This window comes from Geothrix sp., from assembly GCF_049292215.1.
GTDB lineage: Bacteria > Acidobacteriota > Holophagae > Holophagales > Holophagaceae > Geothrix.
On record NZ_JBATQW010000051.1, the window covers coordinates 1 to 56,222 of the forward strand.

The 56,222-nt window shown below is 66.2% G+C and carries 53 protein-coding genes and 1 tRNA gene (1 of these 54 running past the window's edge); 38 read left to right on the forward strand and 16 right to left on the reverse strand.

Annotated features, from left to right (window positions below):
• Positions 1–300: tetratricopeptide repeat protein (locus tag WAS25_RS08420; RefSeq protein WP_422311078.1), on the forward strand; the 300-nt coding region annotated here is incomplete at its 5' end.
• Between the two features lie 85 nt (positions 301–385).
• Here WAS25_RS08420 and WAS25_RS08425 read toward each other — a convergent pair.
• Entirely contained in the window at positions 386–793 is a 408-nt protein-coding gene (locus WAS25_RS08425; protein WP_422311079.1) for a thioredoxin family protein, read from the reverse strand.
• A 166-nt stretch (positions 794–959) separates the two neighbouring features.
• Between WAS25_RS08425 and WAS25_RS08430 the strand changes: the two genes are divergently transcribed.
• The gene (locus tag WAS25_RS08430) at positions 960–1,310 is read left to right on the forward strand and encodes a hypothetical protein (RefSeq protein WP_422311080.1); all 351 of its coding nucleotides are present in this window, start codon (positions 960–962) and stop codon (positions 1,308–1,310) included.
• Positions 1,311–1,375: 65 nt separating this feature from the next.
• On the forward strand, positions 1,376–1,768 hold the full coding sequence (locus WAS25_RS08435) for an acyl-CoA thioesterase (RefSeq protein ID WP_422311081.1): 393 nt from the start codon (positions 1,376–1,378) through the stop codon (positions 1,766–1,768).
• Here WAS25_RS08435 and WAS25_RS08440 read toward each other — a convergent pair.
• Positions 1,756–2,400, reverse strand: coding sequence for a hypothetical protein (locus tag WAS25_RS08440; RefSeq protein ID WP_422311082.1), 645 nt, complete (start codon positions 2,398–2,400; stop codon positions 1,756–1,758). The genes WAS25_RS08435 and WAS25_RS08440 overlap by 13 nt on opposite strands.
• Before the next feature lie 50 nt (positions 2,401–2,450).
• On the opposite strand from WAS25_RS08440, the gene cysS reads away from it, so the two are divergent.
• Positions 2,451–3,902, forward strand: coding sequence for a cysteine--tRNA ligase (gene cysS / locus WAS25_RS08445; RefSeq protein ID WP_422311083.1), 1,452 nt, complete (start codon positions 2,451–2,453; stop codon positions 3,900–3,902).
• 12 nt (positions 3,903–3,914) lie between these two features.
• Here cysS and WAS25_RS08450 read toward each other — a convergent pair whose 3' ends face one another.
• Complete coding sequence (locus WAS25_RS08450; RefSeq protein ID WP_422311084.1) at positions 3,915–4,913, reverse strand: PstS family phosphate ABC transporter substrate-binding protein; 999 nt, start codon at positions 4,911–4,913, stop codon at positions 3,915–3,917.
• A 309-nt stretch (positions 4,914–5,222) separates the two neighbouring features.
• On the opposite strand from WAS25_RS08450, the gene WAS25_RS08455 reads away from it, so the two are divergent.
• A complete protein-coding gene (locus tag WAS25_RS08455; RefSeq protein ID WP_422311085.1) occupies positions 5,223–5,579 on the forward strand; it encodes a cytochrome c3 family protein in 357 nt (118 codons plus the stop codon).
• A gap of 4 nt (positions 5,580–5,583) precedes the next feature.
• Here the strand turns inward: WAS25_RS08455 and WAS25_RS08460 are convergent, their stop codons facing one another.
• On the reverse strand, positions 5,584–6,567 hold the full coding sequence (locus WAS25_RS08460; RefSeq protein ID WP_422311086.1) for a glycosyltransferase family 9 protein: 984 nt from the start codon (positions 6,565–6,567) through the stop codon (positions 5,584–5,586).
• A 30-nt stretch (positions 6,568–6,597) separates the two neighbouring features.
• On the opposite strand from WAS25_RS08460, the gene WAS25_RS08465 reads away from it, so the two are divergent.
• From WAS25_RS08465 to WAS25_RS08485, 5 genes are all read left to right on the forward strand, one after another.
• Positions 6,598–7,425, forward strand: coding sequence for a hypothetical protein (locus WAS25_RS08465; RefSeq protein ID WP_422311087.1), 828 nt, complete (start codon positions 6,598–6,600; stop codon positions 7,423–7,425).
• 151 nt (positions 7,426–7,576) lie between these two features.
• Positions 7,577–8,446: a hypothetical protein gene (locus WAS25_RS08470; protein ID WP_422311088.1), complete on the forward strand. Its 870-nt coding sequence runs from the start codon at positions 7,577–7,579 to the stop codon at positions 8,444–8,446.
• 28 nt (positions 8,447–8,474) lie between these two features.
• The gene (locus WAS25_RS08475; RefSeq protein WP_422311089.1) at positions 8,475–10,763 is read left to right on the forward strand and encodes a ribonuclease R family protein; all 2,289 of its coding nucleotides are present in this window, start codon (positions 8,475–8,477) and stop codon (positions 10,761–10,763) included.
• Positions 10,760–11,254 carry a crossover junction endodeoxyribonuclease RuvC gene (ruvC, locus tag WAS25_RS08480; protein WP_422311090.1) on the forward strand — a complete coding sequence of 165 codons (495 nt, stop codon included), beginning with the start codon at positions 10,760–10,762 and terminating at the stop codon, positions 11,252–11,254. Before WAS25_RS08475 ends, ruvC begins: the two co-directional genes overlap by 4 nt.
• A gap of 167 nt (positions 11,255–11,421) precedes the next feature.
• Entirely contained in the window at positions 11,422–11,622 is a 201-nt protein-coding gene (locus WAS25_RS08485; RefSeq protein WP_422311091.1) for a hypothetical protein, read from the forward strand.
• 421 nt (positions 11,623–12,043) lie between these two features.
• Here WAS25_RS08485 and WAS25_RS08490 read toward each other — a convergent pair whose 3' ends face one another.
• Together WAS25_RS08490 and WAS25_RS08495 are read right to left on the reverse strand one after the other, a co-directional pair.
• Positions 12,044–13,774 (reverse strand): NAD-dependent malic enzyme, encoded by a 1,731-nt coding sequence (locus tag WAS25_RS08490; RefSeq protein ID WP_422311092.1) that lies wholly within the window; start codon positions 13,772–13,774, stop codon positions 12,044–12,046.
• Positions 13,775–13,882: 108 nt separating this feature from the next.
• Positions 13,883–15,895: a thioredoxin domain-containing protein gene (locus tag WAS25_RS08495; protein ID WP_422311093.1), complete on the reverse strand. Its 2,013-nt coding sequence runs from the start codon at positions 15,893–15,895 to the stop codon at positions 13,883–13,885.
• 104 nt (positions 15,896–15,999) lie between these two features.
• Here WAS25_RS08495 and ffh point away from each other — a divergent pair, with 104 nt between their 5' ends.
• From ffh to WAS25_RS08525, 6 genes are all read left to right on the forward strand, one after another.
• Positions 16,000–17,358 (forward strand): signal recognition particle protein, encoded by a 1,359-nt coding sequence (ffh, locus tag WAS25_RS08500; protein WP_422311094.1) that lies wholly within the window; start codon positions 16,000–16,002, stop codon positions 17,356–17,358.
• 6 nt (positions 17,359–17,364) lie between these two features.
• Complete coding sequence (locus WAS25_RS08505) at positions 17,365–18,852, forward strand: hypothetical protein (RefSeq protein ID WP_422311095.1); 1,488 nt, start codon at positions 17,365–17,367, stop codon at positions 18,850–18,852.
• 57 nt (positions 18,853–18,909) lie between these two features.
• On the forward strand, positions 18,910–19,152 hold the full coding sequence (gene rpsP / locus WAS25_RS08510; RefSeq protein ID WP_422311096.1) for a 30S ribosomal protein S16: 243 nt from the start codon (positions 18,910–18,912) through the stop codon (positions 19,150–19,152).
• A 64-nt stretch (positions 19,153–19,216) separates the two neighbouring features.
• Positions 19,217–19,471: a KH domain-containing protein gene (locus WAS25_RS08515; protein ID WP_422311097.1), complete on the forward strand. Its 255-nt coding sequence runs from the start codon at positions 19,217–19,219 to the stop codon at positions 19,469–19,471.
• Complete coding sequence (locus WAS25_RS08520) at positions 19,471–20,022, forward strand: ribosome maturation factor RimM (RefSeq protein ID WP_422311098.1); 552 nt, start codon at positions 19,471–19,473, stop codon at positions 20,020–20,022. Before WAS25_RS08515 ends, WAS25_RS08520 begins: the two co-directional genes overlap by 1 nt.
• Before the next feature lie 3 nt (positions 20,023–20,025).
• Positions 20,026–20,511 carry a DUF4442 domain-containing protein gene (locus WAS25_RS08525; RefSeq protein WP_422311099.1) on the forward strand — a complete coding sequence of 162 codons (486 nt, stop codon included), beginning with the start codon at positions 20,026–20,028 and terminating at the stop codon, positions 20,509–20,511.
• Here WAS25_RS08525 and WAS25_RS08530 read toward each other — a convergent pair.
• Genes WAS25_RS08530 through WAS25_RS08540 form a run of 3 tightly spaced genes read right to left on the reverse strand, consistent with a single transcriptional unit; the run spans position 20,508 to position 23,478 of the window.
• Complete coding sequence (locus tag WAS25_RS08530) at positions 20,508–21,116, reverse strand: MarC family protein (protein WP_422311100.1); 609 nt, start codon at positions 21,114–21,116, stop codon at positions 20,508–20,510. The genes WAS25_RS08525 and WAS25_RS08530 overlap by 4 nt on opposite strands.
• Positions 21,117–22,892, reverse strand: a complete 1,776-nt coding sequence (sppA, locus tag WAS25_RS08535) for a signal peptide peptidase SppA (protein ID WP_422311101.1) — start codon at positions 22,890–22,892, stop codon at positions 21,117–21,119.
• 46 nt (positions 22,893–22,938) lie between these two features.
• Entirely contained in the window at positions 22,939–23,478 is a 540-nt protein-coding gene (locus WAS25_RS08540; RefSeq protein ID WP_422311102.1) for an NADPH-dependent FMN reductase, read from the reverse strand.
• A 72-nt stretch (positions 23,479–23,550) separates the two neighbouring features.
• Here WAS25_RS08540 and WAS25_RS08545 point away from each other — a divergent pair, with 72 nt between their 5' ends.
• From WAS25_RS08545 to WAS25_RS08610, 14 genes are all read left to right on the forward strand, one after another.
• Entirely contained in the window at positions 23,551–23,979 is a 429-nt protein-coding gene (locus WAS25_RS08545; protein WP_422311103.1) for a BrxA/BrxB family bacilliredoxin, read from the forward strand.
• Between the two features lie 47 nt (positions 23,980–24,026).
• The gene (locus WAS25_RS08550; RefSeq protein WP_422311104.1) at positions 24,027–25,145 is read left to right on the forward strand and encodes a CaiB/BaiF CoA transferase family protein; all 1,119 of its coding nucleotides are present in this window, start codon (positions 24,027–24,029) and stop codon (positions 25,143–25,145) included.
• Complete coding sequence (locus WAS25_RS08555) at positions 25,142–25,537, forward strand: DciA family protein (protein ID WP_422311105.1); 396 nt, start codon at positions 25,142–25,144, stop codon at positions 25,535–25,537. The genes WAS25_RS08550 and WAS25_RS08555 overlap by 4 nt, the downstream gene beginning before the upstream one ends.
• A 46-nt stretch (positions 25,538–25,583) precedes the next feature.
• Positions 25,584–25,660, forward strand: a tRNA-Pro gene (locus WAS25_RS08560).
• A gap of 401 nt (positions 25,661–26,061) precedes the next feature.
• Positions 26,062–26,388, forward strand: coding sequence for a divalent-cation tolerance protein CutA (gene cutA / locus WAS25_RS08565; protein WP_422311106.1), 327 nt, complete (start codon positions 26,062–26,064; stop codon positions 26,386–26,388).
• A gap of 35 nt (positions 26,389–26,423) precedes the next feature.
• Positions 26,424–27,404, forward strand: coding sequence for a class II fructose-bisphosphatase (glpX, locus tag WAS25_RS08570; protein ID WP_422311107.1), 981 nt, complete (start codon positions 26,424–26,426; stop codon positions 27,402–27,404).
• A 2-nt stretch (positions 27,405–27,406) separates the two neighbouring features.
• A complete protein-coding gene (locus tag WAS25_RS08575; protein ID WP_422311108.1) occupies positions 27,407–27,868 on the forward strand; it encodes a DUF4442 domain-containing protein in 462 nt (153 codons plus the stop codon).
• Positions 27,869–27,900: 32 nt separating this feature from the next.
• Positions 27,901–29,925, forward strand: coding sequence for a M13 family metallopeptidase (locus WAS25_RS08580; protein WP_422311109.1), 2,025 nt, complete (start codon positions 27,901–27,903; stop codon positions 29,923–29,925).
• A gap of 30 nt (positions 29,926–29,955) precedes the next feature.
• Complete coding sequence (locus WAS25_RS08585; RefSeq protein WP_422311110.1) at positions 29,956–31,977, forward strand: M13 family metallopeptidase; 2,022 nt, start codon at positions 29,956–29,958, stop codon at positions 31,975–31,977.
• Between the two features lie 9 nt (positions 31,978–31,986).
• The gene (locus WAS25_RS08590; RefSeq protein WP_422311111.1) at positions 31,987–32,601 is read left to right on the forward strand and encodes an outer membrane beta-barrel protein; all 615 of its coding nucleotides are present in this window, start codon (positions 31,987–31,989) and stop codon (positions 32,599–32,601) included.
• A 21-nt stretch (positions 32,602–32,622) separates the two neighbouring features.
• On the forward strand, positions 32,623–34,254 hold the full coding sequence (locus WAS25_RS08595; RefSeq protein WP_422311112.1) for a dipeptidase: 1,632 nt from the start codon (positions 32,623–32,625) through the stop codon (positions 34,252–34,254).
• A gap of 144 nt (positions 34,255–34,398) precedes the next feature.
• Positions 34,399–36,177, forward strand: a complete 1,779-nt coding sequence (locus WAS25_RS08600; protein ID WP_422311113.1) for a leukotriene A4 hydrolase C-terminal domain-containing protein — start codon at positions 34,399–34,401, stop codon at positions 36,175–36,177.
• A gap of 18 nt (positions 36,178–36,195) precedes the next feature.
• Complete coding sequence (locus WAS25_RS08605; protein ID WP_422311114.1) at positions 36,196–38,250, forward strand: OPT family oligopeptide transporter; 2,055 nt, start codon at positions 36,196–36,198, stop codon at positions 38,248–38,250.
• A gap of 407 nt (positions 38,251–38,657) precedes the next feature.
• A complete protein-coding gene (locus WAS25_RS08610) occupies positions 38,658–38,912 on the forward strand; it encodes a DUF86 domain-containing protein (protein ID WP_422311115.1) in 255 nt (84 codons plus the stop codon).
• 152 nt (positions 38,913–39,064) lie between these two features.
• Here the strand turns inward: WAS25_RS08610 and WAS25_RS08615 are convergent, their stop codons facing one another.
• Complete coding sequence (locus WAS25_RS08615; RefSeq protein WP_422311116.1) at positions 39,065–39,490, reverse strand: hypothetical protein; 426 nt, start codon at positions 39,488–39,490, stop codon at positions 39,065–39,067.
• 224 nt (positions 39,491–39,714) lie between these two features.
• Between WAS25_RS08615 and WAS25_RS08620 the strand changes: the two genes are divergently transcribed.
• Complete coding sequence (locus tag WAS25_RS08620; RefSeq protein ID WP_422311117.1) at positions 39,715–40,890, forward strand: glycosyltransferase family 2 protein; 1,176 nt, start codon at positions 39,715–39,717, stop codon at positions 40,888–40,890.
• 704 nt (positions 40,891–41,594) lie between these two features.
• Here the strand turns inward: WAS25_RS08620 and WAS25_RS08625 are convergent.
• Complete coding sequence (locus WAS25_RS08625; protein ID WP_422311118.1) at positions 41,595–42,374, reverse strand: inositol monophosphatase family protein; 780 nt, start codon at positions 42,372–42,374, stop codon at positions 41,595–41,597.
• Between the two features lie 2 nt (positions 42,375–42,376).
• Entirely contained in the window at positions 42,377–43,867 is a 1,491-nt protein-coding gene (locus tag WAS25_RS08630) for an SDR family oxidoreductase (RefSeq protein ID WP_422311119.1), read from the reverse strand.
• 61 nt (positions 43,868–43,928) lie between these two features.
• Between WAS25_RS08630 and WAS25_RS08635 the strand changes: the two genes are divergently transcribed.
• The 6 genes from WAS25_RS08635 to WAS25_RS08660 all read left to right on the forward strand — a co-directional run bounded on the left by WAS25_RS08635 (position 43,929) and on the right by WAS25_RS08660 (position 50,026).
• Positions 43,929–44,474, forward strand: a complete 546-nt coding sequence (locus tag WAS25_RS08635; protein ID WP_422311120.1) for a NifU family protein — start codon at positions 43,929–43,931, stop codon at positions 44,472–44,474.
• A 106-nt stretch (positions 44,475–44,580) separates the two neighbouring features.
• Positions 44,581–45,570: a sensor domain-containing diguanylate cyclase gene (locus WAS25_RS08640; RefSeq protein ID WP_422311121.1), complete on the forward strand. Its 990-nt coding sequence runs from the start codon at positions 44,581–44,583 to the stop codon at positions 45,568–45,570.
• 194 nt (positions 45,571–45,764) lie between these two features.
• Positions 45,765–47,732, forward strand: a complete 1,968-nt coding sequence (locus WAS25_RS08645) for an alpha-ketoacid dehydrogenase subunit alpha/beta (RefSeq protein WP_422311162.1) — start codon at positions 45,765–45,767, stop codon at positions 47,730–47,732.
• 9 nt (positions 47,733–47,741) lie between these two features.
• The gene (locus tag WAS25_RS08650; protein ID WP_422311122.1) at positions 47,742–48,596 is read left to right on the forward strand and encodes an MBL fold metallo-hydrolase; all 855 of its coding nucleotides are present in this window, start codon (positions 47,742–47,744) and stop codon (positions 48,594–48,596) included.
• 189 nt (positions 48,597–48,785) lie between these two features.
• Entirely contained in the window at positions 48,786–49,214 is a 429-nt protein-coding gene (locus WAS25_RS08655) for an ExbD/TolR family protein (protein ID WP_422311123.1), read from the forward strand.
• Positions 49,211–50,026: an energy transducer TonB gene (locus tag WAS25_RS08660; RefSeq protein ID WP_422311124.1), complete on the forward strand. Its 816-nt coding sequence runs from the start codon at positions 49,211–49,213 to the stop codon at positions 50,024–50,026. Before WAS25_RS08655 ends, WAS25_RS08660 begins: the two co-directional genes overlap by 4 nt.
• 401 nt (positions 50,027–50,427) lie before the next feature.
• On the opposite strand, the gene WAS25_RS08665 is transcribed toward WAS25_RS08660, so the two are convergent.
• A complete protein-coding gene (locus WAS25_RS08665; RefSeq protein ID WP_422311125.1) occupies positions 50,428–53,130 on the reverse strand; it encodes a protein kinase domain-containing protein in 2,703 nt (900 codons plus the stop codon).
• A 207-nt stretch (positions 53,131–53,337) separates the two neighbouring features.
• Between WAS25_RS08665 and WAS25_RS08670 the strand changes: the two genes are divergently transcribed.
• Positions 53,338–54,510: a hypothetical protein gene (locus WAS25_RS08670; RefSeq protein ID WP_422311126.1), complete on the forward strand. Its 1,173-nt coding sequence runs from the start codon at positions 53,338–53,340 to the stop codon at positions 54,508–54,510.
• A 6-nt stretch (positions 54,511–54,516) separates the two neighbouring features.
• On the opposite strand, the gene WAS25_RS08675 is transcribed toward WAS25_RS08670, so the two are convergent.
• The 3 genes from WAS25_RS08675 to lpxB form a co-directional block, all read right to left on the reverse strand.
• Complete coding sequence (locus WAS25_RS08675; RefSeq protein ID WP_422311127.1) at positions 54,517–55,035, reverse strand: hypothetical protein; 519 nt, start codon at positions 55,033–55,035, stop codon at positions 54,517–54,519.
• A 129-nt stretch (positions 55,036–55,164) separates the two neighbouring features.
• A complete protein-coding gene (locus tag WAS25_RS08680; protein ID WP_422311128.1) occupies positions 55,165–55,902 on the reverse strand; it encodes a hypothetical protein in 738 nt (245 codons plus the stop codon).
• Between the two features lie 279 nt (positions 55,903–56,181).
• Positions 56,182–56,222 carry the final stretch of a lipid-A-disaccharide synthase gene (gene lpxB / locus WAS25_RS08685; protein WP_422311129.1) on the reverse strand. 1,087 nt of this gene lie beyond the right edge of the window, so only the last 41 of its 1,128 coding nucleotides appear in the window; its start codon lies off the right edge, out of view — the gene reads right to left on this strand; it ends in the stop codon at positions 56,182–56,184.

Here is a 56,222-nt window from a genome sequence, read left to right on the forward strand (position 1 = left end):
GCCTGGCGCGCCCCGGCCCTGCTGCTGGCAGCCCGAGCCCACATGGAGTCCAGCCGGCCCGCCGAGGCCCGCGCGCTGCTGGAGCGTCTGCTGCTCGAACAGCCCGGCCAGCGGGAGGCCATTCATGATCTGCAGACTCTCGTGAAGGACGCGCAGCCACCCCCGCCGCCCAACCCGAAGAAGCCGCCCCCGCCACCCCCGCCCCGCCCCAGCATGGGCGCCCAGCAGGATGAGCTGGAAGGCCTCAAGCAGCGCCTGCCCAAACCCCCGAAAACCCCCGCGGGCGTGAAGGACCTTTGACCGGCCGTGAACTCACCTTGGCGTGGTGAAACAACGCGGCGGCCCGGAGGCCGCCGCGGATGAACGGACGATGGGAGGGCTTCGCCTATTTGCCGTTCAGCCAGGTGGCAAACTCGGCGCCGCTGCGGAAGGCTCCCACCTGGCGGCGGAGTTCCTTGCCGTTCTCGTCGAGGATCACCATGGTGGGGAACGCGGTCAGCTTGAAGGTTTCGGAAAGCCTGGTGCCTTCAGCAACAGGCGTGCCGTCCCGCTTCTGAACCAGCGCGGAAAAGGGCACCACCTTGGCCAAGGCGGCCTGGGCCTCCTGGGTGGGAAAGACATTCTTCTGAAGGTGCAGGCAGGGGCCGCACCACTCGGTCCACAGGTCCATGAAGACGACCTTCTTCTCGGCCTTGGCCCGCTTGAGGGCGGACTGATAGTCGTGCTCCCACTTGGCGGTGCCCGAGGCGAAGGCCGGGGCAACAATCAGCAGCAGGGCGGCGAGGGCTTTCATGCGTGGACTCCAGGGGATTGGCGGACGGGCCGCCGGGGTTTGGATGGTGGCAGATCGGCTTTTGTTCCAGGTTTCAGAATAACCGGGCTAATCCCCCCATTCACCGGCCCGTAATCCCAGGCAACCCGGCGAGTGCCGAATCCCAATCCTTCCAAGGAGGCCGCCCATGCGCGCCATCATGATCCCGCTGGCCCTGGCGGCCAGCCTCAGCCTTCCCCTGGCCGCCCAGAGCGCGCGGTTCATCAAGGTGGACATCGTCTCCAAGAGCATGATGCAACACCACCACAAGCAGAAGGGCGTGGACGGGCCCACCGAAGTCCACATCCGCATGCCCATCAGCCTGGCCAAGGGTGTGCTCGACATGGCTGGCGAGGGAGAGATCAAGGTCAACGGCGAGACAAAGAAGGGCATGAAGCCCGAACAGCTCCAGAAGCTGCTGTCCGACGCCAAGGCGGGCGACCTGCTCCTGGAAATCACCACGGACAAGGGCGATCACGTCCGCGTCACCGTCGAGTAACCGGGAGCCCCTCCGTGCATTGTCAAGCCCCGCTCCGGCGGGGCTTCTTCGTGTACGCTCGGAGCATGGAATCTTTGACCGAACTCCGAGTGCGCTACGCCGAAACCGATGCCATGGGCATCGTCCACCACGCGACCTATCCAGTCTGGATGGAACTGGGTCGCAGCGACTTCCTGCGCAACTTGGGGCAGAGCTACGCCGACTGGGAGGCCCGGGGCGTGCGGCTGGTGGTGAACGAGATCCGGGTGCGATTCCGGGCGCCAGCCCGCTACGACGAGCTGGTCCAGGTGCGGACCACCCTCCTGGAGACGGGACGGCGGCGCATCATCTTCGGCTACCGGATCGAACGGGCTGGCCTCCTCCTCGCCGAAGGAGAGAGCGTCCACCTCGTGGCTGGCTCAGACAACCGTGCCCGGGTGCTGCCGGACGACCTGCTGGCCCTGGTTCAGGGACGCTGAGACGGCTCTGGCCTGCCCATGCAGGTGGACATCAGGGCGCCCAGTGCGTCCATGACCCGACGGCGCTCTTCGCTGAAGGCATCCGTCTGGAAGCTCTGGAAGCTCACCAAACCAGAAGGGCGGGAGCCCCAGCCCAGGGGGACCCCGTACCAGGAGTGCGGAATGAGGCCTGTGGCCTGTTCTGCGGCCGTCAACAGGCTGCCCGCGGCATGCCCCTCCTCCATGGTGCGGATGTAGACGGGCCGACGCCCCGCCAGCACCCGTTCCGACAGTCCGGCCCGGTCCGACAAACGGCGGGAGGGGTGGTTCCGGGACCGTCCCCCCTCGTGGTACAGCACGAACTGGAGCTGGTCTTGGTCCCAGTCCGCCACGGCCACATAGAAGCAGGCCAGGCCGAGGGGCTTGAAGCTGACATCGAACAGGATCTGGGCCAGAGCCTGGTCGGACCCGCCCGGACGCATCCGCTCAAGGGCACCGAGCAGCAGGTCCCGGTCCTCGTCTAGGTGCCGGACCAGTTCCTGGGTGCCCTCCAGGCGGGTCTGGATGGCCCTGTTCTCAGCTTCCAGCTTCCGCAGACGTTCCTCACGCTCGGCCAGCGCCTCGTCCTGCTTGCTGCCGCCGAACAGGCTCATCAGGTCTCCGGAGGCTTTGGGTGGAAGGGAAAAGGTGGTTTCCTAGAACCATGAAGAAGATGCGGCGAACCCTGGCTCTGTTCAATACCCTGACGCGGCGGGTCGATCCCGTGGTTCCGGTGGAGGAAGGACGGATCTCCTTGTACACCTGCGGACCCACGGTCTACAACTACGCCCACATCGGCAATCTGAGAACCTTTCTCTTCCAGGACCTGCTGAAACGGACCTTTCGGGCCGCCGGGCACGAGGTCAGTCACTGCATGAACATCACGGACGTGGAGGACAAGATCATCCGCGACTCCCAGGGTGCGCTGCCGGCGGACGCCTCCAACGCCGAGCGGCATGCAGCCATGACGGCGCTCACGGACCGGTTCACCGCCATCTTCCTGGAGGACCTGGGCACACTGCGCATCCAGCGGGCGGACTTCCTGCCCAAGGCCACCGCCTACATACCCCAGATGATCCGGTTGATCCAGGCACTGGAGGCCAAGGGGCTGGCCTATGTGCGCGAGGGCAGCGTCTACTACCGGATTGCCGGTCTGCCCCAGTACGGCTGCCTGGCCCACCTGGACCGCGAGGGCATGCAGGCCGGGGCCTCGGTTGACGCGGATGAGTACGAGCGCGACTCGGTCACCGATTTCGTGCTGTGGAAGGCCACCAAGCCAGGCGAACCCTGGTGGGACAGCCCCTGGGGACCTGGCCGCCCTGGCTGGCACATAGAGTGCTCAGCCATGGGCATGGAGCTGCTGGGTGAGCGCTTGGACATCCACAGCGGCGGCGTCGATCTCATCTTTCCCCACCACGAGAACGAGATCGCCCAGAGCGAGGGCTGCCTGGGCCACCCCTGGGTCAACCACTGGGTTCACGGCGAATTCCTCATGGTCGAGGGCCAGAAGATGGCCAAGAGCCTTGGCAACTTCTTCACCCTCCGCGATCTAATCGAGAAGGGGGTGGATCCCACTGCGCTCCGCTACGCCATCCAGAGCAACCATTACCGCAAGGTGCTGAACTTCAGCTTCGAAGGCCTCCGTGCCGCGGAGAACTCGCTCAAGCGTATCCGGGCCTTCCGCACCCGGATGGAGGGTGATGGTCAGCCCGGTGGCGGCCCCTGGAAGGAGGCCTTCGATCCGTTGGCTCGTCTGGAGCAGGCCCGCGAGGCCTTCTGGTCGGCCATGGCGGATGACCTGAACACCCCCGAGGCCCTGGCGGCCATCTTCACCCTCATCAGCGACCTGAACGCCCAGGATGACCACGTTGCCTTGACCCGAGAGGAGCGGGACACCGTCGTGGCCTTCCTGGATGAGACCGACGCCATGTTCTCAGCCTGGCCCCACGCCACCGAAAGCCTGGATGCCGAAGTCGAGGCCCTCATCGATGCGCGGAGGGCCGCCAAGGCCGCCAGGGACTGGGCTGAGGCGGACCGGGTGCGCGATCAGCTGAAGGCCCTGGGCATCGTCCTGGAGGACCGCAAGGACGGCACCACCGGGTGGCGCCGGGCCTGAGAGTAGCCGCGGCTAACGGCTCAGGCGCTTGAGGGCAATCTGAATGAATTCCGGCGGTCCAGGCAGGAGCCCGGAGTCCGCGACAGCGTTCTGCCCTTCCTTGGTCAGGATGAACTGGATGAGCTCGTTGACAGGGGCCGGCAGGGGGGCGCCCGGCGTCCGGTTCAGGTAGGCGTAGTAGAGGCGGGGCATGGGGTATTTGCTGGTGGTGACGTTCTCCTGGTTCGGGAACCGGGCGTCCTCGCCGTGGTAGGGAACCACTGCCAGGACCTTGTTGGCGAAATACCATGAAGACATGGTGCCGATGGCGATGCCGGACTGGTCAGTCATCACGGCCTCGGCCAGGGCGGAGCCATCATCCCGGTCGTGGATGCCCGGCCGGAACTCCCCATTGAGCAGGACCTTTTCGCCAATGGAAGATCGCGTGGCGGAGCCTGCGGCGCGGGTGTAGGCCTGGATGGGAAGCTTCGTCCACTCGCCCTTGAGGCCCAGGTCGCCCCAAGTAACTGCCGGCGTTTTCGAACCACCCAGCCTCGTCTTGGAGTAGACGGCGTCAAGCTGCTCCATGGTGATGGAGGTGATGGGGTTGTTCTTGTTGACGAAGACGATGTTGGCATCGAGACAGACCGGAATGCGCATGGGCATGTAGCCGAACTTCGCCTGGAAGGCCTTGTTCTCCTCCGGCGTGAACTCCCGGGCCGAGATGACCAGGAGGCTTGAACCGTCCAGGAATCCCTTGATCGCCTCAGACGTGAGCTTGGAGCGATAGATCAGGTTGGCCTCAGGGTGGACCTTCCGGAAAGCGGCCGCCCACTCGTCGCCGAGGTCGGAGAGGGCATCCGTGCCGACCAGATCGATGGGTCCCTTGACCTGGACCCGGGGCTGATAGGTGGGGATGGTGGCGGGAACCTTGGCTCGGGGCTGGGCCGTCTGGGCAGACAATGCCCCAAACCCGCAGACCCCTGCCGCCAGGATCAGGACTGGAACCAGTCGAGCATGGTGCGTTCTCATGGGAATCCTCTCGAAGGATGTCCGCACCCAGAATGCCACCATACGTTCTGGCCTTCACGATGCAGACTGAAAGCTCTGACCCTGAGCAGGAGCTATTTAGATGCCCTGCGGGTCATGATCGTACACCCACCAACTCGACTCCCTGGCCATGGCCCAGGAATGGTGATGAAGGTCACGGCCGATGCTGAGGCACCAGGCTGCCCGGACTGGAGACCGCCGAATCCCCGGCAGCTTGGGGTGCAGCCCTGCCTCCTGTAGACTGGAAGCAGACCCCCAGCCCCAGACCCCTGGAAACTCAATGGATTCGCCATGCCCGGTGCCACGCGCTGCTTCGCCCTCGTCAGCCTCAGCCTGATCTGCGGTCTGGCTCTCCACTCCCAAGACGGGAAGAAAAGCCTGCCCGCTCCCCACGCCAAGGCGGGGGTGCACTGCTTCGACTGCCACCAGGAGGAGAAGCCCACCAAAAAGGCGGTGGCTGCGGAGTCCTGTATGACCTGCCATGGCGACTACCCGGCCATGAAGGCCCTCACCAAGGACGCCAAGCCCAATCCTCACGACTCCCATGTGGGCGAGATCCCCTGCATCGAGTGCCATCGCCAGCATCAACCGCCAGTGGTGAAGTGCCTCGAGTGCCATGCGGGGAAGTTCAAGTTCAATCTGCGCTGAGGCCTCACCCGTTCAGCAGGGCTTCGGAGACCTCCGCCGGGGGCAGGTCCTCCAGGCACTGGCGGCGCTGGCAGGCCCGTTCCCGGCAGGGGGCACAGGCGATGCCGGTGCGGAGGACCCCACCGGCCCCGGCTGGCAGCCCGGCGACCACCGGGTCGCTGGATCCGTAGAGCCCCAGGGCGGGAACACCAAGGACCACGGCCAGATGCAGCAGGCCGGTATCGGGCGCGACCACCCGGTCTGCCTGCCGGAGGGCCGAGGCCAGCTGCCAGAACCCCATCCTGGGCAGAGCCTCGACGCCCGTGGCCTCTGGCAGCCAGGAGCGGAGGTCCTCCTCCTCAGGCCCAAGGGACCAGCGGAGGTCAAGGCGCCCTCTTAGTCCTTCCGCCAGGGTCAGCCAGTGCCGGAGGGGCCACCGCTTGATGGCGCCCCGGCGGGAGGCGCCAGGCACCAGCACAATCCGGGGCTTCGCATCCTGATGCCAGATCATGCCTGGATCCGGGAGATCCACAGACTTCAGGACCGGGTGGAACCGCCCGAGGCCCTGAATGCCGCGGCTGAGGCCGAAAGCCTCCGCCAAGCCGAGCGCCTGGTCGTACCGGGTCTGGTGTCGGAATGGCATGGGGTGGGTTTGGAATGATCCGGCGAACTCCTTGGTGACACCGTCTCCCCATCGCTCCTCGATCCCGGCGAACCGGGGGATGAGCCCTGCCTTGAGGATGCCGTGGAAATCCAGGCTGGCCTCCCCACCCCTCACCAGGGCGGCCACACGCTTCAATTCACCAAATGCAGAGAGAGGATTTGAAAGTCTCTTCCTGCGGACGATGACCGGCTCAAGCCAGGGAAGCGGCTCCAGGAGGAAGGTGTGGCGATCTTCCACCACCGCCCTGAACCGGGCTTCGGGAAACGCCGCATGTAGGTTGGCCCAAGCGGGCAGCACCCGGAGGATGTCGCCGAGGGCGGAGAGGCGGAGCAGAACCAGATCCATCCTTCCATCCTAATTCGTTACGCTGGAGGCATGAGCATGCAGCCTTTCGCCAAGGACCAGACCAAGAACCCGCCCCCGAAGAACTGGCTGGATCGGCTGTTGCGGCGCTTCGGTCGCATTGCCTACGGTCTGGCGGTCCTGCTGATGTACACCCTCGCCTCCACCGCTCTGGGCCTGGCTCTGGCCCCGGCGCTGTGGATCTGGTCCCGGCTCCACGCCTGGGCGGTCCCGCTGGCAGGCCCCCTGCCCTGGATCGTGTCGGGATTCGCGCTGGCCCTCTGCTTCTTCATCTTCGGCCTGATGCTCCTGCTGGTCGTCCCGCTCTACAATTGGGTCCTTCCCACCCGGGTGAAGCCCTTCAAGGGTGGCTATTACACCCTGCATGCCCTGCCCTGGTTTCTCCATAACGGCCTCTTCTATCTGGTGCGCTTCACCTTCCTGCCCTTCGTGACGCTCACCCCCTTCGGTGTCTGGTTCCTGAAGGCCATGGGCATGAAGATCGGCCGGCACGCCTTCATCAACACGGAATACATCAGCGATCCTCAGCTCATCAGCGTCGGCGACGACGCGGCCCTGGGCGGTAGCGTCCGCATCTTCGCCCACTATGGCGGTGGGGGGAACCTTGTCATCGCCCCGGTCACCGTGGGCCACCGCGCCACCCTGGGCCTAGCCTGTTGCGTCATGGGGGATGTCGTCATCGGGGACGATGCCACGATCCTGCCTGAGAGCGTGGTGCTGCCTGGGAGCCGGGTGGGGGCTGGGGAGACCTGGGGCGGGGTCCCCGCGCGCCGGATCGAGCGCGAGGAGATGGACCGGATCAAGGCCGAGATCCGAGGCATGGCTGAAACCTTGGGGTGACCCCGCCCAGGCCAGTCAGGCGAGTGGCGGTGCTACTCAAGCCCATCCCGCCTGTGACCTCTGGCCAGTCAGGACTAGGCAAGTCCCGAGAATCCCGCGACAATCCAAGCTTCTCCCAAGGGGCTCCCCCCTTTCCTCATTGGTCCAAACGATGCGCACATCCGCCCTCCTCAGCTCGGTCCTTCTTTCTGCGGCCCTCCTGGCCCAGGCGCCAGCGCCCTCTCTGGGCGACCGCGTCAAGGCCGAAAGGCCCGCGGTGGAACAGCTTCTGGCCGACCTCAAGCACTCGGAGGCCTTGAAGCGGGCTGAGGCCCTGCTGCCCGCCACCCGCCCCGCCTTTGACAAGAAGGACAACTCGACCCTCGTCCAGAGCTGCTCGGCCAACCTCGACATGGCCGAGGCCCTCCGCCTGGCGGCCGAGGCCGCCGATGCTTCCGGAGCCTGGGAGAAGGCCCTGGAGTATGCCAAGGCCGCCAAGTCGCTGGCCAATGAGTGCTATGCCGGCGTGAAGGAACCCTTCACCCAGACCGTGGCCTACTACAAGCAGGCGGGCCTCCGGGCCCAGCAGGTGCTGGACGAGAACGACGCCCGCATCAAGGAGCTGAAGGGCAAGAGCGCCCTGGATCCTGGCGAGCGCCAGGAGCTGGACCTGGCCCTCGGGGTCGAGAAGGAAGTGGTGGACTGCGCCAAATGGATGAAGTTCTTCCAGACCTACCTGGATGTCACCAAGCGGGAGGACGGGGCCTATGACCCCCTCGTGAAGGTGATGGAAGAGAAGCTCAAGAGCGAAGCCGACCAGATCGCCGACTACAAGGCTGGCAAAGGCGAAAAGACCAAGTGGGTGGAAGCGGTCATCTCCACCCCCGCCTACCTTGAGCGTTTTCCGGAAAAGGCCGGCAAGGCACAGTGGCTGAACCGCCTGGCCTTCCTTGATCCCGAGAACCGGAAGGTCCAGCACCAGTTGGATGTCCTGAACGGCAGGGCGGTGGCCACCCCCGCCAAGAAGGGAAAGAAGAGCTGATCGTCCCCGGGGCCTGTACCCTGAGGGCATGACCCGACGCTCCACTCCCCGTATCCCCGTCCGCAGTCCGGCCCGCACTCCCGATCGACGCCCCCCAACGGAAGCCCCGAAGCCCATGGCCTCGGGGCTTCGTCCGTACGAGACCTTCGAAGCCACCTTCCTGGGACACCCTGAGGGCGCCGGAGGCTTCCTGAGGATCCTCGGGGCGCCCAAGGGGCCCCGCATGGACCTGCTCGTGGACTGGCGGGATGCCCACGGCGCCATCCATGGCGACCGCGTGGTGGCCGAAGTGAATGGCGAAGGCTGGGATGGCCGCCTCAAGGCCCGGGTCCTCGAGATCAAGGGCCGCGGGGAGATCCCCCTGCCCGGAATCCTGCAGAGGCAGCCCTGGGGCTGGCGGGTGGTGCCCCTGGAGCCGCGCCTGGCCCAGATCATCGCCGTGCCGCCCACGGACCTAGCCGAAGATGGTGAGCTCGTAAGCGTGAAGCTGGACACTGATCCCGAGGCCAAGCAGCTGCACGGAACGGTGGTCGCCAGGCTCGGGAAGAAGACCGACCTGAAGATTGAGAACAAGCTCACGGCGGCACTGTTCAACCTACGCACGGAGTTTCCGGACGCGGTCATGCGCGAGCTGGCACCCTTCCCCACCAGCATTCCGGCTGAATGGATCCAAGACAGAGAGGACCTCCGCGAGACCCTCACCTGCACGGTGGACCCTCCCACCGCCAAGGACTTCGACGACGCCATCAGCCTGGAGGTGCTGTCCAAGTCCGAAGGTGGTGGCTGGCTACTGGGCGTGCACATCGCCGACGTGAGCCACTACGTGGCCGAAGGTGGCCCGCTGGATGAAGAAGCCCGCCTGCGGGGCACCTCGGTCTATTTCCCCGATGAAGCCATCCCCATGATCCCCGAACGCCTCAGCGGCGACCTCTGCAGCCTCCGCGAAAGGGTGGACCGCCTCACCATGACGGCCTGGATGACGATCTCGCCGGATCTCGAAGTGGTGGAAACGCGGCTTTCGGAGAGTGTCATCTGCAGCGCGAAGCGCCTCACCTATGACGAGGTGAAGGACGCCTGCATCGACCTGTCGAAGCGCAAGCGGGCCGAGCTGGGCGAGCCCCTGTGCGGCCTCCTCGACGAGGCCTTGGTGCTGTCCCGTCGCCTCACCCAAGTGCGCCTGGGCCGGGGCGCCATGAACCTGGACACGGAAGAGGCCGAGTTCATCTTCGACGAGGAGGGGCGCCCGGTGGATGCCCGCCGGTATCCGCGCCATGACGCCCACCGCATGATCGAGGAGTTCATGCTGCTGGCCAACGAGACGGTGGCTCGTTTCTTCACCCGGAAGAAGATCCCCTCGATCTACCGCATTCACGATGAACCCGATGCCCTCAAGCTCGAGATCTTCGCGGAGGTGGCCCGCACCTTCGGCCTGCTCAAGCCCAAGGAGACGCCCACCCCCGAGCACCTCAACGCCATGCTCGACAAAATCCGGGGCGGCCCCCTGGAGGCCATGATCAACACCCTCCTGCTGCGCAGCCTGAAGAAGGCCGAGTACAACGTCGACAACATCGGCCACTCGGGTCTGGCGCTTCAGGACTACCTGCACTTCACGAGCCCCATCCGCCGCTATCCGGATCTCATCGTCCACCGCCTGCTCCGGAAGGTGCTTCGCGGCCAGAAGCTGCCCGAGGGCCTGCACAGCCAGCTGGCGGTGCTCGCCAAGGGCGCCAGCGACTGTGAGCAGAAGGCCACGGAGGCTGAGCGCGAGAACGACAAGTGGAAGGCCTGCCTGCTCATGAAGTCCCGCATCGGCCAGCGCTTCAAGGGCCGCATCCAGGGTTTCTCCGCCAAGGTCATGTTCGTCACCCTCGAGTCGCCCTTCGTGGAGGTGGGCGTGCCCCTGGCGGCCCTGGGGGGCAACTTCTGGGTCGATGAGCACCGCACCAAGGCCACGGGCCAGCGGGGCATGGTGGTGCTCACCATCGGTGATGCGGTGGAGGTAGAGATCACCACCGTGGACGAGGACCTCCGGCGCGTCAGCGCCTGGGTCACCGAGGCCAAGGCCCAGGATGCCCATGGCAAGGTCCTCCAGTTCGTGCCGATGCTCGCAGCACCCGCGGTGCTGAGAGAAGGTGACCTGGAGAAGCCCCGGCGGGGAGCCCAAACCCGATCCGGTGAGCCGCGCCCCCGGCGCGACACGACCTCAAAGCAACGTCCACCGAAGAAGGCCCGTGTCACCGCCGGGAAATCCCGCGAGGCCAGCCCCAAGCCACCGAAGGGCAGTGTCCGGGGCACCGGCAAGCGGAAGGGACGGTGATCGTCCCTCCCTCGCCCATGCGCTGCCTGGGGGTTGATCCCGGCTCCCTGGCCTGTGGCTGGGCCGTGGTGGAGCGCTTCGGATCCCGGCTGACCCTGGTGGAGGCGGGGGTCATCCGGAATCCCAGAGGCACCGACTTCGATCAGCGGGCCCTGCTCATCCACCGCCGTCTGTCCGAGGCCATCGCCGCCCACCAGCCTAGCTTCATGGCGGTGGAATCCCCCTTTGTGGAGAAGAATGCCGCCACGGCCCTGAAGCTCGGCCAGATCCGCGGGGGCATCCTCCTGACGGCGGCCCTGCACGGCCTGCCGGTGGGCGACTACAACCCCATGCAGGTGAAGAAGGCCGTCAGCGGCTATGGCTGGGCCGACAAGGGCCAGGTGGGGAAGATGGTGATGACCCTGCTGAACTTGAAGGAGCCCTTGGCGGCCGACGCGGCCGATGCGGCGGCCGTGGCCATCGGCCACCTGCTGGCCAGCCGGAGGGCCTGAACCGGGCCTTGGACGACCTGGATGTCATGTTTTTCAATGACTTCGGAAAGTGTCACGGCGGTCGTGACAAAATACTTCGTAACTCATGACATTTCTTGTGATGCCTATCACTAGCCTTAGTCACAAGCAAACACGATCATGTTGTCCAGGAAGCCCACGGAGCCGCCATGCACATGGACACCACAGCACGCCAGCACAACCCGGCCTTCTGGACCACCGCCGAGCGCCTGCATGAGGTGTTCAACCAGCTTGAGCGCCAGATGAGCAGCTCCCCCAGCGGCCTCGCCGTCCTCCGCCAGGTCCAGGCCCTCGAAGCCGAACTCGAAGCCGAGGTCATGCATCGCAGCCGCCGAGTCCACGCCGCCTGATTCCGCACCCCTCCCACCCCATGAAAAGCCCGGCGTCGCCGGGCTTTTTCGTATCAATCAGTCCAACTGTCTGTCGGCTACTGGAGTTCACGGTACTCGACAACCATCGCTCCTCCACCTGAGGCCATCAAGCCCGAGCCTGGCTCTGCCGAGCTTGGGCGCGGGGGCCAGGGGGGAGGCTCCTGGTCCGCGCGCCAAAAGCGCGTGGGAGCAACGCAAAGCGCTGCGATACCTGGAGGCGCGGAAGCAAGGAAGCCCCTGACAAGGAAAGGGCACCCCGAAGGGTGCCCAGTAGTCTCGGCCCCATAAAGCTCTGGCCGGAAGGGGCTGGCGAAAACGGTCGCCCCGCAGGAGGAAGGAGTGGCTCTTCCCAACCCAAAGGCTAGGCCTGGCACCCCCTTCCACAAGGGGCAGAAGACATTCAATCTTCGTGCCGCACTGTTCCGGGTCGATACGCCGTGTAGGCCGGCACCCACTGGGCCCTGGTCACCACTGCGGCGATCTGGTCGTCGTCGAGGAGGCGTCCCAGGCCCGCGTTGCGGGCCTCGATGCCGACCGCCTTGGCCACCGCGGCGGATACGCGACGGATGTCCTTCATTTCGGGCAGCAGCAGTCCCATGGCTTCCTGTTCCGGCGTGACGAACGTGCTGATGGCCTTGCTGGCCGCAAGGAACATCCCGTCCGTCACGCGCGTGGCCTTGAAGACCAGGGCGCCAAGGCCGACGCCGGGGAAGATGTACATGTTGTTGCACTGGGAGGCCTGGAGGGTGTGTCCCTTCCAGTCCATGGGCTCGAAGGGGCTGCCCGTTGCCACCAGGCCCTTGCCGTCTGTGGCCTTCCAGACAGCCTCTGGCGTGCACTCGCACTTGTGAGTCGGATTGGATAGAGCCAGCACGATGGGCCTGTCGGAATGCTTCGCGGTCTCTGCGAGGATCGCCTCGCTGAAGAGGCCCGGCTGGGCCGTGACCCCGATGAGCACCGTGGGATGGGCATTGCGGATGACATCCTCGAGGCCGATGCGGGAGGGGGTGTCCAGCCTCCAGCCATCGACCGCGGCTCGCCGCTGGGCCAGGGGTTCCTGCGGCCCCTCCAGGAGGGGATCTCCCTCAATGAGCAGACCCTGCATGTCCACGGCGAAGATGCGCTTGCGGGCCTCCTCGTCAGTCAGTCCCTCCTCCTTCAACATCGCGCGGATGTTCATGGCGATGCCGGTGCCGGCCTGGCCCATGCCGACGATGACGTAGCGCTCATCCTGGAAGCGGCTCTGCTTGATGCGCATGCCCGTCATCAGGGCTGCCAGGGTCGTGGAGCCGGTGCCCTGGATGTCGTCGTTGAACGAGAGGATGCGCTCGCGGTAGCGGTCCAGGTTCTTGAAGGCGGTCTGCTTGGCGAAGTCCTCCCACTGCAGCAAGGCACCTGGGAAGTTCCGCTTCACACCCAGAACGAACTTTTCCACCAGCTCCTCGTATTCCGCGCCTCTGAGTCGCGGCCTGCGGATGCCCAGGTAGAGCGGATCATCCAGCAGCCTGGGGTTGTTGGTGCCCACGTCCAGGGTGATGGGAAGGGTGACTCCGGGGTGCACGCCGCCGGCGGCCACGTAGAGGCTGACCTTGCCCACGGGGATGCCCATGCCGTCCGAGCCCAGGTCGCCTAGGCCCAGGATGCGCTCGCCGTCAGTCACCACGATGAGGTTCACCTGGGGCTGCGACAATCCATGGAAGATCTGGTCGATGTTCGCGATGTTCTCGGGCGTGATGTAGATGCCCCGGAAGCGGCGCTGGATATGGCTCAGCTGCATGCAGGCCTGACCCACGGTGGGCGTGTAGATGATGGGGACCATCTCGTCCAGGTGGTCCTGGAGGAGGCGGTAGAACAAGACCTCGTTGCGGTCCAGGAGGCCCGAGAGGTAGATGTAGCGCTCCATGTCGTCGGGCTTGCGCAAGAAGGCCTCGTAGGTGCGGTCCAGCTGGGATTCCAGCGTCGCGATGCCGGGCCGCAGCATCCCGTCCAGTCCCAGGCTCAGCCGCTCCTCCTTGGTGAAGGCCGAGGCCTTGTTCAGGTGGGGATTGTTCAGGAGCTGCCGCCCCCGAAGGTAGACCTCGTAGTATTCCTCGCCCGTCAGAGGGTCGATCCTGAGCACGAAGTTCTTCATGGCTGCCCCTTGTCTGCCACGCCACGCCCGGATCCGACAGATCCCTGGTTCCGGTTTAGGCGGAGCTGAATGGTAAAATCAGTGTATCCACCCGCTGGAGGGACAGGATCACATCGGAGCCGGGGCGTCCTGGAGCAGGTCCCCGAGTTCCCGGCTGGTTCCCACCGGAGCCGCACAGGTCCTGCCCCGGCACACGAAGGCCAGGGGCCTTCCCGGGCTCAGGCCCCGGCCTTCGTGCAGGGGCAGCAGCTGATCACCAGAGACCGAGAGCACCCGGCCCGGCAGGAAGCGCCGGTGCACTTCCTTCAGCATGTCCTGCACGATGGGATCTTCGGGATGGCCGGACAGGGCCACATCCAATGGATCCCTCTGGACGAGGTCCAGCACGCCAAGGAGGCCGAGAAAGGCCCTGGGGGTGCGCGCCATCCAGGGTCCGAAGCATTGGAGGGTCCCCTCGGCCGCGGACCGGAAGTCCTCTCGCTGCAGGTGGCGGGACAACCGGAGCAGCGCCCGGGAGGCCAAGGTGTTGCCGCTGGGAATGGCGTTGTCGAAGCCGGGCTTCTGCCGGAACAGCAGATCTGGCTGGTCCGCCTCCGTGCTGTAGAACCCGCCATCGACCGGGTCATGGAACCGCGCCAGCATCGCCTCACCGAGCGTCTCGGCCCAGCGCAGCCAAGCAGGATCGAAGTCCGCCTCGAAGAGGTCCACCAGCCCCTCCACCACGGCCGCATGGTCTTCCAGGAAGGCCGAGGTGTGCGCCCGGCCCTGGCGCCACACCCGCAGCAACCTTCCCTCCCGCCAGAGATCCGTGTGCAGGAAGGTCGCGCAGGCCTGGGCTGCTTCCAGGTACCGCGCGTCGCCCAGCACCTGGTAGCCCCGGGCCAGGGCCGACAGGGCAAGGCCGTTCCAGGCGGCCAGCACCTTGTCGTCCTTTCCGGGCCGCACGCGCCGGTCCCGCCAGAGCCGGAGCTTCTCCCGAAGCCGTTGATCTTCTTCCTCGGGAAGCGAAGCTTCCCGAGCACAGGAAAAGCGGTGGACCACGCTGGCCCCATGCTCGAAGTTCCCTCCCGGCGTGATTCCGAAGGCCGCGCAGAACCGCTCCCCATCCGTCGGGCCGAGGGCCTCCCGCACCTCGGCGGGGGTGAACGCGTAGAACCTGCCCTCTTCCCCCTCGCTGTCCGCATCCTCGCTGGAGTGGAAGCCGCCGCTGGGGTCGCGCAGGTCCCGCAGCAGGTAGTCCAGCGTCTCCGTGGCCACTGCCGCGTAACGGGACTCGCCGGTGGCCTGGAAGGCTGTCAGGTAGCAGCCGGCCAGCTGGGCGTTGTCGTAGAGCATTTTCTCGAAGTGGGGCACCAGCCACTGGCCGTCCACGCTGTAGCGGGCGAAGCCGCCGCCCAGGTGGTCGTACATGCCGCCTTCCCACATGGCATCCAGGGTGCGGAGGGCCATGGCCCGATCCGCCCCAGTGCCCCGGGCCAGGAGCAGGTCCACCGCCATCTGTTGAGGAAACTTCGGGGCCGGGCCGAACCCGCCCCAGCGCGCATCGAAGCCCCTGCGGAGCTGGTCCAGGGCCGAGTCCAGGCTGGCATCCCCGGGCTGCGTGCTACCAGCCTCCACCGTGGCCTGCCGCCGCAGCTCGGCGGCGAGCGCAGCCGCGTGCCCCACGACCCCGGCACGCTCCTCCTGCCACAGCTGGGAGATGCGCTTGAGCAGGGGGACGAACCCCGGCATGCCGCCGCGGGGTTCGGGCGGGAAGTAGGTGCCGCCGTAGAAGGGCTGCAGGTCCGGCGTGAGCCACACGCTCATGGGCCAGCCACCTCGCCCCGTCAGGGTCTGCACCGCGTCCATGTAGAGATCGTCCAGGTCGGGCCGCTCCTCCCGATCCACCTTGATGCTCACGAAGTGCGCATTGAGCACCTCGGCCACGGCGGGGTTCTCGAAGCTCTCGCGTTCCATCACATGGCACCAGTGGCAGGCGCTATAGCCAATGCTGAGGAAGATCGGCTTCTGTTCCGCCCGGGCCCTCGCCAGGGCCGCCTCGCCCCAGGGGTGCCAGTCCACGGGGTTGTGGGCGTGCTGGAGCAGGTAGGGACTGAGGCTTTCCGAAAGGTGGTTGGGCATTATCCCGACTCCATCGGTCAGGATTATGCCTGAGGATCCTGTTTCCACACGGGGAAAGTCCTCGACGCCACCTACAATGGTCGTTTGGTCCCCGCCGGAGTCCCATGTTCGACAGCCTCACCCAGAAGCTCAGCCAGGCCATGAAGGCCCTCCGAGGCCAGTCGAAGCTCACCGAAGCCAACCTCGAGGCCGTGCTGCGGGAGGTGCGCATGGCCCTGCTGGAGGCCGACGTCCACGTGAGCGTGGCCCGCACCTTCCTGCAGCGGGTGAAGGAGAAGGCCCTCGGCGCCGAGGTGATGCAGGGCCTCAACCCGACCCAGGCCTTCATCGACATCGTCCACCACGAGCTGGTGGAGATCATGGGCGGCCAGGCCCCCGAGCACCCCATCACCTTCGCGTCGAAACCGCCTACGGTGGTGATGATGGTGGGCCTCCAGGGTGCGGGCAAGACCACCACCTGCGGCAAGCTGGCGGTGTTCCTCAAGAAGCTCGGGCGCTCCCCGCTGCTGGTGCCGGCCGACGTCTACCGCCCCGCGGCCATCGAGCAGTTGCATGTGGTGGCGAAGGATGCTGGCGTGCCCTCCTATCACACGGAAGAGAGGGATCCCGTCGCCATCTGCGCCGCCGCCGTGGCCGAGGCCCGGCTGAAGGGCTGGGATGTGGTGGTGCTCGACACCGCCGGCCGCCTGCACCTGGATGAAGGACTCATGGAGGAGCTGGTCCGGATCAAGGGCGCCACCGCTCCGGACGAGATCCTCTTCGTGGCGGACGCCATGACCGGCCAGGACGCGGTGCGCAGCGCCACGGCCTTCCACGAGAAGCTGGGCATCACCGGGGTGGTGCTCACCAAGACCGACGGCGACACCCGCGGCGGCGCGGCCTTCAGCATCAAGCAGGCCACGGGCCAGCCGCTCAAGTTCGTGGGTGAGGGAGAGAAGCTGGAAGACTTCCAGCGCTTCCACCCCGACCGCATGGCCCAACGGATCCTGGGCATGGGCGACGTCCTGAGCCTCATCGAGCATGCCAAGGACAGGATCGACGAGAAGGAAGCCGAGGGCATGGCCAAGCGCCTTGCCAAGAACCAGTTCACCCTCGAGGACATGCGCAAGCAGTTCCAGCAGGTGCAGAAGCTGGGCTCGATGCAGAAGATCCTCGGGTTCATGCCCGGCATGGGCCAGATCAAGGAGCAACTGGCGTCGGTGGCAACGGACAAGCGCATCAAGCACCTCGAGGCCATCATCAACTCCATGACCCCGGCCGAACGGAACAACCACAACCTGTTGGACGGGAAGCGCAAGCGCCGCATCGCCACTGGCTGCGGCCGTCCGGTCCACGAGATCAACCAGCTGCTGAAGCAGTTCCTGGAGACGAAGAAGATGATGGGCCAGATGAACGATCCCAAGTTCATGGCCCGGATGCAGCGCATGGCCAAGATGGGCGGCGGCCCCAACCTTCCCTTCTAGGAGACCATGCCTCTTCTGCGCTCAGCCAAGGTCCCACAGGGCATCTGGATCGCGCTGATCCTGGTATTGCTTGGCCTGGTGGCAATGGTCGCGATGGTGGCCCGGCGTGAGCCCCCGGGGCGCGTCTTGATCCTGGCATCAACCCTCGATGACGAAGGGAGGAACGCCGGTCCCGGCATGGAGACCCTCCTCTCGGACTGCATGGAGGTCCTGACCGGAGTGATGGTCACCCACGCCTCCTCCCTCCCGTCTCCGGGGGATCTCCAACGGCTGCCTTCTGACACACGCCTGCTCCGGTTCACGGGAAAAAGGATTGGCCAGCAGCTGGCCATGACCCTGGAGTGGAACACGGTGGCTCAGCTCCGATCCGGAAAGCCCTGGATCCAGGACCTGCTGCCCCCGCAGGAGCCCGCGCAGGCGATGCGGCACATCGTCCAGCACTGGCCCCTTCGTCTGCAATTCCGGCAGCTGGATGCCCTGGTCCCGAATGCTGCCTCGAATTTCTGGATCCTGCTGGAGAGCCTGGCCATCCGGGACGACCAGAACGCCGCTGCCCACCTGGAGATCACCCAACGGTTCGTCGAGGCGGAACCCCGGTGCGCGACCGGGTGGACCGTCCTGGGAGACCACCTCTACCGGAGCTTGTGGGTGGATCCACGGCAGGCTGGCGTCGGCCTGAACTCCCGCACCCACCATGCCTTCCAGAAGGCCGTGGAGCTGGTCCCCGGCCACCCGAGAGCCACGTTCCTCTGGTCGATGATGTTGACCGACACCGGAAACCAGAGGATGGCCCTGCAGGCCCTCAGGGGTTCGATCCGCCTGCGGCCCGACCAGCCGGACCTCTACCTCGGGATCGCCTACGCCAGCCGGACCTCAGGGCTGCTCGAAGTGGCCCGCAGGGCCCTGTCCCGGCGGGGCACCTTGCTGGGTCCCCTGGCCTCCCCCTCGGCCTGGTTTGCGGAGACCACCTACCTTTACCTGGGCGATCTGAACGCCTTCGGCCAAGAACTTGCGCGAGCAGGATCCCTCCGCCAGGACGCCAGCCTCCTCTTCTACAAAGGCTACTTTGCCCTCCTCCAGGGGCAGGACAAGCAGGCCCTGGGGTTCATGCGAGCCGGCAGCGCTCCAGACATGGCGCCGACCCATTTCCGCGACCTCTGCCGCGTCTACCGCGCCTACCTAGAAGGCAGGCCCAAGGACGGCCTGGTCGAGCTCCGGGAGATGGACGAGATCCGCGGCAAGCTCCACATCCCGGATGGAGAGTGGACGTTCAAAGAGGCGGAAGCCTACGCCATCCTCGGTGATGCCGACCGCGGCGTGGATTGCGCCACCCGGGCCTTTGTGCAGGGCTTCAGCTGTGCCGCCTGGTATGAACGCTCCCCCTTCCTGGCCAAGGTCCGGGCGCACCCCCGCTGGCCGACCCTGCGGCGCAACATCCGGGAACGGCAGGCTGTGCTGGAGGGAAGCTTCCCGCCCTCGGCCTTCGAGCCCTGAATTTGAGCTTGGGAAAGGGGGCTTTCCGCGCTACACTTTCCTGCTCAGGGAGTGCCCATGCTTTCGATCCGTCTTGCTCGCAATGGTGCCAAGAAGCGCCCGTTCTACCACATCGTCGTTTCCGAGAATGACCGCATCCCCACCGGCCAGGCCTTGGAAGTGCTGGGCTTCGTGAATCCCATCGCCGGCGCCGGCGAGGCGGTCCGCATCGACGTGGAGAAGGCCAAGTCCTGGCTCCAGAAGGGGGCTCAGCCCTCCAAGACCGTCCTCGACCTGTTCAAGAAGAACCAGGTCCTCTAGCCCGTCTCAGATCCACGAAAGCCGGGCCAGTGGTCCGGCTTTTCTTGTTCCATGCGGAGCGACCATGAACCTCGAAGCCTTCCTACGCGATGTGCTGACGCCACTGCTGGACCAGCCTGACGCCCTCCGGGTGGAAATCTCGGGTGACGGTCGCAGGCGCGACGTGCTGGTCTTCGCCGACCCCCAGGACCGCGGCCGCATCATCGGGAAGCACGGCCGCATGATCTCGGCCCTGCGCACCCTCTGCAAGACCGCCGGCGAGAAGGCCGGTCTGTCGGTGGATCTCGAGCTGTACGACGGGGACGAGCAGGGGGCCTGATGCTGCTCGCCGGCCACCTCGCCAAGATCCAGGGGCTCAAGGGCGAGTTCCTGTTTCACGCCCTCATGGACAAGCCGGAGCGCCTGGAGGGCATGACAGGACTCGTGCTCGCCCCGCCCCTTCAGGACCTTGAGCAGGGTGAGATGGCCCCGCCTGCCCGCGGCATTACGTTGCGCACCTTTCGCTGGCACCAGGACCGGCCCTGCCTCGCCTTCGCCGGCCTGCCGGACCGGACGGCGGCGGAGCCCTTCAAGGGCTGGGCCCTGTGGATGCCCGAGGCCGAAGCGACCCTGGACGAAGGCGAGAGCTTCCGCCACCAGTGGATCGGCTGCGAGGTCTTCCTGGCCGGCCGCAAGGTCGGAGAGGTCCTGCGCCTCGACCCTGGGCCGGCGGGCTACGACATGGTGGTGATGCGGGACCTGCGGCCCGGCCGCACTGGCCAGCGCGACATCCCCTACATCAAGGCCTGGTGGACCCTGGATCTGCCCAATCGCCGTCTGGATCTGGATCCCCCCGAGGGCCTGCTCGACGTGAACCAGGTCGGGGACTGACCCATGGGCCCCCGGCTGGAGCGCCTCAGGCAGACCGTCGGGATGCGCCTCTTCGGCTGGCTGAAGATCCCTCTGCTGGCTTCGGTCCGTCCCAGCGTCGTGGAACTCAGCGAGACCCGCTGCGTCATCAAGGTGCCTCTGCGTCGCTGGTCGAAGAACCACCTGGGCTCCATGTACTTCGGGGCGCTGGCCATCGGGGCCGACTGCGCCGGCGGCCTGCTGGCCATGGACCAGATCAAGCGCTCCGGTGGCGGGGTGAGCCTGGTCTTCAAGGCCTTCCAGGCGCAGTTCCTCAAGCGCCCCGAGTCGGATGTCTATTTCACCTGCGAGGAGGGGCAGGCCATCCGCGACCAGGTCCGGCGGGCCTTGGACTCCGAAGAGCGCATCACCAAGCCCATGCACATCCAAGCCGCCGTGAAGCTCCCGGACGGCAGCTTTGAACCGGTGGCGGAGTTCACGCTGGAGCTGAGCCTGAAGCGAAGGACCTAGGCGGCTCGCAGCTGCAGCAGGAACTTCTGGATGCCCGCCAGGAGCATTTCGATGGCGATGGCTGTCAGCACCAGGCCCATGAGCCGCTCGAAGGCCATGGTGACCTGCTCACCCAGGAAGTCGGCGATCTTCTCTGCGAAGCCCAGCACCACGGCGGAGATGGCCATGGCCACGGACAGGGCGCCCAGCCACTCCCAAAGGCGATGGGGTTCCCGGCTCACCAGGAGCAGCACCGTGGCGATGGCAGAAGGGCCCGCGATGAAGGGGATGGCCAGGGGCACCAGGAAGGGCTCCCCGTGGAGCTGATGGTCCGAACGACCACCAGGCTGGGGAAAGACCATTTTCAGCGCGATCAGGAAGAGGATCACCCCGCCAGCGATGCCCAGGGACGTGTCCGTGAGGTGCATGAGCTTCAGGACCCGCTGTCCGAACAGCGCGAAGAAGACCAGGATGGCAAAGGCGAACAGCACCTCCCGGACGATGATCCGCTGGCGCCGGGCCGGATCCACCTGGCGCAACAGCCCCACGAACAGCGGGATGTTGCCCAGGGGATCCGTGACCAGCACCAGGAGGACGATGGCCGAGATGAAGGAGGACGAGTCCATCTACTTGAGGTCGATCTCAAAGGCCAGGCGGGCGTAGACACCCCGGGGATCGTTCAGAGCCGACACCCGCTCCAGCTGCAGCTTGAAGGCCTCCGCCAATGCGTCCACGGGGCCTGGCTTGGCCAGCTTCCGCGATTTCCCCTGGCTGAGGTTCCTGAGAAGGTCCTTCAGGGCATCAGGCTCGCGCTCGGGCCCGGCCACGTAGAAGTCGTTCTCGGCCTTGGCCATCTTGGCGGCGTGCTTCAGGGCCGCGCCCAGGCCACCGATCTCATCCACCAGGCCCAGTTTGACGGCCTCGCGGCCGGACCAGACCCGGCCCTGGGCGATCTCGTGGACGGCCTCCTTCTTCATCTTCCGGCTGTCGGCCACCTTCGCCACGAACTGCTCGTAGATGTGGTCCACCAGACCCTGGATCCGGTTCAGCTCCAGATCGTTCTTGGGACGGGTCAGGGTCATGGGGTTGGCCAGCTTCGCGGTCTGCACGCTGTCCCAAGTGATGCCGTGGCCGTTGGCGAGCTTCTTCACGTTGGGGAGGAGGCCGAAGACCCCGATGGAGCCCGTGATGGTGGTGGGCTCGGCGAAGATGCGGTCGCCATAGGTGCTGATCCAGTAGCCGCCGGAGGCCGCCAGGTGGCCCATGGAGATCACAAGGGGCTTCACCTTCTTGGTGAGCACGACTTCCCGCTGGATGAGCTCCGAGGCCGAGGCGCTGCCGCCAGGGCTGTTCACGCGCAGCACCACCGCTTTGACCCGCTCATCCAGGCGCAGGCGCCGCAATTCCCGGCTCAGCTTCTCGCCACCAATCTGGCTGGACTTGCCTTCCCCATCCACGATCTCGCCTTCCGCCACGAGCACGGCGATGCGGGTCTTCCCTGATTTCGCCTCGGCCGGGATCCCGGCGTAGGTGGCCAGGGTGATCTGGGGAAAGTCCTTGTCCTTGGGCTGCTTCCCCGCGAGCTTCTTCAGCTCATCGAGCACTTCGTCGTAGGGTGCGATGCGATCCACCAGGCCCAGCTTCTTGGCGTCTTCAGCTTCGATCAGTCCGCGCTCGTCAGCGATGGTCTGAAGCTCGGCGGGCAGTTTCTTGCGGTCCTTGGCGACCGTGTCCTTCCACTCGCCCCAGATGTCATCCAGCAGCATCTGGATCTGCTCGCGGTTGGGATCGCTCATGCGGTCGGTGATGAAGGGCTCCACCGCGCTCTTGTACTTGCCCACGCGGGTGACCTGAACCTCCACGCCGTACTTCTTGAACGCCTCGCCGAAGAACATGGGCTCGCTGGCCAGACCGTTCACCTCCATCTCGCCGAAGGGGTTGATGAACACGGTCGTGGCGCCCGCGGCCAGGTAGTAGTCCCGCTTGCCCCAGCCCAAGTTGTAGGCCAGCACCGGCTTCTTCGCCTTGAACCGCTGGATGGCCTCCCGCAGCTCCCGCAGCTGGGCCGGGCCCGCGCCCTGGAGGTTCCCCGTGAGGAACAGGGCCGTGATGCGGGAATCCGAGGCCGCCCGGTCGAGGGCCTCGATGGCTACCGGCAGCACCTGGTTGCGGGCGCCGCCGCCACCCATGGCCTCGCTGATGGCCTCGCTGGGGTCAGTGTCACGGTCGCCATCCGATAGGCTCGTGTCCAGGTCGAAGACCAGCACGGCCTTGCCCGGCACGGTCGGCTTGCTCGAGGAGCCAACGGCCGCCAGCAGGCCGAAGAACAGCACGAACGCCAAGCCCCCGGCCACCATCAGGGCCAGGAGGGTGGCGAAGAAACTCTTGAAGAAGTCCTTCATGACGGCTCCGGAGAAGATCTTTCAGGATGGCAGAAACGGCTCGAACCTAGCGCAGTCGGGCCACCAGTGCCAGGAAGGCGTCCAGGGTCCTGGGCACGGAGGCGGCGGTGCGGGTATCGGTGGGTGCGCCCTCCGAGTCCAACTGCTGGTCCGCGTGGGGCACTGTGATCGCCTCGGGCAGGGCCAGGGCCCCCATGTTGGCCAGGGTGGCGCGCCAGGCCATCAGTCCACGGGCACCACCGAAGGCCCCGGGGCTGGCAGCACAGAGCAGGACGGGCAGTCCGGACCAGGGGCTGGGCTTCATGGTGCTGAGCCAGTCCACGGCGTTCTTCAGATGGCCGGGAATCCCTGCGTTATATTCCGGCGACACGATGAGCAGCCCCTGGGTTTTCGTCAGCGTGGCATGCAGGTCCTGGACTTCGGCGGATGGAGGCTCGCCATCCTCGTAGAGCGGCAGGCGCAGGGCCTCCCCGGAGAAGGTCGAGACCTCGTGGCCCCGGGCCTCGAGCGCCCGCGCCAGGTATCCCAGCAGCCTCGCGTTGAGTGAAGCGGCTCGGAGACTTCCCCCCATCAACACCAGTCGCATGGCTCCTCCCGGATTGTGACCTGGATCAATCCTGACTTAATTGGTAAGCTTTTGCATCCCTTGGAGGATGGCATGTCCAACTACCCCGAACCCATGGTCGCCCCGATGCGAGATGAGCTGGTCCAGGCCGGCTTCCGGCAGCTCCTGACCCCCACCCAGGTGGACGAGGCCCTGCAGCAGCCCGGCACCACCCTGCTGGTCGTGAACAGCGTCTGCGGCTGCGCGGCGGCCGGGGCACGCCCGGGCGTGGCCGCGGCGCTCCGCTCCCAAGGCCTGCGCTTCGATCACCTGGTGACGGTCTTTGCCGGCATGGAGAAGGAGGCCACGGCCCAGGCCCGTGAATACTTCGAGGGCGCCATGCCCACCAGCCCCCAGGCCGCCATCTTCAAGGACGGGCAGCTGGTGCACCTCATGCAGCGCCAGGATTTCCTGGGCCACGACCCGGAGGAGATCGCCGCCACGCTGGCCGCGGCCTACCGACAGACGGTGGCCGCGAGCTGAACCCGAAAGACCCGGAACATGAAGTAGGCTGGGAGCGGAGATCCCGGATGCCCAAGCCCCTGTCCCACTTCAGGATCGTGGACCTGTCCTGTGTATTGGCCGGGCCCTTCGCCACGCAGCTACTGGCTGATTTCGGGGCGGAGGTGCAGAAGTTGGAGCCCCCCGAGGGCGATCCCACCCGAGGTTGGGGCCCGCCCTTCGAGGATGGCGAGGCCGGCGAGAGCGCCTATTTCCGCTGTGCCAACCGGGGCAAGACCAGCCGCACCATCGACCTCCACAGCGAGGCCGGCAAGGAGCAGCTCTTCGACCTCCTGAAGGAGGCCGATGTCCTGGTGGAGAACTTCCGCGCCGATTCCGCGGATCGCCTCGGCCTGGGCTGGAAGCGCCTCCACGCGAAGTTCCCGAAGCTCATCCTGGCCTCGGTGCGTGGCTTCGCCTCGGATGTCACCGCCTCCCGCCGCGCCGGCTATGACTTCATCATCCAGGCCGAGAGCGGCTGGATGGCCATTACCGGTGAGCCCGACGGCCGTCCCATGAAGGTGGGCGTGGCCCTGGTGGACGTGCTGGCGGGCCTCTATTGCGCCAACGGCATTCAGGCCGCCCTCCTCCACCGGGAGCGCACCGGCGAGGCCCTGCACATCGAAGTCCCGCTCATGGAGGCGGCCCTGGCGGGCCTGGTGAACGTGGCGGCGGGCTCCCTCATGACCGGTGAACCGCCACGGCGCTGGGGCAATGCCCACCCCCAGATCGTGCCCTACCAGTCCTTCCGTTGCAGTGATGGTGACGTGGCCATCGGCGTAGGCAGCGACCGCCAGTTCGAGGTACTCGCCATGTGGCTGGGCCTGGACCTGGAAGCCCGCCCCGAGTGGAAGAAGAACCGTGGCCGGGTGAGGGACCGCGAGGAGCTCGTCCCCCTCATCGAAGCCCGGACGCAGCAGAGCACGGTGGAGGAGGTGCTGGCCCTCTGCGAATCCAACGCCATCCCGGCCAGCCGCGTGCGCAGCGTGGACGAGGTGTTGTACCGCCAGGGCGGATCCCTCCACAACCTGCTGCAGCCCCTCTTCGAGGTGGAGACGAACACCATGGTTCCCACCCTGGCCTCGCCGATCCTCCTGAACGGTGAGCGGGCCTGCGCCCCGCTGCCCCCGCCCCGCTGGAAGCAATGAGACGACCCCCGCAGCTCGTCCCCCTCGGGGCCCGCCAACAGAACCAGAAGGCCGAGGCCCGCCTACGGCAGGCTTGGCGATTCGTGGTCGGACCCGCGCTCGCGGACCGGACCTCCCCTCTTCGGGTGGACCGGGACATCCTGGTCATGGGCTGCTGGGAACTGACCCGCATCGCAGCCCTCCGCGATGCCGCCGAGGCCGTGTGGCCCCAGGTCCGCGACCGCATCCACCGCGCCCTGGGCCTGAGCCTCAAGGGCCTCCAGATCGTTCCCTGCGACCCGCCAGTCGAGGCTCCAGTGCGCCACGAAGATCCAGACCCCCTGCGTCGCGCCCTCCGCCTCCTGCACACCCGCCGCCTTGAGCGGATTCGCCTCGGGCTCGAGTCCGAATAGGCACGCTGGACGCCTCATCCCGTTTGAAGTACAGTCAAACCTTCGTCGGGGCGTGGCTCAGCCTGGTAGAGCGCTCGGTTCGGGACCGAGAGGTCGGAGGTTCGAATCCTCTCGCCCCGACCAGAAACCGAATGGCACCCTCCGGGGTGCCTTTCGGTTTCTGGTCGGAAGCAAGCGAGAGGATTCGAACCTCCGAGTGGGACCGCCCGAGGCGTGCCTAGATGGCACGCCGAAGCGGGACCGGCGGCTGGAGCAGCCAGACGCGTTCGAATCCAGGGCCCTGGTGCGTCGGCGCCAAATGTGGGGAGTGGCCCGACCCCACACCGGGAGGATGCTCGACACCGGAGTGCCCGTCTCCACAGGCGCCGGGCCGTCGAATGCATTCAATAGCACACCGGCCTTCACTGTGGTCAGACCACGATTCCGCCAAAGTCCCGATCCCGCCTCGCTTTTTCGTGATCCGTGCCTTCGCGCCTCCCAAGCTACAATGGCCAGTTCCGTCCGCCGGGCGGGGAGCCTTCACGATGACCGATGTCTGCACCGTCATGACCACCTGCGGGAGCGAGGAGACCGCCCTCACCATCGCCGCCGCCCTGGTGGATCAGGCCTATGCCGCCTGCGTGAACATCGTCCCCAGCATCAAGAGCTACTACTACTTCAAGGGTGAGACCCACCTCGATGAGGAGGTCATGCTCATCATCAAGACCACCCGCGCGCTCTTCCCCCAGGTCTCCGAAGTGATCACCGACCTGCACACCTACGAAGTCCCCGAAATCCTGATGTTCCCCATCGAAGAGGGCTCCGAGCCCTTCCTCGACTGGATCCGCCAGAGCGTAAACAGACTGGCCTGACAGTACCGCCACCACCCCTCCCCGGGAGCGACCCCATGGAACAGACCCTCTCCCTCGAATTCCTCCGGGTGGTCGAACAGGCCGCCATCGCCTGCGCCAGCTCCATCGGCCATGGCCGCCGCAAGCACAGCGACAAGCTGGCCGTGGAGGCCATGCGGACCGCCATGGAAAGCGTCCGCATGGACGGCACCATCGTCATCGGCGAAGGCGAGCGGGACGAGGCGCCCATGCTCTACATCGGCGAGAAGGTGGGCATGGGGGCGGATCTGGATGGCGACCATCCGGCCGTGGACATCGCCGTGGATCCCCTTGAGGGCACGAACCTCTGCGCCACCGGCGCCCCCAACGCCATCGCCGTGCTGGCGGCCACCGAGAAGGGTGGCCTGCTGCACGCCCCCGACCTCTACATGGAGAAGCTGGTCGTGGGCCCCGCCGCCAAGGGCAAGGTGAGCCTCGACGCCCCCGTCCACGAAACGCTGGCGATCATCGCCAAGTCCCTCGACCGCCAGGTCTCCGAGATCACCGTCAGCGTCCTCGACCGGGATCGCCATGCCCAGCTCATCGCCGACATCCGCAAGGCCGGTGCCCGCATCCAGCTCATCGGCGACGGCGACCTCAGCGCCGCCATCAGTTCCGCCGTCAGCGGCACGGGCATCCACGCGGTCATGGGTACCGGCGGCGCGCCCGAAGGCGTGCTCTCCGCCGCGGCTCTGAAGTGCCTCAACGGCGAGATCCAGGGCCGCCTCAAGGTGGACACCAACACCGCGAGCCGGGAGAAGGCCGAGGCCATGGGCGTGGACTTCGGGCGCATTTATTTCACGGACGATCTCTGCCCCGGCAAGGAGATCGTCTTCGCCGCCTGCGGCGTCACCCACGGCAACCTGCTCAAGGGGGTGCTGCACTTCGGCCACGGCCTGCGCACCTCCAGCCTCATCCTCACCTACGGCGCCCGCCAGGTCCGCTTCATCGACACGGTCCACATCAAGGAAGGCGAGAACGTCACCGTCCGGTTCTAGGGATGGGGGAATCACTCCGCTCCCGCCTCACGCGCTGGGGCTTCAACCTGTGGCCCTGCATCCGGGGCACGGGCGGGCGCGTGACCCACATCGCCAGTGATTGGCGGGAGATCCGCATCCGCCTCCCCCTCTCCTGGCGCACCCGGAACTATGTCGGCACCATCTTCGGCGGCAGCCTCTACGGGGCCGTGGACCCCTTCTACATGCTGATGCTCATGAAGAACCTGGGGCCGGAGTACCAGGTCTGGGACAAGGCCGCCACCATCCGATTCCGTAGACCGGGGCGCAGCCTGCTGACAGCCACATTCCGGATCGATGAGACCGAACTGGCCGAGATCCGACGCCTGCTTGATATACAGCCCAAGGTGGATCGGACCTACACCGTGCAGCTGGTGGATGCCCATGGCGTTGCTCACGCCGAAGTCGACAAAGTGATCCACATATCCCTTCGTGAGCCTTCCTGATAGGCTTTTACCCTCATCTTACGAGGTTATCCATGGCATTCCCCCTCCGCGCCACCCTGAGCCTCTGCCTCGGAATGGCTGCCCTCTCCCTCGTGGCCCAGGCCAGGCCCGGCGTCGACCCGGCGAACCTCGACACCGCCATCAAGCCCTGCGAGGACTTCTACGCCTTCGCCAATGGCGGCTGGCTCAAGTCCCACAGCCTGCCTGCGGACAAGGCCCGCTTCGGCGCCTTCGAAGAGGTGAGCGAGCGGAATCGCGCAATCCTCAAGCAGATCCTGGAGGAGACCAGCGCCAAGACCACCTGGACCAAAGGCAGCGTCCAGCAGAAGGTGGGCGACTTCTACGCCTCCGGCATGAACGAGGCCGCCATCGACAAGCGCGGCCTTGCCCCATTGAAACCCACCCTTGCCACCATCGATGGACTGAAGGACGCCAAGGAGCTCCCCGCCCTGCTCGCCAAGCTGCATACCCAGGGCCTCCCCGGCGGCTTCGGCTTCTTCGTGCGGCAGGATGCCAAGGCCTCCACCCAGTATCTCGGTTACCTCAACCAGGGTGGCACCGGCCTGCCGGACCGCGACTACTACCTGAAGGACGACGCTCGCAGCAAGGACATCCGCGCCAAGTACGAGGCCCATGTGGCGAAGATGTTCCAGCTGGCGGGGGACGCCCCCGCCCTAGCCGCCGTACGCGCCAAGGTGGTGCTCGACCTTGAGACCCGCATGGCCCAGGCGCAGTGGACCCGCGTGGAACAGCGCAATCCTCAGAAGACCTACAACAAGCGCACCCTCGAACAACTGGCGGGCGAGGTTCCCGGCTTCGACTGGAAGGGCTACTTCCAGGCCCGCGGTGTGAAGCAGGCGGATCTGAACCTCTCCCAGCCCTCTTACTTCCAGGCCTTCGGGAAACTGGCCGCCGAAGTGCCCGCCACCCAGTGGCGCACCTACCTCCGCTGGCAGGTCCTCAACGCCACCGCCAACATCCTGCCCAAAGCCTTCGGCGAGGAGTCCTTCGCCTTCCAGGGCAAGGTGCTGAGCGGGACGCCGGAGCGGGAACCTCGCGCCAAGCGCATCGAGGCCGCCGCCGACACCACCCTGGGCGAGGCCCTGGGCCAGCTCTACGTGAAGGTGGCCTTCCCGCCCGAGGCCAAGGCGAAGGTCCTCGAGATGGTGGAAAACCTCCGCATCGCCCTCCGGGAGCGCATCACGAACCTCGACTGGATGGGCGCGGATACCAAGCAGCAGGCCATCAAGAAGCTCAACGCCTTCGGCGTGAAGATCGGCTACCCCGACAAGTGGAGGACCTACGCCTTCGAGGTGAAGCGCGACGACTACTTCGGCAATGTCCGTCGCGCCTCGGCCTTCCGCATCCAGGAGAATCTCAAGAAGCTCGGCAGGCCCATCGACCGGACGGAATGGGGCATGACCCCACCCACCGTGAACGCCTACTACAACCCCACCATGAACGAGATCGTGTTCCCCGCGGGCATCCTGCAGCCGCCCTTCTTCGATCCCAAGGCCGATGACGCCGTGAATTATGGCTCCCTGGGCTTCGTCATCGGCCATGAGATGACCCACGGCTTCGATGACAGCGGCAGCCAGTTCGACGCCGAGGGCAACCTCAAGAACTGGTGGACCGATGCGGACAAGAAGGCCTATGAATCCCGCACCGACCTGGTGGTGAAGCAGTACGACGCCTACGAGCCTCTCAAGGGCGAGCACGTCAACGGCACGCTCACCCTGGGTGAGAACATCGCCGACATCGGCGGGCTCAAGATCGCTTTCGCCGCCTACCAGAACAGCCTCAAGGGCAAGGCCGTCCCCGTGCCCATCGAGGGCTTCAACGGGCCCCAGCGCTTCTTCCTGGGCGCAGCCACGGTCTGGCGCAACCACATCCGCGAGGCGGCCCTGTCCCTGCGCCTCAAGACCGATTCCCACAGCCCGGGCCGCGAGCGCGTGAATGGCCCCCTGTCCAACCTGCCCGAGTTCTACGAGGCCTTCGGCTGCGCCGATGGCCAGCCCATGAAGCGCGACGCGAAGGTGCGTCCGGCCATCTGGTAAACCGCCTCCTGCCCGCTGAAAGGATGTTCCTTGAAAGCCCGATCCGTTCTGTCGCTCCTGCTCCTGATGCCCGCCCTGGTCGCGGGGTCCCCGTCCCGTCCGGCCCCCAAGCCCATCCTCGGGGTGGATCCCGCCTACATCCAGACGGCGACCTCCCCCTGCAAGGACTTTTACGGCTTCGCCAACGGTGCCTTCGACCAGGTGGCCATTCCGGGCGAATACGCCTCCTACGGGGTCAACCAGGAGATCGATGAGCGCAACTTCACGCTCCTGAAGGGCATCCTCGAAGCCTCCGCCCGCAAGGGCGGGGCCAAGGGCAGCAGCGGCCAGCGGGTGGGCGACTTCTACGCCGCGGGGATGGACGAGGCCCGCATCGAGAAGGCCGGCCTCACCCCCCTGGCCCCCGTCTTCCACGCCATCCAGGCCGTGAAGACCCCCAAGGAACTGGTCGCCATGCTGGGCCGCCTCCATGTCCTGGGCGTCCAGGCCAGCTTCAGCTTCGGCGTCCAGGTAGACGACAAGGACAGCAGCGCCATGATCGCCAGCTTCTACCAGGGCGGCCTGGGCCTGCCCGAGCGAGACTACTACCTGCGCCCCGGCAAAGAGGCTGACGAGATCCGCCAGGCCTACGGGCGCCACATCGCGAGCCTCTTCACCCTGTCTGGGGACGAGCCGACGGCCGCCCAGGCCAAGGCCGCCAAAGTGCTGGCCCTGGAGACGAAGCTGGCCCAGGCCTCACGGACCCTGGTGGACCTCCGGGATCCCCAGGCCAACTACCACAAGGTGGCCCGCAAGGAGCTCGGCGCCCTGGCCGCCATCGACTGGGACACCTACTTCGCCGCCGTGGCCCTGCCTTCCGCCGAGGCGCACGTCCTGGTCGGCCAGCCCGAGTTCTTCAAGGCCCTGGCCGGTCTGACTGCCTCCGAGCCCATGGAGGACTGGCGCACCTACCTGCGCTGGCACGTGCTGCGCAGCGCCTCCCCCTTCCTGGGGAAGGCCTTCGTCAGCGAGAACTTCGCGTTCTACGGAAAGGTCCTCTCTGGGACCACCGAGCTCCGACCCCGCTGGAAGCGTGTCCTGGCCTCCGCTGACCGCGCCCTGGGTGAGGACCTGGGCCAGCTCTTCGTCAAGACCGCCTTCAGCCCGGCCGCCAAGGAGCGCGCCCTGAAGATGGTGCACTTCCACAAGGAGGCCATGCGGGCCCGCATCCTCGCCGCCGACTGGATGGTCGAGGCCACCAAGGCCCAGGCCCTGAAGAAGCTCGACACCATGCGCAGCAAGGTGGGCTACCCCGATCGCTGGCGGGACTACAGCGCTCTAAAGGTCTCCCGGCAGTCCTTCCTCGCGAATGTCCAGACCGCCTCCGCCTTCGAGTTCCGGCGCCGCATGGCCAAGCTCGGCAAGCCCGTGGATCGCAACGAGTGGTTCATGACGCCCCAGACCAACAACGCCTACTACGATCCCAGCCTGAACGAGATGTGCTTCCCCGCCGGCATCCTCCAGCCCCCCTTCTTCGACGAGAAGGCGGACGACGCCGCCAACTACGGCGCCCTCGCTTCCACCATCGGCCATGAGCTGACCCACGGCTTCGACGACCAGGGCCGCCAGTACGACTGGCAGGGCAACCTCAAGGACTGGTGGACCGCGGAGGACGCCAAGCGGTTTGAGGCCCGCGCGGGCCACATCGTGAAACAGTACGAGGCCTTTGAAGTCCTGCCTGGCTTGCACATCAACGGCAAGCAGACTCTCGGAGAGAACATCGCCGACATCGGCGGGCTGCGCGTGTCCTACGAGGCCTACAAGCTGGCCATCAAGGGCAAGACACTCAGGCCCGTGGACGGCTACACGCCGGACCAGCGCTTCTTCATCGCCTTCGCCCAGGGCTGGCGTACGAACCAGCGGCCCGAGGCCCTGCGCCTGGGCGTCACCACCGACGTCCACTCCCCGGTGCGCTGGCGCGTGCTCGGTCCCGTGGCGGACTTCCCGGAGTTCCGGAAGGCCTTCAGCTGCGAGGCGGCCCCCACCAGCCAGGCTCCCACGGCCATCTGGTAACCTGCCCCCATGAGACCGACCGCAGCCGCGCTCCTGCTCGCCACCCTGGGGCTCTCCGCCCAGGAGAACCCGGGTGGAAACCGCATGGGCATTGGCCTCTCCGCCCTCCTGCCCCTCGACACCTGGGGTTCGACCTTCGACGCCGGCTTCCAGGCCGGGCTGCAGATCCACTTCAACCGCGAGAGCCGTCACCTGGGCCGCCTCCGCATCGACTACCTGCAGGCGAACTCGAAGGGCGCCCTCCAGACCGGCACAGGCAGCTACTGGGATGGCTCCGCCTGGGTGACGGCCTCCCAGTTCGCCAGGAGCCGCATGGAGGGCTACTCGGTGGCCTATGAATGGCTACCCCACCTGGAGGACCACAGCCGCAGCGGCCTCTTCGGCATCTTCGGGATGGGCGGCACCTTGTGGAATGAGACGCTGCGACCGACGAACTCAACTTACGGCGGAACCTACACCGAGACTGAATGGGGGTTCACCCTCAGCGCTGGCGTCGGTTGGCGCTTCAACCCCCACGCCACCGTGGAGGCCCGGGTCGTCAACAGCGACCTCGTCTTCAACCGTCACCCCAACTATGGCTCCAGCCGTTCCTACCTGACCGTCGGTACCAGCCTCCGGTTCTGATCCCCGATCCCAAGGATGCCCATGCGCCTGCGACCCCTTGCCCTGCTTGCCACGCTCCTCGCCACCGGTGTGGCGCTGGAAGCCTGCACCAACCTGCTCGTCACCAAGGGTGCGAGCAAGGATGGCTCGACGATGATCACCTACTCCGCCGACAGCCACACGCTCTACGGCGAGCTCTACTTCAAGCAGGGTGGCCGCCACCAGGCGGGCGCCTTCCGCGACATTGTCGAGTGGGACACGGGCAAGCCCCTGGGGCGCATCCCCGAGGCCCCCATCACCTTCACCCGGGTCGGCAACATGAACGAGCACCAGCTCGTGATCGCCGAGACCACCTTTGGGGGCCGCAAGGAACTGCAGGGGCCAAGCGGAATCGTGGACTACGGCAGCCTGATCTATATCGGCCTGGAACGGGCCAAGACGGCCCGGGAGGCCATCCAGGTCATGACCAGGCTGGCCGAGACGTACGGCTATGCCTCCACGGGCGAGAGCTTTTCCATCGCCGATCCCAATGAAGTCTGGATCCTCGAGATGATCGGTAAGGGCAAGGGGCAGACCGGGGCCCTCTGGGTGGCGACCAAGCTGCCGGACGGGACCATCAGCGCCCATGCCAACCAGGCCCGCATCCGCCAGTTCTCCCAGAACGATCCCGAGAACACGCTGCTCAGCAAGGATCTGATTCCGTTCGCCCGCGAGAAGGGCTGGTTTAAGGGTGAGGACAAGAAGTTCAGCTTCGTAGACGCGTACGCCCCCCTTAGCTTCGGCGCCTTGCGCGCCTGTGAGGCCCGAGTCTGGAGCATCTTCAACCGGGCCGCCAAGAGCCAGAAGATCCCCATGGACTTCGTGAAAGCCGAGAAGGGCGCCAAGCCCATGCCGCTCTACGTGAAGCCAGACCAGAAGCTCGATGTGCGCGATGCCATGGAGCTCATGCGCGACCACTACGAGGGCACCGAGTTCGACATGACCAAGGACATCGGCGCCGGCCCCTACAAGCTGCCCTACCGGTGGCGGCCCATGGGGTTCAAGATCGACGGCCAGGACTACGTCCACGAGCGCGCCATCAGCACCCAGCAGACCGGCTTCTCCTTCGTGAGCCAGAGCCGCTCCTGGCTGCCCGATGCTGTGGGCGGGGTGCTGTGGTTCGGAGTGGATGACACCTACACCACGGTCTACGTGCCCATCTCCTGCGGCGTTCAGGCTGCCCCCAAGGCCTTCGCCGAGGGCACCGCCAACTTCAGCGAGTTCAACTGGGACAGCGCCTTCTGGACCTTCAACTTCGTCACGAACTACACCTACACCCGCTGGAGCGACATGATCGTGGATGTCCAGAAGGTGCAGCGCGAGTACGAAGGGCGCTACCTGGCGGACCAGGCCGAGGTGGACCGCAAGGCCCTCGATCTCTACAAGAAGGACCCCGCCCAGGCGAAGGACTATCTAACCCAGTACGCCGCCACGCAGACCGCCCAGCTGCACGCCCGCTGGCGGAAGCTGGGCGAGTTCCTCATCTGGAAGTACCTGGACGGGAACGTGCGCAACGAGAAGGGCGAGGTCACACACCCCAAGGCCCCCGAGGACTGGCTGCGCTGCATCGTGAAGGAGCACGGCGACGTCATCAAGGTGAAGAAGGTCGAGGGGCTCGCTCCGGACGAGGAATAGGACCGGTCTGACCACCCGACGAGAACGACGCGAGGGCCCCGAATGCGGGGCCCTCCTTCCTTCCAATCCGCCCCTCCGCCTCGTACTTGTGACGCCCTCAAATCCGCGCCCTATGGGATGATGGGCGGTTCCCACGAGGTCCCCATGCACCGCCCGGATCCGCACTCCTACTACGATGCCGCCCAGCCCAAGGCCCGCCGGCTGCGGTTGAAGCTGGCGGTGGATTTCAAGGCCAAGCGCATCGAGGGCGAGGTGGTGCTGGAATTCGGGAAGGCCTTCTCGGGCCCCCTCGATCTCGACACCAAGGGCCTGGAGATCCGCACGGTGCAGGTGCCGGGCCACGGGCCCATCGCCTGGGAGCTGGGCGAGGCAGACGCCATCCTGGGCCAGCGGCTGCGACTGGACGTGCCGCCGGACAGCCAGGAGGTGGTCATCACCTACCGAACAGGTGCCGAGGCCATGGCCCTGCAGTGGCTGGAGCCGGAACAGACCGAGGGCAAGGTCGCGCCCTACCTCTTCAGCCAGTGCCAACAGATCCATGCCCGCACGATGGTGCCCTGCCAGGACACGCCCATCGCCCGCATCGCCTACCAGGCGGAGGTGACGGTGCCCGAGGGACTCACGGCCGTGATGTCGGCTGGCCCCACCGGGGATGAACCCCTAGGCGATGGCACCCATGTGTACCGCTTCTCCATGCCCCAGCCCATTCCTTCCTACCTGCTGGCCCTGGCGGTGGGGCGGCTGGAATCCCGTGAGCTCAGCGCCCGCGCCCGAGTTTGGGCCGAGCCGGAGACCGTCGCCTCGGCCGCCTGGGAATTCGCGGGTGTGGAGGACATGATCCTGAAGGCCGAGGCGCTGTTCGGCGCCTACCCCTGGGACCGCTACGACATGCTGGTGCTACCGCCATCCTTCCCCTACGGCGGCATGGAGAACCCCCGGATGACCTTCCTCACGCCCACCCTGCTGGCAGGCGATCGCAGCCTGGTGGACGTGGTGGCCCACGAACTGGCCCACAGCTGGACCGGCAACCTCGTCACCAACGCCAGCATGGAGCATTTCTGGCTGAACGAGGGCTTCACGGTGTGGGCGGAGCGGCGCATCCTCCGCACCCTGCATGGCGACGACGCCGCCGCGCTGGGCTGGGCCATGGGCCAGAAGGCCCTGGAGGACAGCCTGGCCCGCTTCAAGAAGGAACCCCACCTGACCGTGCTCCGAATGCACCTGGAGGGCATCGATCCCGACGACGCCTTCTCCAGCATCCCCTACGAAAAGGGCGCGCGGCTGGTGGCGGCCCTGGAGCAGGAGGTGGGCGAGGATCGCTTCCTCCGCTTCATCAGGGACTACATGGACGCCTTCCGCTTCACGTCCATCACCACGGAGCAGTTCTGCGCCTTCGCGGAGGCCAAGCTGCCGGGCGCCCTGGAGGCCGTGAATGCCCGGGCCTACCTGGACCAGCCCGGCCTGCCCGACACCGCGCCGGCATTCCGAAGCGCTCAATTGGACGGCCTCACGAAGCTGGCCGACAGCTGGGTGGCCGGCGGCCGTCCCAGCGCCCAGCAGATCGCCGGCTGGAAGGCCGCCGAGCTGCAGGTCTATCTCCAGAAGCTGCCCCGCCAACTGACGCTGGCCGACTGCGCCTGGCTGGACGAGCACTTCCAGCTCATGGGCCGCGGCAACCACGAGATCCTGGTGGAGTGGCTCACCCTGGCTGCGGCCGCGGACTACGAGCCCGCCTTCCCCCGCATCCGCGAGGTCCTGCTGCGGGTGGGTCGCATGAAGTACCTGCGCCCGCTGTACGGTGCCCTGGGCGGCTCGCCCCGCACCCGTGCCCTGGCCCGCGCGATCTTCGCCGCCGCCAGTCCCGGCTACCACGGCCTGTCGCGCCGCGTGGTCCAGTCCGTCCTCGAAGCCTATTCCGCCTAGCGCCCCCCAGGAGCTTCCATGTCCCACGGATCCGAACCCCAGGAGATCAAGGGTCTGCCCGCGAATGCGCGGCGGGCGCTGGAACCCGGCGAGGCCTACGTGCCCCTGGTGCCCCAGGACGGTGTGCCCGAAGTCACGCCCCGGGCCATCGTCCTCGGCCTGATCTTCTGCGCCATCTTCAGCATGGCCGCCGCCTACCTGGCCCTGAAGCTGGGCCAGGGCATCGAGGCTGCCATCCCCATCGCCATCCTGGCCGTGGGCCTCAGCCGCTTCTTCCCCCGGAAGAGCACGATCCTGGAGAACGTCATCATCCAGTCCATCGGCGCCAACAGCAGCCACGTGGTGAGCGGCGCGGCCTTCACCATCCCGGCCCTCTACGTGCTGGCGAACACGCCGGGCAGCGGCGTGCCCAATCCCACCCTGTGGCAGGTCTGCCTGGTGAGCTTCCTGGGCGGTTGCATCGGAATCCTCTTCATCCTGCCCCTCCGCCACCACTTCATGGTCGAGAACCACGGCATCTTCCCCTGGCCCGAAGCCACCGCCACCGCAGAGATCCTGGTGACGGGCGAGAAGGCCGGCAACCAGGCCAAGGAACTCGCCATCGCCGCCGGCATCGGCGCGCTCTACGACTCCCTCACAAGCGTCTTCCGGGTCATGAGCGAGAACATCACGCTCAAGACCGTCTGGGTGGGTACCGCCCTGCGCGATCGCTTCCTGGCCTTCAACTTCCTCAACAACGCCGCCACCATGGGTATCGGCTACATCATCGGCCTGCGCTACAGCGCCGTCATGGCGGCCGGGTCCATCTTCAGCATGTTCGTGCTGGTGCCCCTCTTCCACGCCATCGGCCAGCACGTGCCCATGGTCATCGCCCCTGGCACCAGGCTCATTGTCGAGATGAGCCCGGAGCAGGTGTTCTTCTCCTACATCCGAATCATCGGCGTGGGCGCCATCGCAGGCGCCGGCGTCATGGGCGTGCTCGCCTCCATGCCCAACATGATCCGTTCCATCATCAGCAACATGAAGGCCCTGCTGGCGGGTGAGAAGCCCGGCGCCGAGGCCGTGGTCGTCCACCGGACCGACCGCAGCATCCCTGGCGGCATGATCGCGGCCGGTCTGGTGACCTGTGCCCTGGGCATCCTGCTGTTCCTCACCTTCGGTCTGGGCATCAAGGATTCCCTGGTGCCCGCCTTGGTGGCCACGGCCGTCATCATGGTCATCGCCTTCTTCTTCGCCCCCGTGGCCGCCCGCGCCATCGCCACCATCGGCACCAACCCCATCAGCGGCATGACCATGCTGACCCTAGTGATCACCGGGGGCCTGATGCTGAAGCTGCACTTCACCGGGGGCTACGGCATGTTCCTCACCATGATGGTGGGCGGCATCGTCTGCACGGCCCTGGCGGCCTCCGGCGCCTTCAGCACCGACCTCAAGATCGGCCACTGGATCGGCGCCACGCCAGCCCGGCAGATCGCCTGGAAGTTCGTGGGCACCTTCGTGGCGGCCCTCTTCACGGGCCTGGCGATGTGGCTGCTGGCCAACCAGAAGCTGCCGGACGGCGCCTACGCCATCGGCACCAACGCCCTGCCCGCCCCCCAGGCCAGCGCCATGAAGGCCATCCTCGAGGGCATCTTCGGCACCGTGTCCATGCCCCTGCGCTGGTACGCCTTCGGCCTCGGCGTCATGCTCTCCATCGTGCTGCGCATGGTGGAGCTGCCCGCCCTGGGCTTCGCGTTGGGCATGTACCTGCCCATCGAGCTGAACACGCCCCTCTTCCTGGGCGGCCTTATGGCCCACTGGGTGAACCGGCCCAAGAAGGGCACCTCCGAAGCCGACGCCAAGGCCCGCGAGAACCGCGGCGTGCTCATCGCCAGCGGCCTCATGGCGGGCGGCGCGATCATGGGCGTCATCGCCTCGGCCATCAAGGCCAAGGACAGCTGGCGGGAGGGCTTCCCCGTCCTAAGCGCCCATGCCGCCGAAGGGGCCCTGGGTGAGTGGATCGGCCTGGGCGCCCTCGTCGCCCTCTGCCTCTACGTCGTCATCTACAGCCGGCGGGCGAAGGGCGAGGCGTAACGAACCGAAAAGGATCTACCACGAAGGCAGGGAGACCACGAAGGCCAAGAGACTGTTCTTCGTGGTCTTCCCGTCTTCGTGGTTCATCTTCCCCAGTTTTGGGTCAACACTTTTTCTTCCGGGCCGGTATGGATAGGTGAGGGAGGAATCGTGACGTGTTTCCGGGATCCGAGGCCGCGCGAAGCCTTCCCTGGGCTTCGCCACCGGTTTGCCGTGGCTTAGTTGGGTGTCTTTGGCAGTGTGGCCCGGAGTACGGAAGGCCCGGACTCAGATGAGGAGCTGGAACAACTAGTCACTTTCCGGGTGAACCTGGCCGCGCCACGAAGCTGGCGGCCATCCCTACTGGCCCTGATGAAGAAGGACCTCTGTGATGTCGCTTGAAACCAGCTATTACCTCTAGGACATTCTTGAGGCCATCCGCCGAGTACGGCTCTGCTCACCGCGGGAATGGCCCCCTAGAGTTCTGTGAGGGTTGGCGAGCCCAGGCGGCCACGCTGCGCAACCTAGAGAACCTGGGCGAAGCGGCCAAGCGCTTGCCCAGGACGAAGATCGCCCCTCATCCAGAAGTGACTTGGAAGAGCATCGCGGGCTTCCGCGACTTCCTGGCCGACGCCCACTTCGGAGTGGACGACCAGATCGTTTGGAACATCATCACCACCTAATTGGAGCCCCTTGAAGCAGCCGTCCTAACCTTGCTTCGCCCCATGTCCCGATGCGCCCTGGGGCGCGGAGTGGACAGATCGAACGACCTCACACCTTCCCAAACCCGTACAATGGCCACCCCTTCGAGGTTGGAATCTTTATGGCATCGTCCCTAGGGTGGATAGCGGGCAGCCGAATCGAGGGCCTTCCGAATGCAGGGCAGTCCGTCGACTATTCGGCCCTGTTCATTGATGGCCAATCCCAGTGTAGTCCAGCCCACATAGTGGCGCGGGTCCAGGGCCATGACGCGACGGCTGGCCTGTTCTGCCGCATTGGCGTTCCCCAACTTGTTGGAGGCCGAGGCCAGATTGTTCAGAGCATCGAGGGAACCCGGGCTGTATTGCAAGGCGGCGCGCATCTGGTCACTGCGGCTGGCCCAGGCGCCGCAATGCATCAAGGCCATCCCAAAATTGAAATGGATGGCGAAGCTAGATCCTCCCTTCGTGACGATTTCCGCGTAGGCCGCGACAGCCTCTCGCCACAGGCCTGCCCGAGCAAGAGTGGTGGTTTGTTGGGCATCGTCGTCGGGCTGGGCCATGGTCAACACTTTCCCGGGGCTGTCCCCTGCCCCTCACGGAACAACCCTCTGTGGGAGGTGCGAGGCGAACTATCTTAGCCCTTCCTGGATCCACCACCTGTCGCTGAGCCATTGAAAAATCGCCTGATTCACGCCCGTAGTGGCCCGGTCGGACTGGCTGAACCCAACTCCACCAAACTCCAGAGTGGACCTGTGGCAGCCGATGGGTTTTCCAGGCGGATCTGATGACCTCACCACGATTTTCAATTCTCATCCCCACGCGAGACAGGCAGGAAACCTTTGTCCACGCCCTGGCGACGGTGGCGGCCCAGCCGGGAGATGATTTTGAGATCGTGGTGGCTGATAACGCCAGCCGCCCCGGCATCCGAGCCGCGGTGGAGGCGATTACCTCCGTTCCGATTCGCTACCTCCGCTCAGACACCGCCCTCAACATGGATGCCAATTGGGAGCGGGGCCTAGATGCCTGCCAGGGGGAATTCATCACCATCCTTGGGGATGATGACGGGTTCCTACCCTCCACGCTCGAAGCCGTGAGGCGAATCCTCAACGTTACCCGGGCCAATCTGCTGTCCTGGCCCTGCCACACCTACTGGTGGCCCGACACCATCGTGCCCTGGAACCGGAACACGCTCGTTGTCGGTTATGGCAGCAAAGTTTATTCGGCCGACAGTCGCAACACTCTGGTTGGCTTCATGAATGGGTCCATTTCATTCGGAAGCATCCCGATGCTCTACAACAGCTTCGCTCACCGAAGCCTGGTGGGGGCCATCAAGCAGAAATACGGGACTTATTTCCCGGTGCCCTACATACCTGATGTGGTCTCTGGAGTGCTTCTGCTTTCCCAAACAGGCCGCTACGCCCTTTCAACCCGGCCCCTCGTGGTGCGTGGGAATTCAGGCCGAAGCCAGGGCACCTCCTACTGGTGCCGCCATCTTGGTGCCAAACGCAGAGAAGAATCCCAAAAGGATGAAAAATCGCCCCTGGAGGCTCTCATCCATCCGTCACTCATCCCCTCGCCCAACCTGCACATCCTGCTGGCAAGTTGCCGGCTCTGGTGTCACGAGGTTCTTTTCCCAAGCGATGAGGAATTGAAGGTGGACCTGGGACCCCTCGTGGACGAACTCGTCGCCTCGCTCAATTTTGAGCCCGAGGCCTACGACGACAACTTGGCGGACGTGAGGGCGCTGGCCGCAAAGCTCGGGCGCGCCATCGACCCTGCCTCCATCCCTCCCGTGCAGGTGCGCCCGCGCCGCCCGTCCAGTGGGCCCATCGCCGATGAAAAAGGGAATCTGACTTCCCTGGCTGTGAATGGCAATCTGGCCGGGTTACAAAATATCCATGATGCTTCCCGGCTGGCCGAGGCACTAGTGCCGGAATTGGACACGTTTATTCGTGCCTGATGTAAGCAATTTGGCACGAGCGGCGATAGTGCACGGCTCATATCGCCAAAGGCTGGTTGTGATTCCAGGAACCAGGGGCCGTGTATAGGGAGTTCAAAGGCCCCATTCCGATTACTTGGTGGCGTGGGTTGCCAGAAGTGTGGTGAGATTCTGGCCAATGAAGGATTCTGGACGGATGTCGATTGGGATGTTCGGGGCTATCCGGATCTGGCAATGGGTTTTCAAGGATGCTGACCCCACAATGCGCCAAGGCGATGCTCTGAATTCTTCCGTCGCACTTGGGACAGACCATCACATTCACTGCAAAGACCTTCAGGATAAGTTGACCCGAGGGCTCCCAGCGCCTCCGGATAGTCTGGCCATTCCGGGTTTCGGAATAGGCCACGCTTTGGCCGCAGGGATCGTCTACTCCTTCCTCCGGGGGCTCTGGCACGACCAGCCTTCGCAGCCAGGCATTCGGTGCCAACACGCCAAACAAATGAACCAGATGCGCCCTGGGCGGCGGTACCAGCGCCGATAGCCTTGCCATCCATTCCTCGCCAGAGAAGAAGATCACGCGGGTGCCGTCGGGCCATGGCGTCTTCAGCTCGAAGGCGTCTTTTCCATTCATGATATTCGTTGTATCCAAGTCGATTTTTCCTGGGTTCCCCAAGACGTCCTGGATCGATAAACCACGTCCAAGAGAACGCTTGAGGCACTCCGGACTAGGCGTCCTTCAGACAACCCAGCAGGTCCCGCGCCACGCCTGGCGTGCCGGTGACCATGTTCCCACTAACGAACCACCCCTGCCCCCCTTCCCAGTCAGTGATCACGCCGCCGGCCTCCTGCACCAGCAGGGCGCCGGCGGCGATGTCCCAGGGCTTGAGGCCCAGCTCGAAGTAGCCGTCGAAGATGCCGCAGGCCACATGGGCGAGGTCCAGCGCGGCACTGCCGGCCCGACGGATGCCCTTGGCGCGGGGGAAGACACGCCCCAGCGCGGCGTTGAAGAGGGGCCAGCGCTCGCCCAGCTGGAAGGCGAACCCCGTCGCCAGGAAGGCGCCGTCGAGGCCCGCCTGCTGCGAGACCCGCATGGGCTTGCCATTCCAGGTGGCGCCCTGGCCCCGGACGGCCAGGAAGCAGTCCCCGCGAAGGGGATCTAGCACGCAGCCCACCACGGGGCCTTCGGCGTCCCACAGGGCCACCGACACGCACCAGTGGGGGAAACCCTGGACGAAGTTCAGGGTTCCATCCAGGGGATCGACGATCCAGCGGATCTCGGCGTCACCATGACTCCCACCTTCCTCGCCGACAAAGCCGTACTGGGGAAAGCGGAAGTCCAGTTCGGCACGGATGGCGGCTTCGGCGGCGCGGTCGGCCTCAGTCACCACGTCGTTCTTGGTCTTCTCGGTGATGGTGGCGGGATCGAGCTTCCGGAAGAAGCCCAGCAGCACCTCCCCGCCGGCCTGGGCCGCCACCAGGCAGGCTTCCCGCTGTGCGTCGTACATGGTCACGTCCTCGGGTCCGATTCTGCCACGACGGCTTCGGCCCGGCGTTTCAGGGCCCTGATCAGGACCGGGAACACGAAAAAGTGGAAGGGCAGCGAAGCGTACCAGTACAGCAGCCCCAGCAGCCCGTGCGGTTCGAAGAAGGCCGTCTGTTCCAGCCGAGAGCCGGGGCCTTCGGGCTTCACCATGAACTGCAGCCAGGCATGGCCGCTGATCCGCATCTCGGCCCGCAGGCGGAGGAGGTGATCCGGCTCCAGGGCTTCCACCCGCCAGAAATCGACCGGGTCACCCGTCCGGAGCCGGGTCGGGTGGCGCCGACCCCGGCGCATGCCCATGCCACCGAGGACGCGATCCAGGAGGCCCCGGATCTGCCAGAGCCAGTTGCCCGCGGGCCAGCCACTCTCCCCACCCAGGGCGCAGAAGGTGTCGAACACGACGCGGGGCGGCGCCTTCACATGGCGATGGTACCGCTCCAGCAGCATGCCCTCGTGGGAGCCCAGCTCCCGTCCTTCGGGTTCGCCGGAGAGGCTGGAGGCCCAGGTGGTCTCCACGGCGTCCTCGTCCAGGCGTTGCAGGGCCAGCACCAAGGCCTCGCGGTAACTGAGGGGTTGCACCTGGAACACGTCCAGGGCCCGGGCGTCACGCACCACCACCTCCGTGCCCATGCCCTCCACCAGAGGGCCCGCGAGCTGGAGGGGGATGGGCGTGACCAGGTCCACCCAGAGCACCGACAGCACGGGTAGCGGCACCTTCATGGGGATGATGATGCGGCGCAGCCCGCGGGCCTCGGCATAGCCCAGCATCATGCTCCGGTAGTCCAGCACGTCGCGGCCGCCGATCTCGAAGATGCCCGACACCTCAGGATGCTCTAAGGCCTCCGCCAAATAGGCCAGCACGTCGCGGACGCCGATGGGCTGGCAGCGGGTGGTCACCCAGCGCGGCGTGATCATGATGGGCAGACGCTCGGTCAGGTGGCGGATCATCTCAAAGCTGGCGCTACCGCTGCCGACGATGACCGCAGCCCGGAATTCCAGCACCGGCACGCCAGCAGAACCCAGCGCGGTACCCACCTCGTGGCGGCTGGCCAGGTGGTCACTGCGGTGCCCTGCGGCATCCCCCAGGCCGCCCAGGTAGATGATCCGGCGCACGCCGGCCTTCGCGGCTGCCTCGGCAAAGGTCTGCGCCTGCCGCAGATCCCTCCCCCGGAAATCCGGGCTGTCCTCCCCCATGGCATGGACCAGGTAGTAGGCCTGCGTCACGCCTTCGAGCGCAGCATCCAGAGATGAGGGATCGGAGACATCCCCCCGTGCGAACTCGACGCCCGGCCAGGGGCGGCCCGCTAGCCGCTGCGGATTGCGGGACAGGCACCGCACCCGATGGCCCGCCGCCAGCAGCCGCGGAATCAGTCGACCCCCGATGTAGCCCGTGGCACCCGTCACCAGGACGATGGGCCTGCCGGGGTCCATCAAGCGCGTGTCTTCGGGATGGGTCATGGGGCGATTATGCGCTCTCGTAAATCCTGACGGATTTGGTAAACTTTACAAGGAGTCCGCCATGCCCAAGGTCATCAACATCGAACCCACGCCCAATCCGGATGCCCTGAAGTTCCTGGTGCACCCGGCCATCCTGAAGGCGGGTTCCAGGTCGTTCAAGGATTTCGGGGCTGCGGTGGGTGATCCTCTGGGTTCCTGCCTGTTTGGCTTGGGCAAGGTCACCTCCGTGTTCTACATGGACCGCTTCGTGACCGTGAACAAGGAACCCTCGGCGGAGTGGAGCGACCTCATCGATCCCATTTGCGAGGCCATCGAGGAGCTGCGTCTGCCCGACAACGACACCGGCGAGGCCGGGGCCCAGGTGAGTGGCGGCGACTCCGAGGCCGTTCTCGAGCGCATCAACCACCTGCTGGACTCCCGCATCCGCCCCGGCCTCGCCGGCGATGGCGGCGGCCTGGAGGTGATCTCCTTCGACGGCCAGACCCTCCAGATCAGCTACCACGGTGCCTGCGGCTCCTGCCCCTCCTCCACCAGCGGCACCCTGCGCTACATCGAGGGGCTGCTCCAGGACGAAATCAGTCCGAGCCTGCGCGTGGTCAGCTGGTAGGGATTCGGGCAGAAGCCTGGATCAGGTTCAGCCATCCCCGCAGGTAGGGGTTGCGCCTGGCAAAAAGGCGGGCAACCTAAAGGCATTTCTGGAGATCCGCGTGGTGGTGGCCAAACCCGTCAAGCGTCGCACCGGCACCGCGGATCATCTTGCCTCGCTATCCGACCTCCTGCACGAGAGCCGGACCGACTCGGCTCGGCTCTTCGAGCACGGGCTGGCGCTGCTGGTGCAGGCCCTCGGGGTGGACCGGGCTCTCCTCACCCGTGTCACTGGGCTCGGCCATGAGGTGTTCTGGTGGTCCGTCGCACCCCACAGCAGCATGGAAGGCATCTTCGAGGCCCCGGAAAAGGGCTTCTGCCCCTATGTGATCGCCCACCCGGACCGCCCGCTCACCATTCCTGACGCGACCAAGGAGCCCCGGTGGCGCAAGTCGCCGGGCTACCTGGAACTCGGCATCCGCGCCTATGCCGGTGTGGCCCTGAAGGTGGGAGACAAGGCGGTCGGCACCCTCTGCGTGCAGCATCATGGCCCCAGGCCGTTCACCCATGCTGAGCTGGCCCTGCTGCGGACCATGGGCCACCTCATCGCGCGGACGCTGGAGTCCGAGAACCTCAAGCGGGAGCTGCAGGCCGCCCTCGACGCCCTGGAACTGAGCAGTGCGATCGTGGAGGACAGCGCCCTGCTCAGCGCTCGCTCCGGCCTCCCCAACCGCCGCTACCTGGACATCTGGCTGCGCTCAGCCCTCTTCATGGCTCGACGGCGGCGGGAGCCCATGGCCCTCGCCCTGTGGTCCCAGCCCATGCTCCCAGGCACCAAAGGCCGACTGGCCACCGCGGTGGGACACCTCCGCGGTGAAGACATCCTCGTGGAGTTGTCCACAGACCAGTATCTGCTGCTCCTTCCGCACACCAGTGATTCGGGTGCCGAGGTGCTGCTGTCGCGCCTTCGCGCCACCGTCGGTAGCCACCCGACCGGGGCCACCCTCTGGCTTCCGGATGGTAAGGACATGACCATGAAGTCGGCTTTGCGTCGCGTGGCCAAGGCCTTTACGGACGCCAATCGAGAGGGCTCTGCCCTGCACTGGAATCACGGCTGAGCCCTGTGTCCAGGCTCCCAGACTGGCCCTGGCAGTGGGTCCATGGGATGATGTCGGGCTCTGGTACAGCCGGTGAGAGTCCGGACCTTTGGAGGTGAATGTTGGACACTCCGACCCTGGTGAAGACGGCCCTCAACGCGCTGGATGGCCAGGAGGGCCCCAGCCGCGAGGATCTCTGCCACTGGTATGAGCTGATGCACCTCGGGCGCCTGCTGGACGACAAGGCGCCGAACTACCTGAAGCAGGCCATCGGCTGGTCGTATCACGCGCCCTGCGCTGGCCATGACGGCATCCAGCTGGCCGCGGGCCTCTCGTTCCGGCCCGGCCGCGACTTCCTCTTCCCCTACTACCGCGACCTGCTCACCTGCCTGGCGGCCGGCCTCACCCCCGAGGAGATCCTCCTCAACGGCATCTCCAAGGCCACCGATGTCGCGGGTGGCGGACGCCACATGAGCAACCACTTCGGCAAGCCATCCATCGGCATCCAGAACGTGTCCAGCCTCACGGGGAACCACACTCAGCATGCCGTGGGCCTGGCCCGGGCGGTGAAGACCTATGGCCGCGACAGCATCGTCTTCAGCAGCCAGGGGGAATCCTCCCTGTCCGAGGGCTACTGCTTCGAAAGCATCAACGGCGCCGATAGGGAGCAGCTGCCCGTGGTTTTCGTCGTCCAGGACAACGGCTACGGCATCTCTGTGCCCAAGCGGGACCAGAGCGCCAACGAGCACATCTGCGACAACTTCAGCGGGTTCCCGAACCTCCGCATCATCAAGTGCAATGGCCTCGACTTCCCGGACTCCATGCGCGCCATGGAGGAGGCCCTCGCCTACGTCCGCACCGGCAAGGGACCGGCCATGGTCTATGCCACCTGCGTGCGCATCGGCAGCCACTCCAACTCGGACCGGCATGAGCTCTACCGCGATGACGCCGAGCGCGCCGAGGCCAAGGCGAAGGACCCCCTGCCCCCGTTCCGCGCCTACTGCCTGGAGCACGGGCTCAGCGAGGATGAGCTGAAGGCCATCGAGATCGACAACCAGGCCCGCTACCTGGCCGCCCATGACAAGGCCATGGCCGCGCCCAATCCCGAGCCGACCAGCATCCACGACTTCATCATTCCCGAAGGCTGGGTGTCGGAGCTGTACCCGGATGGCACCCACCAAACGGCGGGCGAGGCCCAGAGCCTCATTGCGGCCCTGAACCAGACCCTCAAGGAGGAATTCCGGCACAACCCCGACACCTTCATCTGGGGCCAGGACATGGCCAACAAAGAGAAGGGCGGCATCTTCAACGTGTCGAAGGGCCTCCAGCAGGAGTTCGGCGGGAGCCGCGTGTTCAACGGCCCCATCGCCGAGGACTACATCGTGGGCACGGCCAACGGCTTCGTGCGCCTCGACGATAAGATCCGCGTGGTGGTGGAGGGCGCCGAGTTCGCCGACTACATCTGGCCCGCCGCCGAGCAGATCGTGGAGACCAGCCACGACTACTGGCGGAGCAATGGCCAGTTCTCCCCCAACATCACCATCCGCATCGCCTCCGGCGGGTATATCGGCGGCGGTCTCTACCACTCGCAGAACGTGGAGGGCTGGCTCACCACCCTGCCTGGGATCCGCGTGGTGGTGCCCGCCTTCGCCGACGATGCCGCGGGCCTGCTGCGAACGGCCCTGCGCAGCCGCGGGACGACCTTGTACCTCGAGCCGAAGTTCCTCTACAACGCGAAGATGGCCCATGCCGTCATCCCGCCGGACTTCGCCGTCCCCTTCGGCAAGGCCCGCGTCCGCCGTGAGGGCACGGACCTCACCATCCTTGCCTACGGCACGCCGGTGCACTTCGCCCTGGAAGCCGCGGCCAAGCTGGAGAAGGAGGGGAAGTCCGCCGAGGTCGTGGACCTCCGCAGCCTGAGCCCGCTGGACACCGAGGCCATCATCGCCTCCGTGAAGAAGACCCACCGCGTGCTCATCGCCCATGAGGACAAGGTTTTCGGCGGTTTCGGCGGCGAGCTGGCGGCCATCGTGGCTTCCGAGTGCTTCCCTTGGCTGGATGCGCCGGTGGAGCGGGTGGGTTCTGAGTTCACCCCCGTGGGCTTCAACCGCATCCTCGAGCGCGCCACCCTGCCCAACACCGACAAGGTGCTGGCCGCGGCCCAGAAGGTCTTGTCGTTCTAGGAGGTCTCCATGCAGTTCGGTCCCTGGGATGTCCAGATCGTCAGCGGCGGTACCGTCCGGCTGGACGGGGGCGCCATGTTCGGAACCGTGCCGAAGGTGGTGTGGAACAAGATCTACCCCGCCGATGAGGACAACCAGATCCTCATGGACACCAACTGCCTACTGATCCGAGGCGAGGTGGACGGGAAGTGCCACGTCATCCTCGTGGACAACGGGGTAGGCGACAAGGAGACCGACGACTTCATGGCCCGTTTCAAATGCGAAGGCCGTGGCGTCCTGGACGCCAACCTGGCGAAGCACGGCGTGAAGCCCGCTGACATCACCCTCTGCATCCTGACCCACCTGCACTTCGATCACGCGGGCGGCAGCACCCGCTTCGATGCCAATGGCAGCACCGTGCCGAGCTTCCCCAACGCGCGCTACGTGGTGCAGGCGCAGGACCTCGCCGATGCCAGGCATCCGCACCTGCGCGTGAAGGCCAGCTACCTGCCCCAGAACTGGGAGCCCCTGGAGGCCGCCGGACTCCTCGACACGGTGGAAGGCACCGCCGAGCTCCTGCCCGGCATCTCCGTCCGTCCCGCTCCTGGCCACATCGAGGGCCTGCAGAACGTGGTGATCGAGGGCGGCGGGAAGCGCCTCCTGTACCTCGCCGACCTAATTCCCACAGCCCGCCACATCCAGCCCGCCTGGGTCATGGGCTACGACCTAGACGTGGTCACCTGCGTGGACGAGCGCCAGAAGGTGCTCGCGGAAGTCACGGGGAACGGCACAGTCTGTGTCTTCGAGCACGACCCTGAAATCCCGGCCGGTACCGTGAGCCGGGACGCCAAAGGCCGCTACCTCGTGGATCCATTCAACTTCTAACGTTGCGCCATCAGGGCCGCGCTCCGCTGAGAGTCCGCGCAGCGGAATCGACGCGGGAGGACGCGACTGGATGTCGCGTCCGTTCGCGGGGGAGTCGACCAGAGACCGGGGCCGCAGGGCCCGGGATCCAGCCGCGCCGTTGCCGAGACCGCCACGCGCTAGACTGGAGCCGGACTGAACGAGGTATCCGTGGCTTTCACCCCAGGCAGCAGGCGCGGCGCCATGGCCGACATCAACATGACGCCCCTCATCGACGTCATGCTGGTGCTGCTGATCATCTTCATGATCGCGGCGCCCATGATGACCACGGGCGTGGACGTGAAGCTGCCGGAGAGCCGCACGGGGCGCAACCTCGAGAGCGAGGCCCTCACGGTGTCCATCACCTTCGACGGTCGCCTCCAGTTCGACAAGGCCTTCATGGCCCTGCCCGTGCTGGCCAACCAGCTGAAGGCCAAGGCCCAGAACGGCGGCAAGAGGCCGGTGCTGGTGCGCGCCGACCACAACGTGCCCTACGGCCGGGTCATCCAGGTGGTGGATGCCATCCGCGAGGCGGGCTTCACGCAGGTGGGCTTCGTCACCGCCGCCGCTCCGGCGGCGCCCCCCATCGACCTGAAATGAGCCAGGATCTGCAGGTCTACCTCCGCAGCCGCGCACACCTCGGTGAGCTACGCTGGGGCCCCGGCCTGGCCCTGAGCCTGGCCCTGCACCTGACCCTGGGCGTGGCCTTCTTCTGGCCGCGGGGTGGCCCCTCCGACCCCCAGGAGGACGTGAAGGTCACCTGGGTGAACCTGCCCGCGGCCATGGCCGGGGCTTCCGGCGGGTCCGAGGCCATGGAAGTGGGCAAGTCCGGCGAGCGGCTGCGGCGCGTCGAGGAAGTGGCACCGGTCCGCCAGACGGCGCCTTCGGCCACCGCTCCCGATCCCTTCGCCACGAAGACCACCCTGGCCGCCGCCAAGGGTAACAACTCGGATCCCGTTAGCCAGGGCACGGGCACCACCGCCGCCAAGGGCAAGACCGCCGCCGTCAATCCCGTGGCCGGCGCCGTGGGCACTGGCAATGGTGCGGCCTTCGGAGCGGGCAGCGGCATCCCGGGCCTGAATCCAACCTCGGGCGTCCAGGGCGGAGTCGGCCTTGTGGGCGGCGTGGATGGCGACTTCCCCTACACCTGGTACTTGCAACAGGTGCAGGCCCGCATCACCACCAACTGGAACCGCGTGTCCAGCACCCAGGGCCGCGTGCAGATCTACTTCCGCATCGCCAGGGACGGCAGCCTCGACCGCGTGCGCGTCGAGATCCCCAGCGGCAACGCCGCCATGGACGAGAGCGCCCGCATGGCCGTCCTCCGCTCCGCCCCCCTCCAGCGGCTGCCAGAGGGGTACGACGGGCAGTACCTGGGTGTGCGGTTCTGGTTCACCTACCTGGGGAACTGAGTCCAGGCCAGTTCAACGCCGGGTACCCGTGCCCGGATCGGGATCGATGGCGATGAGTTGCAGGCAATTGGAGCTCGGGACGAAGATCAGCTGGTACTCACCCTTTGGGAAGGTACCCACGATGGCACCATCTGCGCCATTTTCGAGGCTTCGGATGGCCCAACCATTATCACTCTTGATGTAGATGCTGTGAGGTTTGGTCGGGTCCAAGTCATTTCCCAACGAGTCCGGAGCATCCCAAAACCTGATGCCGGAGGTCGGGGTCCCAGAAGAAGGAGGAGGAAGGGTTTGTATCTGGCTCAAGTTCACGTGGGTGAACAACCGGGGTAAAGCCATGGTCTTCTCCATTCAGAAAAAAGGGGTTGAGAGTGTTCGGCCCACCATGGGCCGCCCTGAAGGGGCTAGCTACGGTTCCTCACCCAGGCCTTGATGAGGGCCCGGATCTCAGCATGGTGTTCGGGATCATCCCGGTTGGGATCGGATTGGGCGCGGGCGAGACAGTCCAGGGCCGCCTGTGGTTTGCCGGACTGCCGGTAGAGCCAGGCCTGGGCCCGCAGGATCTGGGGGAGATCCTTGGGCCCCTGGGCTCGGGCTTCACTCATGAGGCGCTCCGCGGCGGCGAGGTCCGATTGGCGTGCCTTGCATTCCGTGAGGGCGGTGAGCGCCTCCACACGGTTGAGGGGTGTGCCCAGCTTCAAGGGTCTCTGGGCCTCCGTCAGCCGCTGGACCGCCTCAGACAGTCGCCCCTGGGCCCGCAGGACATCCCCCAGCCGGAAGAGGGCCCGGCCCTCCTGCTGTACGAAGTCCCGCCGTCGGGCGATCTCCAGGGCCTTCTGGAAGTGGGCTGTGGCCTTCTCATGGGCCCCCTGCATGAAGTCCACGATGCCCAGGTTCAGCAAGACGCGGCACTCGCCCTCTTCCTCCTGAAACTCCCGCCGGACCTTCAGAACATGCAGAAACTCCCGCTCGGCCCACTCCGCCCTTCCATCCTCGAGCTCCATCAGCGCCAAGTTGTTGCGGTGGACGGTCTCGGCAATGGGGTCTTCCATTTTGACGGTGGCGGCCACCGCCTCCTGATATAAGGCCCGGGCCACCTTGAAATCACCCTGGTACTTGGCCATATTCCCGAGGTCCACCAGGATCGAGGCACGCAGGATGTTGTTGCCCTTGGCGGTGGCGATGACCAGGGCCGGATTCAGCACCGCTTCGGCGGCCTTCCATTCTCTGTGGTCGATGTAGCAGATGCCGAGCCGCTCCAGGATGGCCGCCTGCTGGTCCTCATCGCCACTGGCTTTGGCAACGGACAGAGCCTCCTGGAAGAGGTTCACCGCATTCAGTGGCTCCAGCTTGTCCGTCCTTCGGACGAGCCGGGCCAGACTCGCCAGGGCCGCGGCCTCGAAATGCCGATCTCCGGAGTCCCGTGCCGTGGACACGGCCCACATCAGCGTTGACAGCGCCCGCGGGTCAGAGGTCCCGGAAAGCGCCAACCCGTAGTAGAGCACCACGGGTGCGTGGTGGGGTGCCAGGAGGGCGGCTCTTTCGAGGAAGGGGAGGGCACCCTTGTCATCCCATCGCTCGTACCGGTCCTTGCCTTGTCCGTAGGCGTCCAGGGCCTCCTTGGATGGAAGGGCTGGGATGTTTGGCGGTCGTCGCATGGGCGAAAGGGATTGGTTCAGGCTCTGGAGGACAGCGAGCGCCGCCAGGTTTGGCTCGAAGGCACCCTGCTCCGAGGAGGCCTCCTTCCGGATGCGCTCTCTGCCACCAGTGTCCAGCAGGCGGATGCGCAGGGTGCCGCGCCCTGTGCCCGTATCCTGGGCGATTTCACCAACCAGCACGAGGTCGGCCCCGGTCCTGGTCACCACGCGGCGAATGAAGGTCCGCTCTGCCGCTTCGTCCTGGGCCTCGAGCAGGGGCCTGACTTCACGGCCTTCCCGGTCTTTCACCCGATCTGAAACCACCCGGAGTTGGGGAAAGTTGCGCAGGGCATCCTCGATCAGTTCCGTGGTGGTGATCTCCACGGAAGGCGTGAGGTCTGTCCGAGTCGAGGCATGGCGCACCTTGACGACGACGATTCGCGCAGGCCGCCCGGCTGAGAACTCCGGGATGGCCCCGCGACTGTACATCCACAACCCTATTCCCCCTGCCAACAGGCTGAGCCCAGCAGCGAGGGCCGCCCACCACACCTTGGAGGACGGCGCCAGAATCCTGCCCAGCGTTTCCACCACTTCCTGCGCCTGCGGACGGCCCTGGGGATTGAGGGAGAGCAGGCGGTCCACCAGGGTCCACAGGGTGTGGGAGCCGGGACGGGGTGGGCTGGAGCTGGTGGGCGGGTGAAGGACCCGATGGGGCCAGGACAGGGGCTTTTCCTTCTGCCCCTGGTAGGGCGCGCCCGTCAGCATCAGGTGTGCGATCACGCCCAGCGCGTAGAGGTCCGTGGCGGGGGAGGCCGGCGCACCCCGCAGCAGCTCTGGTGCGATGTAGCCGCGGGTTCCCAGCACCGTGCCCGGCAGGGTGAGCGGGTTCGTCCGGTCCGGAGACATGAAGGCCGTGGCTTCCTCTTCCGCGAGCGTGGCCCAGCTGCCCGTGACCTCGTCATCGGGAAGCGGCCCGTATTCCTTCGCCAGCCCGAAATCGAGGACCTTGGCCCGGCCGTTCTCTCGGATGAGGATGTTCGAGGGCTTCAGGTCCCGGTGGATGACGCCCTTGGCGTGGGCCGCCGCCAGGGCCGTGGCCACATCCCAGAGCAGCCGCATGGCCTGCAGCACGGGCAGCGGCCCCTTGTCCACCAGGGCCGACAGGGGTACGCCCTCCACCCACTCCATGGCCATGACCAGGGTGCCGTCCTTGTCGAGCCAGTCGTAGACGCGGCAGATGCCCGCGTGGTCGAGCCTGGCCAGGATCTGCGCCTCCCGCTGGAAGCGCAGCAGGGTCTCCCTGTCCCCTGCGTGGTCGGCCCGGACGATCTTCAGGGCGACCCGGCGTTCCAGGGTGGTGTCCCAGGCCCGGAAGACCTGCCCCATGCCGCCTTCGGCGACGAAGTCCTCCACCCGGTAACGGCCGACCACGTCACCGGGCAGGAGGGGGATGGTGGACTGAGGATCCATGGGCGTGGGCGGCGCGGATCACCGTCACGGCATTGGGGCAACCCGCACAGGCTAGGTGCCTTCCTTTCCAGATGTGAGACTAGTCGGGAAGAATGTTACCCCGTCTGTCCAGAGATTTGTGACCCACTGGTGGTCAGACCGGATGGAACCGGGCAGGTCCCGTCCGGCGGGCCACCGGGACCCCGGCACCCGGGCTACACTCCCCAAATGCCCTCCCTCCTTCCCCTGTCCCTGGTCTTCTGCCTGGCCCAGGCCCCCACGCCCTGCACCCTGACCCTCGAGCCCGGCGAGGTCCGGCCCGGCGACTCGGTGCTGCTGACCTGGGCCTGCCCGCAGGTGCCCCAGATTCGCCTGGAACCCGGGGGAATGGTCCTGCCCGGCAAGTTCCAGGTGACCCTGCGGCCGGCCTACACCACCACCTACCGTGTGTTCGATGCCCGGCCCGGAGGTGCAGAACTGGGGAAGGCCGAGGTTCGCGTCACCCCCGGCATGGCCCTGGGCGACCCGGCCCGCATCTGCGCCTTCGATGCCAGCGCCAAGGCGGTGCTGCCCGGCGAACCCGTCGTCCTGAAGTGGGAGTGCGCGGGCAGCGCCAAGGTGCGGCTTGAGCCCGGCGGACTCGAGCTGGATGGAAAGAGCGAGGTCACCGTCACGCCCCTGGAGAGCACGCGCTACACCATCACCGCCAACAACGCTGCCGGCGGCCAGAGCCGCACCGTGGAGGTCTCGGTGCTGGGCCGGCTGACCCCCAGCCTGCCTCCGACCACGGCCACGGTCTGCAGCTTCGAGGCGAGCCGCACGGTGGTGAAGCCTGGCGAGCAAGTGGACCTGCGCTGGATCTGCCAGGGCGACGCCAAGGTCCGCCTGGAACCCGGCGGCCTGGAGCTGGACGGCCAGTCCAGCATCGCTGTGGTGCCCGACAAGACCACGGTCTACACCCTGAGCGTGAGCAACCTCATGGGCGGCTCCTCCCGCAGCGTGGAGGTCCGCGTGGAGGCTCCCCGCCGCGTGCTCACCGAGAAGGATCTGGAGAACCCCGAGGAGGCCAGCAAGCCCCTGGACCGCATGGACCTGGCGGAGGCCCTGTCCCGGGGCGAATCCCACCGAAGCAGGGCGCCTGAAGGCTCCTGGACCATAGGCCTGGTAGTCTCGGGCCGCGCGGACGGCCTGCGTATCGTGGCCCGGGCCGCGGGGCCGAGGGTCGCGGAGGTCTTCATCCTGCCCTTCGTCCGCAAAGACGGATTCCGGTTCTGGCGGGCCTGCTTCGGCACCTACCCGAACCGGACCAGGGCCCTGAAGGCCTGGCAGACGGCCCCGGAGCCCCTGCGGAAGGCCTTCCATGATGCGCTGCCGCAGCGCCTGTCCGCTCCCTCCGAGTGATGTCCGCTAGCTGCGGGTGACTTCCAGGGTGAAGGCTTCGCCGGTCATGTTGGAATCCAAGGTGTCCACGATGAAATAAATCGTGCGGGCCTCCTGGCCGGGGTTCTTGTAGGTGGCCCGGGGTTCCCCGGTGGCGATCCGGTTCTGCAGCAGCCCCGGCTCCTCCCGGCCCCAGGCGTTCACGCCCAGGACGCGGAGCCAGCCTTTCCGCCCCTCCACCACGTGGGCCTTCACGGAAGCGCCGCCCGGCACCTCGATGGCATAGGCCCGCCAGCCGCTGATGTCCGGGATCTTGTCCTTCACGCGGACACTGCCGCCCGGCAGCTGCAGGGCGGGAAGGGAAGGCCCCCGCCGCGCGGCCTGGCGGGCCTGGCCGAAGGCGCTGCGCTCGGCGCCGGCATCCGGAACCCGAGGAACCATGGGCCCCCGGGGAGCCGGGGCGAGGTCCTTGGCCTCCACTTCAGGCAGCGGCGGCTGGGGGGACTGCAGCACTAGCATTGGGGCGAACAGAAGCATGGGATTCATGAGACACCTCCCATCCTGAGATGCCGCCAAAGGCCGTGAAGGTTCGCCACTCGACCGGCCGGGCCTCGCCAAACCGGTCCGGGTTGGAGCCCCGCCAGGGAAGGCGGACCCACCCCAGGCGAGGGCGATCTACAATCGCACGCCCAGGACCAGGGTCATGCCCTTGTTCGGCAGGATCCTGGCAAGGTAGGCCTCTCTCATCTTCCAGTCTTCAGGCCCGGGGTTCAGGGTCGGAAGGGAAGCTCCGAAGCCGGTTCCAAAGGAAACCCTCTGGAAGGAGCGGAACCGTCCCTGGTCCTGGGTCATCGTGAAGCTCAGGGAGACGAGCACATCACGGGCCGAATAGCTGGCGGTGTAGTGATCATAGGTGAAGGTGCCGTTGACCCGGTTCTGGCGGGGCCCTTCCACGCTCAAATCATGGGATCTGGAGCCGATGCCCAACCCGAACTCGCCGACTAGGAAGGTCCGGGTGATGGCGATGCCGAAGGTCGTCGACTTGTAGCTTGCAGACCCGTTGAAGGTTTCCGAAATGGTGGAGCCCACCGAGACGTTCTCTCCCGAGTGGTAGAGCGCGGGATGGGACAAACCCTCGGCATAATGCCCCTGGACCCATAGTCCCCATGAGCCGCGATGGAGCACTTCGTATCCGGCAGACAGCCCGCCCTGCCACCAGAGCCCCGTGAACTTGTTGTTCACGATGGTGTAGGGCATGGTCGGGTAAGAACCAATGGCGCTGATGGTTCCCTCGGATTCCTGGGAGACGCCGAAGGTTCCCCCCAGTTCCCAGTTTCCCGCCTGCAGGGACATCCCTAGGCTGGTGGCGAAGAGCAGCTGGGCCAGCCGTCGCGGTTCCAAGATTTGCAGCATGATGTGACCTCGGGGAATTGACCCAGGTTCATCAATCCCGGGCGTGGGGAAGTGGGTTCAGCAATGTCGGTGGATACTCCAGTGATCCATCGAGACAGGATGGGGCTTGGGGCTGGGGGAGGGTGGTATTGCGGCAGCAGATCACTCTGCCTCATCCGAAATTTGTTTTCAAGCTGACCATTGTCACAAACTTATGCTGTATCAACAAAGAACACCCGGGAACTCGCGGTCCTGGGCTAGTGGCCCCCTTCGATCCTGCCGTGCCGAGACAGTCGGGGGTCAGAACTTCCCGAGCAGGTCCTCTGCCACGCGCCCCGCCG

Coding starts and splice junctions, on each gene's coding strand:
- WAS25_RS08425 (WP_422311079.1), bottom strand. CDS start 793: ATGAAAGCCCTCGCCGCCCTGCTGCTGATTGTTGCCCCGGCCTTCGCC.
- WAS25_RS08430 (WP_422311080.1), top strand. CDS start 960: ATGCGCGCCATCATGATCCCGCTGGCCCTGGCGGCCAGCCTCAGCCTT.
- WAS25_RS08435 (WP_422311081.1), top strand. CDS start 1,376: ATGGAATCTTTGACCGAACTCCGAGTGCGCTACGCCGAAACCGATGCC.
- WAS25_RS08440 (WP_422311082.1), bottom strand. CDS start 2,400: ATGAGCCTGTTCGGCGGCAGCAAGCAGGACGAGGCGCTGGCCGAGCGT.
- cysS (WP_422311083.1), top strand. CDS start 2,451: ATGAAGAAGATGCGGCGAACCCTGGCTCTGTTCAATACCCTGACGCGG.
- WAS25_RS08450 (WP_422311084.1), bottom strand. CDS start 4,913: ATGAGAACGCACCATGCTCGACTGGTTCCAGTCCTGATCCTGGCGGCA.
- WAS25_RS08455 (WP_422311085.1), top strand. CDS start 5,223: ATGCCCGGTGCCACGCGCTGCTTCGCCCTCGTCAGCCTCAGCCTGATC.
- WAS25_RS08460 (WP_422311086.1), bottom strand. CDS start 6,567: ATGGATCTGGTTCTGCTCCGCCTCTCCGCCCTCGGCGACATCCTCCGG.
- WAS25_RS08465 (WP_422311087.1), top strand. CDS start 6,598: ATGAGCATGCAGCCTTTCGCCAAGGACCAGACCAAGAACCCGCCCCCG.
- WAS25_RS08470 (WP_422311088.1), top strand. CDS start 7,577: ATGCGCACATCCGCCCTCCTCAGCTCGGTCCTTCTTTCTGCGGCCCTC.
- WAS25_RS08475 (WP_422311089.1), top strand. CDS start 8,475: ATGACCCGACGCTCCACTCCCCGTATCCCCGTCCGCAGTCCGGCCCGC.
- WAS25_RS08485 (WP_422311091.1), top strand. CDS start 11,422: ATGCACATGGACACCACAGCACGCCAGCACAACCCGGCCTTCTGGACC.
- WAS25_RS08490 (WP_422311092.1), bottom strand. CDS start 13,774: ATGAAGAACTTCGTGCTCAGGATCGACCCTCTGACGGGCGAGGAATAC.
- WAS25_RS08495 (WP_422311093.1), bottom strand. CDS start 15,895: ATGCCCAACCACCTTTCGGAAAGCCTCAGTCCCTACCTGCTCCAGCAC.
- ffh (WP_422311094.1), top strand. CDS start 16,000: ATGTTCGACAGCCTCACCCAGAAGCTCAGCCAGGCCATGAAGGCCCTC.
- WAS25_RS08505 (WP_422311095.1), top strand. CDS start 17,365: ATGCCTCTTCTGCGCTCAGCCAAGGTCCCACAGGGCATCTGGATCGCG.
- rpsP (WP_422311096.1), top strand. CDS start 18,910: ATGCTTTCGATCCGTCTTGCTCGCAATGGTGCCAAGAAGCGCCCGTTC.
- WAS25_RS08515 (WP_422311097.1), top strand. CDS start 19,217: ATGAACCTCGAAGCCTTCCTACGCGATGTGCTGACGCCACTGCTGGAC.
- WAS25_RS08520 (WP_422311098.1), top strand. CDS start 19,471: ATGCTGCTCGCCGGCCACCTCGCCAAGATCCAGGGGCTCAAGGGCGAG.
- WAS25_RS08525 (WP_422311099.1), top strand. CDS start 20,026: ATGGGCCCCCGGCTGGAGCGCCTCAGGCAGACCGTCGGGATGCGCCTC.
- WAS25_RS08530 (WP_422311100.1), bottom strand. CDS start 21,116: ATGGACTCGTCCTCCTTCATCTCGGCCATCGTCCTCCTGGTGCTGGTC.
- sppA (WP_422311101.1), bottom strand. CDS start 22,892: ATGAAGGACTTCTTCAAGAGTTTCTTCGCCACCCTCCTGGCCCTGATG.
- WAS25_RS08540 (WP_422311102.1), bottom strand. CDS start 23,478: ATGCGACTGGTGTTGATGGGGGGAAGTCTCCGAGCCGCTTCACTCAAC.
- WAS25_RS08545 (WP_422311103.1), top strand. CDS start 23,551: ATGTCCAACTACCCCGAACCCATGGTCGCCCCGATGCGAGATGAGCTG.
- WAS25_RS08550 (WP_422311104.1), top strand. CDS start 24,027: ATGCCCAAGCCCCTGTCCCACTTCAGGATCGTGGACCTGTCCTGTGTA.
- WAS25_RS08555 (WP_422311105.1), top strand. CDS start 25,142: ATGAGACGACCCCCGCAGCTCGTCCCCCTCGGGGCCCGCCAACAGAAC.
- cutA (WP_422311106.1), top strand. CDS start 26,062: ATGACCGATGTCTGCACCGTCATGACCACCTGCGGGAGCGAGGAGACC.
- glpX (WP_422311107.1), top strand. CDS start 26,424: ATGGAACAGACCCTCTCCCTCGAATTCCTCCGGGTGGTCGAACAGGCC.
- WAS25_RS08575 (WP_422311108.1), top strand. CDS start 27,407: ATGGGGGAATCACTCCGCTCCCGCCTCACGCGCTGGGGCTTCAACCTG.
- WAS25_RS08580 (WP_422311109.1), top strand. CDS start 27,901: ATGGCATTCCCCCTCCGCGCCACCCTGAGCCTCTGCCTCGGAATGGCT.
- WAS25_RS08590 (WP_422311111.1), top strand. CDS start 31,987: ATGAGACCGACCGCAGCCGCGCTCCTGCTCGCCACCCTGGGGCTCTCC.
- WAS25_RS08595 (WP_422311112.1), top strand. CDS start 32,623: ATGCGCCTGCGACCCCTTGCCCTGCTTGCCACGCTCCTCGCCACCGGT.
- WAS25_RS08600 (WP_422311113.1), top strand. CDS start 34,399: ATGCACCGCCCGGATCCGCACTCCTACTACGATGCCGCCCAGCCCAAG.
- WAS25_RS08605 (WP_422311114.1), top strand. CDS start 36,196: ATGTCCCACGGATCCGAACCCCAGGAGATCAAGGGTCTGCCCGCGAAT.
- WAS25_RS08615 (WP_422311116.1), bottom strand. CDS start 39,490: ATGGCCCAGCCCGACGACGATGCCCAACAAACCACCACTCTTGCTCGG.
- WAS25_RS08620 (WP_422311117.1), top strand. CDS start 39,715: ATGACCTCACCACGATTTTCAATTCTCATCCCCACGCGAGACAGGCAG.
- WAS25_RS08625 (WP_422311118.1), bottom strand. CDS start 42,374: ATGTACGACGCACAGCGGGAAGCCTGCCTGGTGGCGGCCCAGGCCGGC.
- WAS25_RS08630 (WP_422311119.1), bottom strand. CDS start 43,867: ATGACCCATCCCGAAGACACGCGCTTGATGGACCCCGGCAGGCCCATC.
- WAS25_RS08635 (WP_422311120.1), top strand. CDS start 43,929: ATGCCCAAGGTCATCAACATCGAACCCACGCCCAATCCGGATGCCCTG.
- WAS25_RS08645 (WP_422311162.1), top strand. CDS start 45,765: ATGCACCTCGGGCGCCTGCTGGACGACAAGGCGCCGAACTACCTGAAG.
- WAS25_RS08650 (WP_422311122.1), top strand. CDS start 47,742: ATGCAGTTCGGTCCCTGGGATGTCCAGATCGTCAGCGGCGGTACCGTC.
- WAS25_RS08660 (WP_422311124.1), top strand. CDS start 49,211: ATGAGCCAGGATCTGCAGGTCTACCTCCGCAGCCGCGCACACCTCGGT.
- WAS25_RS08665 (WP_422311125.1), bottom strand. CDS start 53,130: ATGGATCCTCAGTCCACCATCCCCCTCCTGCCCGGTGACGTGGTCGGC.
- WAS25_RS08670 (WP_422311126.1), top strand. CDS start 53,338: ATGCCCTCCCTCCTTCCCCTGTCCCTGGTCTTCTGCCTGGCCCAGGCC.
- WAS25_RS08675 (WP_422311127.1), bottom strand. CDS start 55,035: ATGAATCCCATGCTTCTGTTCGCCCCAATGCTAGTGCTGCAGTCCCCC.
- WAS25_RS08680 (WP_422311128.1), bottom strand. CDS start 55,902: ATGCTGCAAATCTTGGAACCGCGACGGCTGGCCCAGCTGCTCTTCGCC.